The following is a 57,671-nucleotide window of genomic DNA, read 5'->3' as shown; positions in this document are numbered from 1 at the left end:
TCGGCAAATGAGTAATACTGGTACCCTTCTACCTGGGCGATTACCCCTTGATGCACCCGGGACTGCGAGATTTCGTCGAGCCGGGCGCCATCAACCCTGTCTATGCGGATACCCTTCTTATTTGCCAGGGTTTCAATATCTTTAATAGCGCTGGATGGTTTAACGTTCTTAGCAATAAGGACTCTGGTGACTTGGCGTGAGCTTCGTAAAAGCTCGTATACAGGGCGCCGTCCCTCAACAGTATCCATTATTTTAGTTTCCACCGCGATCCGAGTGGAGTGTCTTCAATTTCAATCCCCATTCTAGTAAAGCTGTTTCGGATTTTATCCGAAGTCGCCCAGTCTTTATCTTTGCGTGCCTGGTTTCGTTTGATAAGAATCTCATCGAGAAGTTCGCTCTTCGACTTATTGTCCATCGGTGTACCGAGAACATCGGCGGCAAGATCGTAAATCGCAGCGGGAAGCTTCTCGGCGATATCGGCTGCTTCCGGCAGCTTTAGATCGAGCCCGACGGCCATTGCCAGTTCAAGAAGCATTTCATCGGCTTTGGCGAGCGTGTCTTTGGCGTGCAAGGTCACCTGGCCACCGTAACTCTCTATAAACGTATTTATCTCTTTAACCAAATCGAATAACGCAGCGAGTGCGGCTGCGCTGTTAAAATCATCGTCCATCGATTCGATGAACTTATCTTTTGCGTCCGTCGTAGCGGTCTCAAGGCGGCTGACTGTGTCAACCTTTTCCGGAAATACCGTTACCGTATGCGCATTCATAAAATGAGTAACGCTCCGGCGCGCGTTGATGAAACGCTCGTAAGCGGCAGTGGCTTCTTTGAGCTTCTCGGGGCCGAAATCTATCGGGCTCCGGTAGTGCGTGCCCAATGCGAGCAGCCGCAACATATTTGGATTATGTTCTTTAAGAAGATCCCGAACGAGGATTATGTTGCCGAGCGACTTGGCCATTTTTTCATCACCGATATTGACCATGCCACCGTGCAGCCAGTAGCGCACGAAATTTTTACCGGTATAGCCTTCGGTTTGCGCGAGCTCGTTCTCGTGGTGTGGGAAGATCAAATCGCGCCCGCCCCCGTGAATATCAAAATCGGTACCTAAATATTTGACCGACATTGCGGTGCACTCAATATGCCAGCCTGGCCTTCCCCGGCCCCACGGGCTCGCCCATGACGGCTCGCCCGGTTTTGCCGCTTTCCAGAGCGCAAAATCCATCGGGTGATGTTTCCTGGGATCGATCTCAACGCGCTCACCGGCACGCATATCCTCAAGGTCGCGGTGCGAGAGCTTACCGTACTCGGGGAATTTGCCGATCTCAAAATAGACGTCGCCGTCGACTTCATAGGCGACCCCTTTGTCGATAAGCCCCTCGATGATCTCGATCATCTCTTTGATGTGTTCGGTTGCTTTCGGCACAATTGTCGGTACGGCGATTCCTAAATTCTCGGTATCTTCGCGAAACGCCTCGGAATATCGCTCGGCGACCTCAGCGGCCGTTACGCCCTCGGCGTTCGCCTTGTTGATGATCTTGTCGTCGACGTCGGTCAGATTGCGCACGTAGGCAACAGCATATCCGCGATACTTCAGGTAGCGGTAGATGACATCGAAAGACAGGTACGTGCGGCCGTTGCCGATGTGAATGTAGTTGTACACCGTCGGACCGCAGACATACATCCCGACTTTGCCCGCATCGCGCGGAATAAATTCTTCTTTTTCCCTGGTCATCGTATTGTAGACCTTAAGGGCCATAAATCGTACACCACCTATTATCTATATCTATCTACCCTATTAGCCGGTTGCTTGCAGCGCGCGCGAGCGCTCAAGCGCATGGGAAACGCGTTCCGCCGCTTCGGCTTTACTGAGGATATTTAGCACAAACGGCAACTCGGGACCTTTAACCGCTCCGGTCAAGCCGACGCGAATCGGCATAAACAGATCTTTGCCGGTAACACCCTGGGCTTTAAACTCCTGGCGCAACTGGCCGATAAGTTCTTTGCCGCTTTCGATGTCGAACTCGCCATCTTTTTCAAGCTGCTCAAGAAGCGCATTTAACAATTCAGGCGTCTGCGATTTGGCAAGCCACTCGTCGGCTTCCGGCTCAATTGCATATTCGCCTAAAAATATTCTAGCATACGCGGGTATTTCGGAGAGCACGGTGAGGTTGCCCCGCACCGCATCAACCACCTTAACCAGGTATTTAAATAGTTCTTGCGACACCTCACCCTGCGGAATAAGCGCGGCTTCCTGCAAGTACTGAATGCAAAGATTCGTAATCCGAATAATATCAGCGGCGCGGATATGCTGCCCGTTAAGCCAGTTGAGCTTTGCGATATCGAAGATCGCGGGGCTCTTTGAGATGCGCTCGATTTTAAACGCCTGCGCCAGCTCTTCGAGGCTGAACACCTCGCGCTCCCCCTCCGGCGACCAGCTTAGCAACGCCAGGTAGTTATTAATCGCTTCCGGCAGATAGCCGCGGTCGCGGTATTCGTTAATCGACGTTGCGCCGTGGCGCTTGCTGAGTTTGCCGCCGTCCGGCCCTAAAATCATGGCGTTATGCGCAAATTTGGGGATTTGATAGCCGAGCGCTTTAAACAGCGGCACATGCTTTGCGGTGTTGGTGATATGGTCTTCACCGCGAATAACGTGCGTAACCTTCATCTCACCGTCGTCCACAACCACCGCCAGGTGATACGACGGCGTCCCGTCCGAGCGCAAGATAATGAAATCTCCGATAACGTCGCTTGAGAACACGATATCGCCGCGCACTTCATCGTAGATGTGGATTTCGCCTTCCGGCACGCGATATCGTATGGCCGGAACCTTACCTTGGGCTTCGCATTCCTGCTGCTGCTCAACGGTTAAGTTTCGGCACGTTCCTTCGTATTTTGGCATAAGGCCGGTTGCGAGGCGCGCTTTTCTGCGATCCTCGAGCTCTTCCGGTGTGCAGTAGCAACGATAGGCTTGCCCGGTCTCGAGCAGCTTGTCGACTTTCTGCTGGTATATCTCATACCGCTCGCTCTGCCGGTACGGGCCAAAATCGCCGCCGGTATCGGGGCCCTCATCCCAATTAAGACCCATCCATGCGAGCGCCTCTAGAATCGCCCCTTCGAATTCGACCGTGGAACGGCTACGGTCTGTATCCTCGATCCGCACGATAAACGAACCCTGCTCTTTCCGGGCATAGAGCCAGTTTAAGAGCGCGGTACGCGCGGTGCCGATATGAAGGTGCCCGGTTGGGCTCGGTGCAAAACGTACGCGAACATTTCCCATTGTCTTGTTATCCTTTGCCTGTCTGAATAATTTTTAAATTTCCGATATCTCTTCAACCAACACGACGGCTTGTGCGGCTACACCCTCACCGCGGCCGGTATAGCCCAACCCTTCGGTCGTCGTCGCCTTAATGCTGATTCTACCCGCATCAAGCCCCATCGCCTCCGCCAGCGTTTGCCGCATCTGCTCCCGAAACGGCGCTAGCTTGGGGCGCTCTAGAATTGCTATCGCGTCGACGTTTGCAACCTGAAAGCCACGCTCACGTAAAATACGAACGGCCTCTTTGAGCAGCATCAGACTCGATATACCCTTGAATTTCATATCGGTATCGGGGAAAAAGTAACCGAGATCACCTGCGGCAACCGCCCCGAACATCGCATCGATGATTGCGTGCGTGAGCACGTCCGCGTCGGAGTGGCCTTCCAGCCCCAGCTCATACGGGACTTCAACGCCACCGAGAATGAGCGATCGGCCAGGGACAAACCTGTGAACATCAAATCCGGTCCCAACTCTCATTCGCCCATTTCCTCCTGAATCTCATCGCCGCTTTTTATGCCGTCACGTTTCGCAAGAAATACTTCGGCGATTACAATATCGGTCGGCGTGGTTATCTTAATATTTTCATCCGCGCCGGCGATCACCGTAACCGTGCCGCCCATACGCTCGATTAGCACGGCGTCATCGGTGCCGTAAAACCCGTCGGCCCGCGCGAATTCATGCGCTTTAATAAGCGTATTGAATACGAATGCCTGCGGGGTTTGTACCTGCCAGGCTTGCGACCTATCAACCGTATCCACAACAACGCCTTCCCGCACTAATTTTATCGTATCTTTTGCGGGGATACCGACCACGACGCCGTCAATGCCCCGGCCTCCCCCTGTAACTACCTCCGCAACGGTCCGGTCTATCATATCAACGGTAACCAGCGGCCTGGCGCCGTCATGCACGGTCACTACCCGCACATCGCCAACTTTACCGGCTGCTTTTAGACCGTTATATACGGAATCCTGCCGCTCCGCACCGCTCGCAACCACGCTTATTGCCTTAGATATTTCAAACTCAGCGATGAGTGCACGGCATGGGTCGATATTTTCTTCTGCGATTACCAGAATAATCGCGTTGACTGAAGCGGAGTCCTGGAATGCACGAAGCGTATGGGCAAGAACCGGTTTCCCGGCAAGCGGCATAAGCTGCTTGCCCCCGGGCCGTCCCATACGCGTGCCTGTCCCGCCCGCAACTATGAGAGCGAGGTTCATCCTATGTAATCACCTACACATCTTTCTGTCTTGAAACTTTGCGTATTATATATCTTTCATACGGCCGAAAATCATGCGCCCGGCCGGCGTCTGCAGGACACTCGTAACCATGATCTCGACTTCCTCGCCGATGTGCACCCGGCCGCCGTCAACGACTACCATCGTGCCATCATCAAGATAGCCGATTCCCTGGCCGGCTTCTTTGCCCTCACGGATGAGACCGATAAACATCTCCTCACCCGGCAATACGACCGGTTTGAGTGCATTTGCAAGCTCATTAAGGTTAAGAACCTGTACGCCTTGAAGCTCGGCGATTTTATTTAAGTTGTAATCATTCGTCAGTAAGGGCGACTTTGTTTCGCTTCCCAGACGAACGAGTTTAGCATCAACATCTGCCAAGTCAGGATAGTCCCGTTCCAAAATCTCAAGGTGGAGTCGAGGGTCATTTTGCAAGCTCTTTAAGATATCGAGGCCTCGCCTTCCCCGATTGCGCTTAAGTGAATCTTCGGAATCGGCAACCGTTTGCAGCTCGCGTAATACAAACCGCGGAACCGTTAGAACTCCCTCGATAAAGCCGGTCTTCGCCACATCGGCGATACGACCGTCGATGACGACGCTGGTATCCAGCAGCTTCGATTTACCGAAGTCAAAACGACGGGCCTCGGTACCGTGACTGCGAGGCGCCGGCACCGGAATCGACCGCAAGAAATTCTGCAGGTCGTCCCGCTTGCGCATTGATATCTTTACGCCAAGATAACCGAGCAAAACGAATGCGAACATCGCAACCGAGAACTGTAGAAATGGTATTTGAATATAACCAAATGGTATCGAGATAAGCCACGCTAAGATTAGCCCGGCCAGTAAACCTGCAAGAGCTAGGAGGAGATCCGCTGTCGGTAGTTTTTGTATCTTGTTCTCCAGCCAGTTCAGCGTTGTGAGTAACCGGCGCCCGATTACACCGCCAAGTACATAACCGATACCGATCCCCAGGATAATGAATAGTATGAGTGCGAAAAACTTATATCGGGATAACGGATCCGGTAACTGTACGGCGTTAGCGAGCTCAAACGCCCCTATGGCACCAGTTACAATGAATACGACTCGTATTAACTGTAACACTACTAACACCTCTATTTAACTCGTGGTTTCCTTACCTTCACATATTGCGGCGGCACCACCTCCCGCATTTAGTAACCCGGTTTTACATAGCAATTCTAGAATAACACACGTGTGACGATATAATCCATGCACTATACCAACGCTTCCGTATTCCCTTCAGGCCCGATAGTTAAATCAGTGAAACAGCTAGACAAGCCGAGTTTGGCGCTTCATAGCCCAGTTATTGGTTTTCGGATGAAGCTATTACCTCCCGTAACACTATACTATAACCGCAGTATAATGACGTTAGTTAATTTGACAACCGCAAGTAAAGTCAATAAAATTGGTGGTGCCGGATGCGTCGAAGGAGTAATTATGACAATGAGTCACTGCAACCAATTCCAGAGCACGGTATCGGAACACCTCGTGCGCTATCGGAGCGTTCTTGACGTAATGTCGAAACTTCAAGAATCGAGCGCCCACGTCAACCGGGCTATCGTAAACTCGGTTACGTCCTGCGGCTGTTTAAAAATCGACGCCTCTAAGCAACCAATTCCCGACAATATTACCCTGGTCGAGCTCGCCCATTACATGCGAACCCATATCGACGGGTCTTTGTGCCCGGGTTGCTTGGAAGCTTTAGAAGAAGAGCTCGGGCACACCCTTTTCTACCTGGCTGGAATTTGCTCGATCCTCGGCCTTGATTTGGACGGCATTATATCAAAAGAGAATGAAAAGCTTGATACGCTGGGAGTTTATAGTTTAACCTAGCTAGATGTATCTTTCAAGAATGTTGTATTCTTTGAGCCGTTGCAGCCCGTCTTTGATTGTCTTGGCACGAATCGGGCCCACACCTTCCACCGAATCGAGCTCTTCGATCGTGGCTTTCATCACCAATTGCAGGTTGTGGAATTTCACCACAATCCGCTCGATGAGGTTGAGTGAGAGCCTCGGGATTTTACTTAAAAGCCTGTAGCCTCTCGAATGCACCGGTTGCTCAAGCAGGTCAACGACCTCGGAATAGCCAAGAATCTTCGCGATCTCTGCAAGATCGAGCAACTCTTCCTGTGTAAGCTCTGCGAGCCGTTCAACGGCATCATCGACATGGCTCTGATCGAGCGCATAATCTTTAATAATCATGATCGATTGCTCATCGGCGTTGCCGACAAGCTCATCGAGCTGCATACGAATCAGGCGCCCCTCTGTTCCGAGTTCGCTGATGTAGCGCTCTACTTCCCTGGAAACACGCCCGACCATCTCATAGCGCTGCAATACCGTGACCACATCGAGAAGCGTCGCCAGGTCTTCAAACTCGAGTGCACTTAAGTTCGCGAGAACTTCATCAAGGCGCGCTTTATACTTCTCAAGCGTTTGCAGTGCTTGATTGGCTTTGGCAAGAAGCACCCTGATATCTTGCATGGCGTACTTGATACCGTCGAGATAGAGTGAAACTACGTCGCGTCGCTGAGAAATCGAAATAACAAGGGATTGCGTCTGGCGGGCGACACGCTCGGCAGTACGATGCCGCATGCCGGTTTCGCTTGTCGGTAGGGTCGGATCGGGAACCAGGTGAACGTTCGCACGTAGGATGTGGCTTATCTGGCCGTCCATGATAATCGCGCCGTCCATTTTCGCAAGCTCGAAGAGCCGTTGCGCCGAGAACTCTACCGAGAGCTGGAAGCCGCCGTTGCACAGCGCCTGGACTTCCTCGGTATCGCCAATAATTATGAGAGCACCGGTGCGCGCGCTCAGAATGTTTTCCAAGCCCTCCCTGAGCTCGGTGCCGGGAGCGACCTTTTCGAGCGCTTTTACGAGTTCTTTTTCCTCACGACGACTAAGCTGCACCATATCTAGCTACCTGAGATGTTGTAATGTATTAGCCCCGTACTATGCTGTGAGATAATACTTTCCGGTTCATATCCTTCTTGGTTATTTGAATATCATAACCAATTTCCGTTGTTAAATCCATCGGCTGCAAACGATCGCTGGTTTAGGGGTACTACCGGGATAATCTAAAGTTTTTTCGGTTGGTTTGTCGGACACGTCTCGGTCGCATAGTATTTCAACCGAGCGTTCAAATATGTGGGATATTTTCGACCAATCGGTCGAAAATATACGGCACTGGCAGCACCTGCGGAAGCGTGGCACAGGCAAAGAAATAATCTAGCTAATATAATCGAGCGCTTGGCCCAAATTCTTCGCGCGGAAGAGCTCAAGGCCGATTTTCGCGCCGCGTAACTCCTGGTCGGGAATGATAGCGCGCTTGAAGCCGAGTTTCTCGGCCTCTTTGAGGCGCTGCTCGAGCTGATTGACGAAGCGAACCTCGCCGGCAAGACCGATCTCGCCGATGGCCACACAATCGGCGGGCACCGTGTTGTCGCGGTGTGCCGATGCAATCGCCAGCGCGATGCCCAAATCCGCAGCCGGTTCGTTGACTTTGACGCCGCCGACCACGTTGACGTAAATATCCTCAGAGCCAAGACGCATCCCGAAGCGCCTATCTAAAACGGCAACGATTAAAGCGATCCGGTTGAAATCGAGACCCGTTGCCATACGCCTGGGCATCGACAAGTGCGATTCCGACACAAGCGATTGCAACTCGACAAGAAGCGGGCGCGTCCCCTCTACCGTGGCGATTACAACCGAGCCCGGTGAGTGTTCGGGGCGCTGGCTTAAGAAGAGCGCGGACGGGTTGGCGACTTCGATTAAGCCGGCATCAGTCATTTCGAAGATGCCGATCTCGTTGGTTGATCCATAGCGGTTCTTTACCGCGCGTACGATACGAAATGACTGGTAGTTATCCCCTTCAAAGTAGAGGACGGTGTCGACCATGTGCTCGAGCACGCGCGGCCCGGCAATCGAGCCGTCCTTGGTGACGTGCCCGACGATAAACGTTGGGATACCGCTGCCCTTCGCGAGGCGCATCAGATAATGTGTACTCTCGCGCACCTGGCTTACGCTTCCCGGGGCCGAAGCGACGTCGGGATGAAACATCGTTTGAATTGAATCGATGATGAGTAAACCCGGCTGAAGCGCTTTCACCTGTGAATCGATCAAGGTTACATCGACCTCGGAAAGCAGGAAGAGATCGGGTTTGAGCGTTCCTAAACGGTTTGCTCTGAGCGAAATCTGGCGCACCGACTCTTCGCCGGAGACGACGAGCACTTTGCCGATCCTACCGGAGAGTTCATGCGCCGCCTGCAAAAGCAGCGTCGATTTTCCTATCCCCGGCTCGCCGCCGATAAGTACCAGCGAGCCCGGTACCACCCCGCCACCCAGAACCCGGTCGAGTTCGTTGAGGCCTGTCGGGATTCTAGTCTCGTGCTCAACCACAACATCGGTTATCGGCTGCGCCTTTTCGCCGGGCGCGAAACTACCGCGGGTTGATGACGACGAAATGCCAGGATCAAGTGGTTCCTCGACCATGGTGTTCCATTCACCACAATCGGGACATCGCCCCATCCACTTAGGAGCGGTGCACCCACAGACCTGGCATCTCACTATATATTTTATTTTGCTCATACCTCACGCCCGCCGGCGCCTATACTTGCCGGCTCAAGCTTGCTGAAGTCAAGCTTTCCTTCTTTTTCAGTAACGACGATTGTGTCGCCGGACCGGAATTGCGCAGAGAGCAGCCCCTCCGAAATCGGGTCCTCGATAAACCGCTGGATTGCGCGCCTCAACGGCCGCGCACCCATGGCGGGTTCGTATCCTTCCTTCACGAGGTAGTCTTTCGCCTCTTCGGTGAGCTCGACGTAGATCGCCTGCTCTCTGAGCTGGTCGATGATCCGCTTAAACATGAGATCGACGATCTTCTTGATGTCGTCTCGCGTGAGCTCGTGGAAGACGATGACATCGTCGATACGGTTCAAGAACTCCGGCCGGAACGTTTTCTTAATCTCGCCCATAACCTTGTTCTTCATATCGTTGTAATCCATGCCTTCCTGGCTCTTACCGAACCCGAGCGGCGTACCTTTTTGGATATAGCGCGCGCCCAAGTTGGACGTCATGATGAGAATCGTATTCTTGAAATCGACCTGACGACCCTGGGAATCGGTCAAACGACCGTCCTCGAGAATTTGCAGGAGGATATTAAAGACATCCGGGTGCGCCTTCTCGATCTCATCGAGCAAGATGACTGAGTACGGACGCCTGCGCACCTTCTCGGTGAGCTGCCCGCCCTCGTCATAGCCTACGTATCCAGGCGGTGAACCGACCATACGGCTCACTGTGTGTTTCTCCATGTACTCGCTCATGTCGAGCTGAATCAGTGCCTGCTCATCGCCAAAGAGGAACTCGGCCAACGCTTTTGCCAGCTCGGTTTTACCAACGCCAGATGGTCCCAGGAAGACAAACGACCCGCTCGGGCGTTTCGGGTCTTTCAACCCGGCGCGCGTGCGCCTGATGGCCTTTGAGATAGCCTTAATGGCCTCTTCCTGGCTAATGACACGCTTGTGTAGCTCATCCTCCATGCGAAGCAGTTTCGCCGTCTCTTCTTCGGTGAGACGAAAGACCGGGATACCGGTCCATGTCGCAACGACTTCGGCGATCTGCTCTTCGGTAACGGTTGCTACCGGCATCTGCGCGAGCGCCTCCCAGGTAGAATCCTTGGCGGAGAGCTCGATTTCGATGCTGCGTTCTTTATCGCGAATAGCTGCTGCTTTCTCGTAATCCTGTAATGCAACGGCCGCTTCTTTCTCGCGGCGCAGGTTGCGTAAATCTTCTTCAACGGTGAGCGACTCGGCCGGAACCGACATGCGCTGCATGCGCACTTTGGAAGCAGCCTCGTCTACCAGGTCGATCGCCTTATCCGGCAAGAACCTGTCCGCGATGTAACGGTCGGCAAGCTGTGCTGCAGCCGTTAGTGCATCATCGGTAATCGTCACGTGGTGGTGCTCTTCGTAACGCTCGCGCAAGCCTTTTAAGATATCAACCGTTTCTTGAATCGACGGTTCGCCAACGGTTATCGGCTGGAACCTACGCTCAAGCGCAGCGTCTTTCTCGACATGCTTGCGGTACTCATCAAGCGTCGTGGCACCGATTGTTTGTAGTTCGCCTCGAGCCAGAGCCGGTTTCAAAATGCTCGCCGCATCGATCGCACCCTCGGCGGCGCCAGCGCCGACCAAGTTATGCATCTCATCGACGAATAGGATAATGTCACCCCGCTCGCGGATCTCCTTCATGACCTTTTTTAAGCGCTCCTCAAACTCGCCACGATACTTCGAACCGGCGACCAGAGCCCCAAGGTCGAGTGTATAAATCTCTTTGTTCTTGAGAATGTCGGGCACATCGTTGTCTGAGATCTTTTGCGCCAGCCCCTCGACAACCGCAGTTTTACCAACGCCAGGCTCGCCAATGAGCACCGGATTGTTTTTCGTGCGGCGAGAGAGAATCTGCATGACGCGCTCAATCTCGGTCTCGCGCCCGATCACCGGGTCGAGTTTGCCTTCGTGCGCAAGGCGTGTGAGATTGCGCCCGAATTCATCTAATAATGAACCGCCGTAGGTACGACCGTACGTGCTCGGCTCGCTGCTTGTCTTGCCATAGTAACCGCTCAATAGCTGGATAACCTGGTTTCTAACCCGATCAAGGTCCGCACCAAGGTTGTACAAGACTCTAGCAGCAACACCCTCACCTTCTCTGATGAGGCCTAAAAGGATATGCTCGGTACCGATATAGTTGTGCCCGAGCTGTAACGCCTCTCGCAATGAGAGTTCGAGGACTTTCTTAGCCCGCGGTGTAAACGGAATATGGCCAACAGGAGCGCTTGTGCCACGGCCGATAATTTCTTCGACCTGCGCGCGGACATCATACAAGCTGATGCCCAAGCTTTGAAGCGCCCGAGCTGCTACGCCTTCCTCTTCCCTGATTAAGCCTAGGAGAAGGTGCTCTGTTCCTATGTAATTCTGATTGAGCATGCGCGCCTCTTCTTGTGCGAAGACAACGACGCGACGCGCTCGCTCGGTAAACCGCTCAAACATGGCTTATCTCCCTTCCATAATTCCTAGTAGAGCCATATGCAAATGCACCTTCACTTGATTTATTTGCGCAGCTACTAACTGTAATATGCCCACAAATATTTTGCGACAAACAGTTAAGACCATTTTACCACGTCTACTGCGACACGGCGAAAGCAACCTTGTGATCGGCTATACAACGTGTTATCGGTATCCTTACCCAAAATCCTTAAAAAGACAACCGTAATATCGACAATTATTTGTATTAATTTCTCGGCCGGATTTTGCGCGCGCCGGTATGCCTTAAATAAACCGTACGCCGGTTGAAACTTCGAGGGAAAACTTTGCTGCTTACGCTTTTTCTGGGCGCATGTGTGGGAACCCGATGACTTCTCGGATTGAGTAGTTATCAGTCAAAAGCATAACAAGACGGTCGATGCCCAAACCCATACCACCGGTCGGCGGCATTCCGTATTCGAGCGCGCGCACGTAATCTTCATCGACCTGTTTTGGTGCCTCTTCATCATACACGCTCGTCTTAACCTGCGCTTCGAAGCGATTCAGTTGGTCTATCGGGTCGGTTAACTCGGAGAACGCCGTACCTACTTCGATACCGATAACGATTAACTCCCACCGTTCGGTCACGTTCGGATCGTCCGGCTTTTTCTTGGCGAGCGGGCTGATCTCGACCGGATAATCGGTGATAAATGTCGGCTGCCAGAGCTTGCCTTCGACAAGTTTTTCGAACAGCTCGTTTATAATCTTACCCTTGCCCCAGCGTTTGTCCGGTTCGATGCCGTGCTTTTTCGCAATAGCGCGAAGCTCGTCCGAATCTTGGTCGAATGACACGGCTTCGCCGCCGTACTTTTCGATCGATTCTATCATCGTAAGGCGCTGCCAGTTTCCTGAGAGGTCGACCGGCTGGCCTTGATATGTAAGCTTGAGCGTACCCGTCGCCTGATCCGCCGCGTATTTGATGAGTTCCTCGGTCAGGTTCATCATATCGTGGTAGTCCGCGTACGCCTGGTATACCTCAAGCATTGTAAACTCGGGATTGTGACGCACCGACAGGCCTTCGTTTCTAAAATTGCGGTTGAGTTCGTACACGCGCTCCATGTCGCCGACAATCAGGCGCTTTAGGTAGAGCTCGGGGGCGATTCGCATATAGAGATCGATGTCGAGCGCATTGTGATGCGTGATAAACGGCCGCGCGGTTGCACCGCCCGGTACAACCTGCAGCATCGGCGTTTCGACTTCGATAAAATCTCGCTCGTCGAGCCAGTGACGGATCGCTTTGATGATCTTCGTCCTGGTCAGTAAGGTATCGCGCGCTTGCTGGTTGATAATGAGGTCTACGTAGCGCTGGCGGTATCTCGCCTCGACGTCTTTGAGACCGTGCCATTTTTCCGGCAGCGGTCGCAATGATTTGGTCAGCAGCGTGTAATCCCTGACATCGACGGATAATTCACCGCGCCGCGTCTTAAAGACGATACCGGACACACCTACGATATCGCCGATGTCATATTCGAGAAAGGTTTTATAGCGATCTTCGCCGAGTGTGCCCAGTGACAAAAAGAGCTGCATGCTTGCACTGCGGTCTTTGAGCACGATAAAACTTGCTTTACCGTGACGGCGTATTGCCATTATACGCCCGGCAACCGTGACTTCGCCGTCCACGTGCTCTCCGGGCGCAATGTCTTGATGCTCGCTGATGATATCGGCAATGAGGTTTGTGCGGGTAAATTTCGATTTAAAAGGAACATCGCCAGAAGCTATGATTCGATCAAGCTTCTGGCGTCGTAATCTCATTACTTCGCTAATGTCTTCGGCCTGAGTTTCTTTTTCCAATTCGGGCCCACTTGTCTGCGATTCTTTTTCCATTATTTCTTATGGTTACCGTTGTTATTGCACTTAATCTTTAAAATCTTGTACTCCAGGAAACCATCGGGTACGCGGACTTGAACGACCTCTCCTGCCTTTTTACCCATAATGGCCTGACCGACCGGTGATTCGTTGGAAATCTTGTGATTCGTTGGATCGGCTTCAAATGAGCCTACGATGTGGTACTCTTCCTCGTCACCAGACTCGACATCGAGCAGTGTAACATGGCAGCCAATCGCAACTTTGCTCGACTTGACCCCGTTGTCCTCGATGATCTTAGCCATCGAGAGCATGTCGTTAATCTGTATAATCCTACCCTCGACGAATGCCTGCTCGTTCTTGGCATCATCATACTCGGAGTTTTCGCTTAAGTCTCCGAACTCGATGGATTCTTTGATGCGCGCCGCGACCTGCTTACGACGAGTTGTTTCAAGATAGCGTAATTCTTCTATTAATTTGTTGTAGCCATCTTTTGTAAGGATGATCTCTTTCTCCGGCAAAACTTCCCGCTCCTTTACTGTAAGAAGCACTTTTTAAAAAGTGCTAGCTTCACTGGAAGCTAGCTAAGTATTATAGAAAAATGCTTCAGACTTGTCAAAAGAAACTATAATTTCCGTCAAAATAATATATAGTTTCCGCAAATCGTCTTAAAAAACATGCCGCCACCGTCTTTGGTTGCGGTGGCGCGACACATATTATTTACATATTATCGGCAGAATACTCCGCTAATTTTAGCAGAAACACCACAGCATAGGCATGCCGCTAAATATTTGCAACTGCCTCGTGGTGTGCGTTTTGACGGATCTTTTCGATGGCCGCATCTGATAGCTTCTTCTCGAAACCCCGCAAACCGGCAAGTCTAAAACCGTGCTTGGCGGCAATCTGCGACATTTCCTCAAGTTTTTTGCGACTTATGTCTTTGCCAATTGTATAGTTTTCGTAGCGTTGGTCAAGTGCGAGCATAATAGTCTCGGCCATGCACCCGAGAGCCATCCCCTTCGGCAGCCCGACATAGTGGCCGAGATCGGGGTTGCCCGGGACCCGCGCAATACCGCCGTCAATGACAAGAACGTCGTTGCGGCGTCGTGCGAGTATCTCGGAAACGTCGCGCGGTCGAGCAACGTCACAGACGACAGCGCCCGCCTTCACATCATCCGGGCTGATTACCGCCTTTGCCGCACCGGTAACCGTCACGATAACATCGGCAGGACGAATGGCGGAAAGATCGGTTGAAATCATTACGGCAACATTTTCGTTGTCTTTAGCAATGCGCTCTTTGAGGGTCTCCAACCTGTTTTTATCGCGCCCGATAAGAATCACTTGCTCGAAATCCTTTGCAAGCACCTCGGCGCTGATGCTGCCGATTGAGCCTGTTGCGCCGACAACGGCAAGCGTTGAGGCTGCCGGTTCGATACCCATCTTGCGTGCGGCAGCTTTTGCTCCCTCGTTGGCAAGAACCGCCGTATAGGTATTGCCCGTGGTTACCGGTACCCTGCTTGCCTGGGCAACCAGTTTGCCGCCGCCGCCGGGAATCGCGGTAAACGCACCCAACCCGATAATTTTTGCGCCTTCTTTTCGTCCGACGTCACATGCTTTTACGATTTTCTCGATCACGTAATCTTCATCGAGATCGGTGAATTGGTGCGGTAAAAACGGCACGACAATGAACCAGCCGATCGCCTCGGCACCGGTTTTCGATTTAATTCCGGAGACTTCGGATATAACAAACGGCCGGCGGCGTTTCAAAATGCTCCCCACGACTTTGGGTGAGATTTTTTTTGCAATCTTATATTTTTTTACCACGTCTTCGATGTCCATAGGATGGACTAGAAAACCAAAAGTCTCCATCAAATCTCCTGTTTATTAGTTCAGCTTCTCAATTCGCGGCTTGTAATCGAGCTTCTTCAGAACGTCAAGGTAATCCTGAGGCGTTACTTCTTCCCAGCTCTTACCAAGGAGGGCGAGCAGCGCGGCCTCAAGAACGTTCGTGCCGAACGAGCGCCCGTTAAATACAGGTGTCGTAGTAATCAAATACTCGACGCCGCGCTCTTTTAAGTCGGCAACATCCGCCGCTGTGGTCGTGTTGGTTAGAATCCATTTGCCCTTCATATCCCGCGGCATATATTTGCGAACGAACAGGTAATCACCGGCAATAACGTCGGCGTCCCTGTAATAGCGAGTATAGCTCTCGGACGGCTCTTTTTCCTGCTTGCTGCCGGTTGGATACAGTATTTTAAACGGCAGCTTGGTTACAATGGGAAGGAGCGCCTTGGCGAGGACTCGGAACGACCTCATCGTGTGTATCGGGATCGGCAAATTTAGCGCAAAAATTAGGTCTCCGAAGAGGATGTCGCAACCGAGCTCATGCAGCGATTCGGCCATCCCAAACCGGTCGACTGCGCTTACCATCAACACTTTTTTATCAGATAGGGATAAGCCTGCGTCATGGGCCAGGTAGCGGACGACTTCGCGCTCAAGCGTATTCTTTAGACCGCTTCCATCGACCACCGGCGTCTTGAGAACAACATCGTAGAGTTTTTTTGCATCGCGAATCGCGTACCGTTTGCCGTCGGCATACAGGTAGAGATCGATGCCGCCGAGGCCGATCGCATCGACATTGCCATCGAGACTTCTGAGCATGGCCTTCGCTTTATCGAAATCGCCGTCGGTCCCAATGCGCTCGATTGTAAATTCTTCATCGAGCAAGTTAGTTATGACCTGATGATTTCTTTTTGAAGATCCTAAACTTGCGCTTACTACCCGTTTCAATATCTAACCCCTTATCTTCAGATACCTTGGACAGGATCTCACTGAGGACCTCGGCCTTAACCTTGCGGTCACGCTTGATAGGTGAATCACCAATGGGGACGCCGATAACTTCCCGATCGAGGATTTTTACAAGATTCTCGATGCGCTTGTCAGATGCTAGAAAAACAACAACATCGAAGTCCCTAAGACGTGCCAGGAGCTCGAGTATCTCATTAAAGAGCTCGGCCCCGCTATTTTTGTGTACGTACTCATTACGTTCTGTTTCGCTCAAAAGATATACGAAATCGACGGCGTGCTCGTGAGCGACGTGCTCGAGCTCTTCTTTGTTCGCGATGGGAAACCCTATAACCGCAATCCGGTTGCCCCTTCGCACTTCTCCGAGGCCTTCCAGGTGTGAAACAAACGCCCGCTCGAGGCCCATCGCGACCGCTACTTCCTGTTGTGTCGCGCCGATGGCGCGACGATGCAAAATCTCGCCGACAACATCAGTCAACCGGTCGCGGTCAATAATCTTTTCGCCGATGCGTAACAGTCTCATTTTCTGCATTTTCTGGCGCATGTATTGTTACCTCACATACCAAGCTCGAACAGCTTACACGCACGATGCTAGCCTTTAGTTTGTGCACAATTATGTGTACATTCTAAACCAACCGCGACGATAGTTCAATACAAAAGGCCCTGCTCCGCTTGCCGCTAAAGGGCATACTGACCAGGGACTTTTAATTTATTCATCGATTATTATTTATTTCTAATTCTGAATCGTAAAATTTTGCGGGCGTTCGCCAAGCTTAAACGTGATGTCTTTTTTCTCATTACCACGGTATATTTCCAGAGTAATCGAGTCGTCCACTTTGTGGCTTTCGACGAAGTTTAGGATCTTATCCATCGTAGTGACTTTTTCGTTGTTGATTTTCGTAACAACGTCGCCGCCGATAGGAATCTGCTGACCGGTTTGGTTGTTTACGAGACTCTGTGTCGCGCCCTTAATGCCTGCTTTGTCGGCCGGGCCGCCCGGCATAACCTGAACGATCATAACCCCGCCTGTAACCGGAAGCTTAAGTTGCTTCGCCATGGCGGCCGTGATGTCCATACCTGAGATTCCAAGCCACGGATGGCTTGCTTTACCGTTTTTCTCGATCTCTTTGATAATCGATTTCACAGTATTGCTCGGAATAGCAAACGCGATACCGGCGAATGTCCCTGAGTTCGATGCGATTTGTGAGTTAATACCGACAACCTCGCCTTGCGCGTTAAAGAGCGGCCCTCCGCTATTGCCCGGGTTGACCGCCGCGTCGGTTTGGATGGCGCCGCGAATTTTAAATTGGCCGTTCGGAGAATCGATCGTGCGATTGAGGGCGCTTATTATTCCCTGGGTCATCGTACCGTCAAGCTCGAACGGTGAGCCGATCGCATACACGGTATTGCCTACTTCGAGTTTCGAGCTATTTCCGAGGTCCAGAACTTTGAGGTTTTTACCGGCCGGATCGATCTTTAAAAGTGCAAGGTCGGTACTCGGATCAGTGCCAAGCAGTTTGGCGCTCACCTCTTCGTTGTTGCTCAATAAGACCGTGATCTTATTCGACGTGGTATTAGAATCCTGCACCACGTGTGCGTTTGTCACGATGAGACCGGACTTATCAACGATAAAACCTGACCCGTCGGCTTCATTCTGCTGCGGTGGTAGCTGGAAACCAAAGAAATCCGTGCGCTGCGTCGTAAAGATCGACTTGATATGAACAACGCCCGGCCCGAACTGCTTATATATCTCGTCTGGGGCAAAACCGCCGGTATCCTGCTTAAGGCCCGCCGTCTTCGTTAGCGATACCGGTTCTGTTGTTTGCTGCACTTTCTGTTGTGCCGGGTACATGCCGGTCATCGCAAAAAACACCAGCAAGCCTCCCAACACAGCGGAAACAAAGCTCATAGCTACTGTTTTCCACATAAACTTCCTTCCTTTCCTCAACAAGATAAAGAATGTATAAGGCTACAAGTAATTATGCGCACATTGTGTGAAGATGTTGTGAACGTCGTGTGAATATCTTGTAAGAGCTTGATAGCCTTACCGGAGAGCGTTATGCCTGTGCTAGCTGTTTCGCTCGTAAATACGCTGCAATCCTGTCAGGGTAAGTGCAACGTCAACATGGGTGATCCTTTTGCATTCCGGGGCAATAAGCTTGGCAAGCCCGCCCGTCGCGACGACGTCTTTGAGCTCGCCCATTTCTGCCTCGATGCGATCGACTATTCGATCTACAAGGCCTCCGGTACCGATTATAATACCTGCTTGAATGCTGCTTCTGGTTGTTTTACCAATCGCATGCTCGGGGAGCACGAGGTCGACTTTTGACAGACGCGCCGCCCTGCGAAAGAGCGCCTCGGATGAAACCTCGATGCCCGGGGCAATTGCGCCTCCCAGATATTCACCGCGGCTTGAGACCGCGTCGAACGTTGTAGCGGTTCCAAAGTCGACCACAACAAGCGGTCCGCCGTACATCTCATAGCCGGCGACAACATTAGCTATGCGATCTGCGCCGACTTCCTGCGGATTGTCGTAGAGAATCGGCACGCCGGTATCAGTGTCCGGCCCGACCACAAGACAATCAACCGTAAACGTCTTTGTCGCCATCTCTATGAGCGACGTTGTAACCGGCGGCACGACCGAAGCAATGACGACGCCGGTGATATCACCAAGAAAGAAACGGTTAAGTTGGAATAAGTTGGCCATGATCAAGGCAAGCTCATCAGCGGTAACTTCACGCCGCGTGGCGATCCGCCATTGTGCCTTGAGTTGCCTGTCCTCAAAACAACCGATAACGGTATGGGTGTTTCCCACATCTATGGCAAGCAGGGTGTTACCCGCCATATCTCTTCACTCCTGTACTAATCATCTAAAGCAACCGAATCTCAATTTCTCTGTACATGATACGACTTGACTCGGTTTAGCTCAAGCAAAAACTGTCATTCGTAATACGGCAATACCGCAGTCGTGTTAGCATTTAAATGGAAGGTGGAAACGATCCGGCTAGGTATCTAACCAGGTAATCACGGTGTCCTGGCGAGTTTTTGCGGGAGCCTGCGGGTCCGATTCTCTGTAGCCGAGCACCATAATACTGGCTATCTCGCTGTCTTTAAGCTCAAGCGCCTGGGCGATCTCAGATTCGACCCATATCCCCGTGGCTAAGCACACGCTGCCTAATCCCAACGACCAGGCAATGAGCTGCATGTTCTGGATAGCGGAAGCACAACCGATAAGATCGAGCCGCTTTGCATACTGGTTGGTTTTCTTAGGTATGGTTGCAAAGATAATAACCGGTGCCCCGCCAAGGTCATCTGCAAAGCTCGTGACCTTCTCATCATCGACGTCGAAACTCGATTCTCCCCGAACCAGAGCTACGATATCGGCGAGATATGCCGGGAATTTTCGAATAATCTTTACGAATTCATCACGTGTTGACCCGGTTGCGACTATGAAACGCCACGGTTGGCTATTCAGCGCCGATGGTGCGGCTATACCGGCTTGTAATACGCGCTCAACCACTTCTTTCGGCACCGGATCGGCTAGAAACGTGCGCACGCTGCGTCGTGAGAATATTGCCTCTTCAAGCGGCATATCCGTTTGGTTTGTTCGGTGTGTGGAGTCCGTTTTTCCTATAGCCATAGTCTCTCACCGCCCATCGCGGCCAGCTCTTAATACTATTATAATATACCGTCCTACCAGTGCTTACAATATTATCTGAAGTATTAAACGCTGATTACAAGGCACCAATCAGGTAGCTTGCGAACGTATAACCCTTTTTGCGACGAGTGCCGCTACGATGGCCTTTGCAAAATCAAGCACGATAAACGGCCCCGCGCCGGCGATAATCGCCTGCCCGATTGCCATCTTAGCAACAAACGAGAGCTGCATCACACCGCACGTATAAATTACGATAATTCCCGCTCCCATCGCCAGCAATATCTGCGCCATCGAGGCTTTACCGGCGGATACTATCCAACCGATAACACCGGTTGCGAGAATAAAACCGATAAGATAACCACCGGTGGGACCGACAAGAGTGCCGATGCCGGAGCCGCCGTTCGCAAATACGGGCAGCCCGGCAAGCCCCAATAAAACATAGACTACCATGCTGAGCGAACCGTACAGGGGGCCGAGGACCGCCCCGGCAAGCAACACGAAAAATACTTGTAACGTAATCGGAACAGCACTGAACGGTTGCGGGATGCTCAGCTGTGATGTAGCGGCAATAAGCGCAGCCAAAAGAGCCGCTTTTACCATGCCGGATGTTGCAAGAGGTCTGTTCACCGGAAGCTCCTCATAATTGTAAACCGCATATTACTATAGGTTTACATTGTCATACAAGAGCCCCTGCAAGTCAAGTATCCAGCATCCTCATAGGAGAGTAACGTCGCCGGCGGAAAAGGTTTTCAGCTGCCCACCCGGCAATCGTAGGACGAGCGCTCCGAATTCGTCGATACCGGTAAACTCGCCGTCGATATTTCCATGGAAGGTAGCGAGCCGAACGGTCCTTCCGATCATCCGACACCGCTTGGTCCACTCTGCCAGGACAGCATCCCAGCCGCCGCTAGTGAGCTGCCGGTAGCCATCTTCAAGTTGTGTAAGTAATGTAACCGCGATTGCCCGGCGATCGACAATCCGGCTCGTGCATGCCCGCAACGTCGTCGCACCGGCTCTGATTTCAGGCGGCAGCAGATCTTCATCGATATTCGCGTTAATTCCGAAGCCGATAACGAGATAGTTGACCTTCCCAAGCTGGCCGTTCAGCTCAAGAAGTATGCCGCTTACCTTTCTACCGTCGAGCAGGATATCGTTCGGCCATTTGATTTCCGGCATAAGGCCGAGTGCCTCGATTGTTTTAGCAGCGGCGACCGCGGCAAGGAGTGTAAACCTTGCGGCTTCCATAAGCGGTGTCTCCGGCCTGAGGATCACCGAGAGCCAGATGCCGCCGGGTGGCGATACCCACCCGCGGTCAAGCCGCCCTTTTCCGCTTGTTTGCTCCTCTGCGATAACTACCGTGCCTTCAGGTGCGCCTTTTTCAGCAAGCTCCTTGGCTAGATCGTTCGTTGAGTCTACCGTCTTGCGATATACAATGTTTGCACCGATAGGTGATCCCATGAGTAACGGAGTAATTTGTTCGGGGCTGAGCGAGTCAGGAGTCGCGACCAAACGGTATCCCTGGTGCCGAACGGCTTCGATGTCATAACCGCGGCTTTTAAGATTTTTGATATGCTTCCATATGGCGGCACGCGTAATCGCTGTACGCCGCGCCAGCTCTTCCCCGGAAACGTACTCACCCACTCCCGCCGCCTGCGCGTCTTTAAGCGCCTGCACTATCATCGCTTCGGTTGAGCGCTCTTTCACGTCGCCTCCTCACAACATAGAAAGCTATGAAGGCAACTACGATGGCAAGGATAGCGACGCCAAACCTACCAAGCAGCTCTTTAACTAATTGCCAGTTCTCGCCGAAGAAAAACCCGATAAGCCCGAGACCAATAGTCCATGTGATAACCGCCGCAGTTGTATATGCTATGAATTTCGCGAAATTCATGCGTGAAGCTCCGGCCAGGAGCGGCACAAATACGCGAACGCCGGCGGCAAACCTGCCGATAAAGACGGTCTTGGGCCCGTGTACGTCAAAATACTCTTCGGCTGCGGTTATGCGCTCGGGCGAAATGAACTGTCCGCCGAACTTTTCTATAAGCGGCCGTCCGCCGCGCTCGCCTATGAAATACCCAGCAATATTGCCAAGGATAGCCGCCATCATAGCGGTCAGCATAACATACACGATGTTGAGCGAGCCCTGACCTGCAAACCCCGCAGCAATTAAGAGTACGGTCTCTCCCGGTATCACTAAACCGGTTATGAAGAAGTTCTCCAAAAGCAACGCGGCAAACACGATATAGTAGCCGTATGCGCTTAAATATGTAATTAGCACGTCTATAATTCGCTGTTCCATGTCCTGATATTATACCGGATTTGGTTGGAAAGGTTTGAGATTTACCTGATAACCTCGAGCGAAATGTCGAGTGGTTTTGCGGCTTGCGTTATCGCACCGGATGAAATGCGATCGACACCGGTGGCCGCCACGGCTTTTATTGTTGCAAGCGTAATACCGCCGGACGCCTCGGTGATCGCTCTGCCGTTGATGATCCGCACCGCTTCGGCAAGCATCGCGGTATCCATATTATCGAGTAATATGATATCGGCATCCGCTTCGGCAGCGGCCGCAACTTGGGCAAGCGATTCTGTCTCTACCTCAACCTTAAGATTAGGATAAGCATCGCGCGCACGGCATACCGCCTTACCGATATCGCCCGCGATGTTGATATGGTTGTCTTTGATAAGTATCTGGTCAAATAGCCCAAAGCGATGGTTAACGGCTCCACCGACCATTGCCGCATACTTCTCGAGATACCGTAAGCCGGGGGTTGTTTTTCGGGTATCTAAAAGCTCGACCTCATATTGAGAGATTTCCGCTATGTACCGGGCTGTCTCCGTAGCAATGCCCGAGAGGTGTTGTAAAAAGTTAAGTGCGGTCCGTTCGGCTGCAAGGATTGCGACAGCGCTTCCGGTTGCTTCGGCAATACGCGTACCCGCATCAACGCGCTCGCCATCATATACAAGCGGCATGAATTCGACCTCCGCATCAAGGTATCCAAAAACACGCGCGGCAACCGGCAGTCCGGCTATTACTCCGGGGCTTTTTGCCAAAAGTTCGACGTGAACTGAGGTTCCCGGATCGATAACCGCTTTCGATGTAACGTCGCCCGCCTGGTTAAGGTCCTCTTCGAGCGCCTCGCGCACAACGCGCTCTATCTGTATATCAAGTCGTTCTGCAAATGATAGATTAGACTGCAACAATGTCCTCCGTAATCCGTTGTTCGATATGTTTTTGCCACTCTTTGCGCGCCTCTGGAAAATCCTCGCGGTAGTGAACCCCTCGCGTTTCTTCCCGGACAAGCGCCGGTCCGGCAATGAGCGGGGCGATAGAGAGCAGATTCTGTAGCTCAAAGCCCTTTCGCGTCGAGAATGCCGCGGCTACTACGTCGCCCTTGGTGCCGAGCTCGTTAAGCGCGTGCTGCAGGCTTGAAGCCGAGCGCACAATGCCGACCTGATCCATCATCAGCTTTTGTAACCAGGTTCGCTCGCCCTCTATATCAACAGCGATCTCTGACCGATCTATGTTATAGTGAACCGGCGTCAACGCGATCGCCTTGTCTTTCATCAAATCGAGCCACCGGTGAAGCTCATCGGCGATCCGTTTGCTAAATACCAGACCTTCAAGGAGCGAGTTGCTTGCCAGGCGGTTGGCCCCGTGTACACCGGTACAAGCTGCCTCCCCGGTTGCGTACAAGCCGGGTATGCTCGTACACCCGTTGAGGTCGGTCCTGATGCCGCCGATAGTATAGTGAGCGACCGGACACACTGGAATATATTCTTTAGTGATATCGATTCCGTATTCGGCGCAGGTTGTATAAATCGTGTGGAAATGCTCGCGCAGCGTTTCTTCAGGAATATGTGTGGCGTCAAGATCCACATGGTCGCGGCCGCAGCGCTGCATTACGCGAAATATCTCCCCGGTAACAATATAGCGTGGAGCGAGCTCTGCGAGCGGGTGTTTCCCAAGCATAAATCGTTCGCCATTACAGTCACGAAGGTATGCTCCTTCGCCGCGTAGCGCTTCGGTAATGAGGAAGCGCGGCATGATATCGTGAGCAAGCGCAGTCGGGTGAAACTGCATAAACTCCATATCAACCAGCGTCGCACCTGCCCGGTACGCCATGGCAATGCCATCACCCGTTAAAACATGCGGACTGGTTGTCACCGAATAGAGCTGACCGGCGCCGCCCGATGCAATGATAATGGCTTTGGCCTCGTGAACAACGAGCTCGCCGGTACGTTCATCCATGCACAAAACCCCTGTGCAGCGACCTTCTTCGACAAAAAGATCGAGAGCGAACCGGTGATCAAATATCTGTATGCTCTTCCATGCCTCTACCACGTGAATCAAGCTCGATTCGATTTCGCTGCCCGTCGCATCACCGGAGTGCAGAACCCGCGCCAGGCGATGTCCACCCTCACGCGAAAGCCTGATTCGGTTTCCCTTCCAATCGAACTTCGTTCCAAGCCTGATAAGCTCGCCGATGCGGTCCGCCGCTTCGGTCACAAGAATATCTACCGCTTCACGGTCGCACAGCCCGGCGCCTGCTTCGAGCGTATCTTTCAGGTGGAGTTTCGGTGAGTCGTCCGAGCTTATCGCGGTTGCGACCCCCCCCTGTGCGTACCACGTTGCACTTTCTTTGAGCTCGTCTTTTGCAATGAGCGCCACGTCGTACTCTTTAGAAAGCTCGAGCGCAGCAGAAAGCCCGGCGACGCCACTGCCGATTACGATGACGTCAGTGACAATATGACCGATTGAATCGGTATCAAAATTTACCAGGTACCGTGGAACCATTGTCCTCTTTCATTTTTGACCGATCGGTCGAAAATCATTGTCATAATCGACCGGTTGACCATGTCTGTATTACGTTATAGCAAGCATCCGGTCGATTGCATGACGGGCTTGCCGAGCGATCTCATCGGGCACGGTTACAACGTCATTCATGTCCTCCAGCGCCCAGAGTACTTTCTCCAGGGTGATCTTTTTCATATTGGGACATACCGCGCGCTCCGAGGCCGGGTAGAATTGCTTGCCCGGATTATCCCTGCGCAGCTTATATAAGACGCCGTTTTCCGTCCCGATAATGAACGCCGTTGCGCTGCTCTCGTGGCAATACTGCAGGATGCCGGTCGTGCTCGCCACATGATCGGCAAGCGCCACCACTTCATCGCGGCATTCCGGGTGAGCGACGACTTTTGCGTCCGCGTGTACGCTTTTCTGCTTAATAATATCATCTGCGGTAATCTTGCGATGGGTCGGGCAAAAGCCGCTCCAGAGAATCACGTTTTTTGAGGTATGATGTTCGACAAAACTTCCCAGGTGTTGATCCGGCGTAAAGATAATCGTTTCGGACGGCACGGCGCTAACAACCTCTATCGCGTTGGCGGACGTGCAGCAGTAATCGCTTTCGGCCTTAACTTCGGCACTCGAGTTGATATAAGTAACCACCGGTACGCCGGGGTGTTTGGCTTTTAGTTCGCGAAGCTTATCGACGGTAACCATATCCGCCATCGGGCAACCCGCGTGGATATCGGGAAGGAGCACGGTCTTCTGGGGCGAGAGCATAGCGGCGGTCTCCGCCATAAAGTGGACGCCGCAAAAGACGATCACGCCGGCATCGGTCTGCGCCGCTTGCCGGCTTAAGCCCAATGAGTCTCCGACGAAATCGGCGATATCCTGCACTTCATCTACCTGGTAGTTGTGTGCAAGAATCACGGCGTTTCGCTCCCGCTTGAGTTCTAAAATGTCTTGCGCCAATCTATCATCGTTTTTCAACGGAATTACACCTCATATCTAGCATACCGATTTTCTCAACAGCCTGGCTGCTAACGGCATTAATATAGGCCGCTATGGGCTTTCCGCCCACAACAAGCTCCGGTTCAGTCTCGGCCAGCGGCACCAGGACAAATGCCCGCTGTAGCATTTCCGGATGCGGGATTGTAAGGTCCGCGTCTGATATGTTTATATCGCCATACAGCAGGATATCAACATCGATCGTGCGTGGGCCCCAACAAGTCGTATGCACGCGCTCAAGCCTTTTCTCGACATCATGAGCGAGTGCTAAGAGTTCTCTCGGCGTGCATGCGGTTTTAATCCCCACCACAATGTTGTAGAAATTCCTCTGCTCGATTCCGCCAACAGGTGCCGTTTCGTATACGGATGAGATGCGCTCGATCTTTACGCCCTCACGAGCACTAATCAGTCCAAGCGCTTCTCTTAAATAATCAAGCCGATCCCCCAGATTGGAACCGAGGCCTAAGTATGCTATTTCAAGCGTCACGCGCGGTCTCCCGCTTTATCGCATCAACGACAGCACAGGCACGGGCCGCTTGCTTGACATCATGCACCCGCACGATGTTGGCCCCGCGATCAACCCCATAGACAACGGTTGCAAGCGTGCCCTCGGCACGCTCATCCGGTTGAGCGTCGAGAATCGTCCCTATAAAAGCCTTTCGCGATGTGCCGAGCACAATCGGGTGCCCGAGGCTTTTGAACTCTGATAATCGCCTCAATATCTCTAAGTTATGCTCGACGGTCTTACCGAACCCGAGGCCGGGGTCGACAAGCACGTTTTCCGGCGCTAAACCGGCCTCTATGGCCTTTTCCGCCCGGTTCCCGAGCCAATCAATGATCTCGGCTGCAACATCGCCGTAGGTTGGGTTCTGCTGCATATCACGCGGTGTTCCCTGCATATGCATGATTATCGCCGGCACGTTTCGCTCTGCTGCAAGCGCGAGCATTTTCTCATCGCGCAAACCGTTGATATCGTTGATAATCACCGCACCGGCGTTGAGCGCGGCCTCCGCCACTTCGGCTTTGTAGGTATCGATTGAAATCGGTATGTTAATTTCCTGCACCAGCTGTTGGATTAGCGGAATGGTACGCCTGATTTCCTCATCGAGGGCGACGGGGTCGGCACCGGGCCGTGTCGATTCCCCGCCGATGTCGATGATATCGGCGCCATCCTCTACCATCCGGCGGGCTTGCTCAAGCGCGTGCCCGAAATCAAAAAACTTGCCGCCATCCGAGAACGAATCGGGCGTTATATTAAGAATACCCATCACATGCGTTTTGGCGGATAAGTCGAGGGTAAAACGGCCTGCATGAAGCACCGGCGGCTTCATCTCGTAATTCACAAGAGTTAATCGTACCTGTTTAGCAAGAGCTTTTAAGCCGAATGGTTGGCGCTCTAGTTTGTTGCAGAGTTCATCGTACTGGCGAAGGGTTCCCATTAAGATGACATCTACCGTGCAGGCTTCCATCTTTAAAGCTTCCCACGGGGTGGCCGCTTCACCGCCTCGCGAGAGCATCTCTTGTTTGATGATGTTCGCGGCGCGTGGGTCGATGCCGGACGCGTATATAACCCGGTGCACCGCTTTTGGCGCCATAATATCGATGCCGGGCGCCGATGAGTGCAGGCGCGTGAGCGCCGCCCTCGCCTCTTCCCCTGTGCCGATACACAGAATCCGCGGTACCATTTACAGCCGCCCTTTGAGAAGCGAGAGCGCTTCGGCGCGGGCTGCCGGTCTACTGCGGAAGATGCCGCGTACGGCCGACGTAACGGTAATCGAGCCCGGTTTCTTCACACCGCGCATGCTCATGCAGAGGTGCTCCGCCTCGACTACGACCATGACTCCTTGCGGATTAAGAGCATCTACGAGAGCATCGGCAATCTGTGTGGTAAGCCGCTCTTGTACTTGCAGGCGTTTGGTAAAGACATCAACTACCCGGGCAAGCTTGCTGATGCCGGTGATTCTGCCATCCTCACTTGGAACATAGGCGACATGCGCTTTGCCGATGAACGGCATCATGTGATGTTCGCACATAGAATAGAGCGGGATATCTTTGACCATAACCATCTCGTCGTGATCCTCCCCGAAGGTCACGTTTAACACCTCGAGGGCATCTTGGGTCATACCGCATAAGATCTCCTCGTACATTGACGCTACCCGTCGCGGTGTATCTTGTAATCCTTCACGCTCCGGGTTCTCTCCGATACCTTCAAGTATCAGGCGAACTCCCTGTTCGATCTTCTCCCTATCCACCTTGCGTACCCCTTCCGGCCTACCCACGGTACCCAGGCACCTGAAGGGCAAGCCAACTGATACAATTTACAATATTATGGCACAAAACGCACTATTTGCGAATATGTGAAAAGATGAAACCCAGGGAAAGAATAAAAGGCCACTTGATGTAAGTGGCCTTTCAATACTTATCGATATTCGTACGATGAGTTGCGTGGGATGCGGCTAGCCTTCAGCCGGCCGCAATTTTCCGGGTATATCGATTCTCTCTTTTCCCTTTGCCGGGCGATCCTCTACGACCAGTTCACCGCCGGTGGTACCGGTCCCGTCAGGCTCGTTATCGGGCAGCTGCTTACCTTCGAGAATAAGCTGCAGCTGGTCTTTCTCGAGCGTTTCTTTTTCAATTAATGCTTTGGCGATATAATCGAGAATTTCCTGTTTCTCGGTCAGGATGCCCTGCGCTTTCTTAAACGCTTCATCAATAAGGCGTCTGACTTCTTTGTCGATCTCGAACGCAACCTCCTGGCTGTAATCCGGGTGCGATGCAAAGTCGCGACCCAGAAAGACCTGGTCTTCCTTTGCCCCCAAGGTCATCGGGCCGAGCTTCTCGCTCATACCGTACTCGCATACCATCTGCCTGGCAAGTTTCGTCGCACGGTCGAGATCATTATGCGAACCGGTCGTTACATCGCTAAAGATCATCTCTTCCGCGGCATGGCCGCCAAGAAAGACGGCGAGGTTCGCGATAAGCTCCGATTTTGAAACGAGGAATTTATCCTCAGTCGGGAGCTGCAGCGTGTAACCGAGCGCCCTTCCTCTCGGGATGATCGATATCTTATGCACCGGATCGGTGTGCTCGAGTGAGTGCGCAACCAATGCATGACCGCCTTCGTGATACGCGATGATCGCCTTCTCTTTCTCACTGATCAAGCGAGTCTTGCGCTCCGGGCCGGCCATGACGCGATCGATTGACTCCTCGAGCTCATACATGTCGATCTCTTTTTTACCGTGCCGTGCTGCAAGCAGGGCCGCCTCGTTTACCAGGTTGGCAAGGTCTGCTCCGGTAAACCCGGGCGTCCTGCGCGCCAAAACATCGAGATCGATATCTTTCGAGAGCGGTTTGCCTCTGGTGTGAACCTTCAAGATGCCGAGCCGACCGATAAGATCGGGTCTATCGACGACGATCTGACGGTCGAACCTGCCCGGGCGCAACAGCGCCGGGTCGAGAATATCCGGCCGGTTCGTGGCTGCAATCAAAATAACGTTATCTTTGATATCGAAGCCGTCCATCTCAACCAGAAGCTGGTTGAGCGTCTGCTCGCGCTCGTCGTGACCGCCGCCAAGGCCGGCACCCCTGTGCCGCCCGACAGCATCGATCTCATCCATAAAGATGATACACGGTGAGTTTGCTTTGGCCTGCTCGAACAAATCGCGTACGCGCGATGCCCCAACACCGACAAACATCTCTACAAAATCGGAACCGCTGATCGAGAAGAACGGTACGCCCGCCTCGCCCGCAACGGCTCGCGCCAAGAGCGTTTTACCCGAGCCTGGAGGCCCGTACAACAAAACGCCTTTTGGAATCTTTGCACCGAGCGCCTGGAACTTACTCGGATTCGCCAAAAACTCTTTGATTTCCTCTAATTCTTCGACAGCTTCATCAACGCCGGCGACATCCTTAAACGTCACCCGCGGCTGGTCTTTGCTAAGGCGCTTGGCCTTGCTCTTGCCGAACGACATAACCTTATTGCCGCCACCCTGCATCTGCTGCAGCATAAACATCCAGATCGCAAGGATTAGGACAAACGGCAAGAAGTTCAGCGCAACCGACAGCCAGACTGTTTCTTTTTGAGGATCGACGGTAACCGCAACGTTATGTTTCGTCAAGTTGTTGATCAACTGATCGTCTTGTGACGAATAGAAGAGCGTAAATTTTCCGCCCTTTTCGAAATTGGTTTTATATTGACCGTCGATCCGGTGATCTTTGTCAAAAAGTGTGACGCTTGCCACGTGACCTTGATTCACCTGCTTCATGAACTGGCTATACTCAAGCTGGTCCGGTTTTGCAGCAGGTTTAAGCGCCTGGGTTGCAAAAAGAACTACTAGTAGGAGAATCAGAAACCAGAAGCCGGCGCTCCTAAATAACCTTTTCAAACAAGCTCCTCCTCATAATTTTCATACATCAAATGCTATCACAATTGATGCAGCTGGACAATTATTACGGCGTGTCGTCGGTTTCGTAAGCTGAGCGCCGCAGTGTACCGATAAACGGCAGGTTACGGTATTTTTGAGCATAATCAAGACCGTAACCTACCACAAATGTATCCGGTACAACAAACCCGGGGTACTTGACGTCTATCGGCACCCTTTGCTTGCCCTCTTTCACAATAAATGAACATACTTCAAGGCTCGCCGGCCGACGAGAATTCAGATTCTTAAGAAGGTAATTGAGCGTCAAACCGGTATCCAGGATATCCTCAACGATAAGTATGTCTTTGCCCTCGATACCGTCATCGAGATCTTTGAGAATTCGAACAACGCCCGAGGTCGTCGATGCTGAACCGTAACTTGAAATCGCGATAAAGTCCGTTTCAACGTGAATGCTCATAGCGCGCATTAGATCTGCTAAGAACACAAAGGCTCCACGCAGAATACCGACCATAAGCAACTCTTTATCGCGGTAATCACCGCTGATTTGCCTGCCGAGTTCTTCAACCCTCTTCTGGATCTGGTCTTTCGATAACAAAACTCCTTCGATATCGCCCATGAGGGTCTGCTCGCTTACGTGAGTGTTCATTATTCCTCCATCGTAGACGCTACCACTATCCTATATCACCAATTAGGCCCAGGTAAAACCAATAAGCCTTAATCTTTTGGTCGAAGTTTTAACGTGAGCACGCGCCGCGTGTCCGCGGTCACCTTGAATCGCTCATCGATGCGGAACCCCGCGACCCATACAATCGTATCATCGGCTGCTACTATCGGCACATTATCTCGCTTTCTGCGAGGTACTTTCTCGTCGACGAAAAAGTCTTGCAGTTTTTTCTCGCCCGTCATGCCGAGCGGCCGAAACGTGTCGCCGGGTTTGCGTGTCCGTACTCTGAGTGTACCCGGCAGGGTATCTGCGTCAAGGTGTGCAATGCCGCCGTTTTGCCCGAACACTAGCTCAGCCGGTGTTTCATACCTGGCATCGATTACAATATCGAGCTCATCGATCTTGTTAGTGCCCGGCACCTCTAACAGTATCGGCACTACTCGCGGTGGTGCGTACATGTCTCGCGGCGCGCACACCAGCCATTCGTATTCCGAGAAAATGATAATGTTGCCCGGAAGTTCTACTTCGATGCGCGCCGGTGCGCTTTCGAGCCCATTTATAATCGCTTCGATATGCTTAAACTCGATACCGTATAAATCACCCTTTACCTGGCGAATACACCGGCGTATCAAACGACGCCGAATCGATACCGCTTGGGCCAGCACCCCCTGAACCGGAACGCGCACCGTATTGTCTTCGAACTCACCGAGCTCCCCAAAAATGCGCTCGGTGAGTTCATCGAGGTGCGTGTGGTCTGCGCGCACGACCTCGATCGTTGTAAGAATCGATCCCTTAAACCGCGGATTATAGCTCTCTAGAAGCGGTATTAACTCGTGGCGCAGTTTATTGCGCAGAATCGACGTGTCTTCGTTTGACGCATCGGTTCGATACGGGAGGTTGTTTTCTTCAAGAAACGCAAGAATTTCATCTTTGGTGAGTTCGATGAACGGCCGGATGTAACGACCGCGTACCGGCAACATTGCCCGCAAGCCATCAAGACCGGCACCGCGCACGAGACGCATGAGAAACGTCTCAACCTGATCGTCCGCATGGTGCCCGAGTGCGACCCTGTTACATTGTTGCTCGGCGGCAAGCTCGTCCATCAACCGGTAACGTGCTTCTCGGGCCGCCTCTTCGAGCGAGCGCTTTTCCTGTTGCGCGAGCGCGGGCACGTCAACCGCGCGTATTATCACCGGGACTTGGAGCTTGTACGCAAGTTCCTCGACAAACCGAGCGTCTTCTTGAGCTGCCGCACCGCGAATCTCGTGGTCAAGATGAAACGCAATTAAGGTAAGATCGTATACTTCCGCAATGTGGGCAAGAAAATACAGCAGTGCAACCGAGTCCGGGCCGCCTGAGACAGCCACAAGCACGTGATCGCCTTTGTCGAGCATCTGATATTTCTGGATGGTCGCGAGCGCGCGGTCATACAACCGGGTTTGAGCCAACCTAACTCCTCAACATGGAACATAGAAGCCAGTAGCCGATATTTATGAAATCGACTACTGGCGTTGATTCTATCCAACTAATATACCCACGGGGAGGCTGCTTAGCGCGAACAAAACATCAGCGCTTCTTGTCAGCCACATGGCATTCTGGCATGTGAGCTATTATAAGCCTTACGGCTCAACTCTCTTGTAGAACTCCTGACCGCCTTCCACCATTTTAGCGATAACGCCGCCTTTGATTGGATTCCGGTCCGTGTCGATGGTGAATGTGCCGGTTACGCCCTTGTAGTTCTTGATTTTTGCAAGCGCATCCCGCACCGCTATCGGATCGTCGGAGTTCGCGTTCTTAATCGCCTGAACAATCAGGTTTACGGCATCGTACGCAAGCGCAGCCGATGGGCCCGGCTTGCCGCCGTAATCGCCTTCATAGGCTTTCGAGAACTCCTGCACGAGCTTGTTAGGATCCTCAGGAGTAAAGTGATCCGACATGAAGGTGCCGACCGCGGCATTTCCGGCAATTTCCTCGAGTTTCTGACTGTCCCACGTATTAGTACCGAGGAATATACTCTTAATGCCCATCGCGCGGGCTTTTTTCATGATTACCCCGGCATTGTCCTCTAATTCCTGGATAAACAATACATCCGGTTTTTCCTTAGCGACTTGTTCAAGGTACGGATCAAACTTGGTGTCCTTATGATCGTGCGTCTGCATCGAAGAAACTTTGCCGCCGTACTTTGCAAACTCTTTCTTAAAGTTCTCGGATAAGGTTTTCCCGTCTAGGTCGGCCTTGTCGTATATAATCGCCGCTGTCTTGGCTTTGAGGTCTTGTGCGGCAAATCGTGCCAGAATCGTTCCCTGGTATGTGTCGACAAAACATGCCCTGAAGATGAAATTACCAAGTTGCGTAATATTTGGTTCCGATGCCCTGATGGTCATCATCGGTATCTTATTGATATTTGCGACGGGGCCCGCCATAATGGCCGACTCGTTCGTGTACGGACCAACGATTGCGGTAACTTTCTGCACGGCATAGTTAGCGGCTGCAGACTGCGCCACATTGCCGTTCGATGTATCGTCGCCGGGAAGCACCTCTATCCTGCGTCCCCCGAGGACACCGCCCTTCATATTAATCTGATCGGCCGCTAGATCGATAGCATTCTTACACAGCGGGCCGTATTGCCCGAACTCGCCCGCCATTGGCAGAATTACCCCGATTTTAACTGTTTTTAGCTCTACTGTATTTTGCCGAGGTAGCGGCGCAGAACAACCGGTTACAGCGATTACCAATGCGGCAATAACGATAATTACGGGAAGAAAACGTTTTGACACAATGCCTCCTAAACCTGCTCACAAGCTGTATGTTCCTGTTTGCACAATCTGGTTTACTACACACTTGATAGAATTACCAGACTCGCATTTATAATACGCTGAGTAAATTTATAAGTCAAAGATTGACCGGCAATTATGACGCTGTTAATTAGAATAGCGGCCGGTTAATGATAAAGGTAACCGCGATAACTATGAGGAAAAGGCCGCAGACGAATAGAATTCCGCGATAGATTTTGTCGTTTAGGAACCGCGCCCCCGTTCCGATAGCGTACGCGATGAGACCGTACCATATAAAATCACCGAGGATATGGCCGACATAGAATCCACCCAAACCCAGCGCTCCATACTTGAGCGATGCCAGTACATATGCTGCGCCGATGGTTGCCCACCAGAGAATCCAGTAGGGGTTTGATACGCTGGTGGTAATTCCCTGCAAAATTGGCCCGAGCGGGCCCAGTCGAAGCTGCGCACCCTCATCATGCAGGTTAAGAGATACCCGGCCACGATAGCTGTCGGTGACCAAACCATATCCCATCCATAACAGAAACCCGCCGCCAAAAACACCGATAGCCCTGATAATTGTGGGATTCTTGAGGATCGTGTAGAGACCCAGGGTAAAACCTATGACCAGAACTAGCTCGAGAATTGAGTGTCCGACCATCAAAAATAGCGCCGCGCGTTGCCCCTTCTTGACTGATTCACTGATGGTTACCGTAAGAAGCGGGCCCGGCATCATAGCGCCTGAAAAAGCAACGAATAACGCGGATGTAAATATGGTCAGAAGTTCCAATTACACCTCCCAAAGTATCTAATAAAAAGCTAGCAGAACAACAGGCGTTTCGCAAATATTGCGGCATGCTTACTTGTTGATGGCGGCCTTGCGTGTCGCACGCAATTATCTTAGCAACTGGAGCAGGTGCGTGATGACAAAAAAACAGCGGAAGCACTCTCACATAACGCAAAGCGCTTCCTCAATTCTACACATGTTTTCGTATAGCTTATGATGACCTTTCGTCGTGGCAGATTCACGGCCATCGTTTCTCTAGCGTTAATGCCGCAAAGGATTGGGATAAACCTGCGATGCGGTTTTTTGAGTGCTTGCGGCAAATAGCGTACATTCTGTACAGCGGCTCTTATCGTTTCTCCTGCAGCATGGCACGTTGTTTACTTCCCAGCAGTTCAAGCCGCATTTATATGCACTGCAGCTGTGATAGTGGCTTGCCGGGCACTTCTTGAGATCCGAGCATTTGCTTCTTCTTTTCTCGCTCAGATAATATACGTTCAACTCGCGCCTCCTACCGCAAGATATGTAAACGAAAAGTATCTCGCTATGTATACTTTACCATATTATGGGAGTTATTGCCAGCATTACTTACCATTATTATCCATATTATTGATATCTGGGCAGTGACACAAAGTGCGCCGAATCTATAGGTCGAACAGCCGTTATATAAGCAAGCGCGCACATAATGCTAAGGGAAGTGTACACTGTTGAGGTCTAGTGTTTATTGCAGTTGTTGTTCGCATTTAATGAGGCAGCTACAAATTAGTATGGGGTGGCTATTAAACGGCTAGAGGCTAAGATTTACGCTATGTTCTACTAAGACCGCAGCGACCGACACGAGAACGATTAACACTATGATACTCAATATAATCATCAAGTTTTTTATCCTACTACTCATGCTATCCCTTATCAACCTAAAAACCTGAGTAGCGACTGCACACTACCATAGTTTGAAATTATTGTTACTAATTACCTTAATCCTAATTTTAATTAATGTCATGCCCTTAGTCAATGAAGAAATTATCCTTAAGAGAGTGCGAGAGACTAAAAAGGGGGGAGGAAGAGCTCGGCAGCAGAACAAACCGGAAACCCTGAAGGAGAGCTTAGAGATGAGAGATGGAGCCCTTCCTCACTTTCAATATCGGCATCTGCATTGAAAGCTGAAGAGCGCACTTTATGTGGACGAAGCCCTCAGGCCCCTATAAATTCTCGAGTCGTTCCCGTGGACTCAGAATTTCTGTAATTCTAATACCGAAGTTGTCGTCGATAACGACAACCTCGCCGCGTGCGATGACCTTCCCATTTACCAAAAATTCAACCGGCTCGGATGCAAGCTTGTCGAGCTCTATAACCGATCCCTTGCCAAGCCGCAAAATCTCTTCAATTGTCATCGTGGTCTTGCCAAGTTCGATAGATGCGTCGAGCATGACATCGAGCAGCAACGAGATATTGTTGTTTGTGCCGCCGATTGTTCTGGTCCCTGGTGATTCCAGTATGGCGCCAAATGTTGCCATCTGCATATCCGGGGCTGGGGCTGAGATTGGAGGCACATACATATCCTGAGGTATATCAAGAGGTGCAGCCGGTTCATTGTCTGCCATGGCTAACGACATAGCCTCTTCAAGCGGCATGCTCTCAGCAACTTCACTTACGGCCGGTGTCTGTTCGTTAAGGAGAAGCTCTATGATCTGGCTGCTGAGGCTAACCGGCAACAGGTAACCTGTGTTTACTGTGCTTTCCGGCAGCGTGAGAGTCGTCGCAACGCTAAGCAAATTACCCTCAGGATACAAAAACCCTACGCTGGAGAACCCGGATTCATCTTGTAACACGATTGTATCGACCGTGGAACAGTCAATTTGATGCCCCATGCTCTCAGCAAACGCTGTCATTGCCTGGGCAACCGCGCCATTAATCATATTCCGAAGGTTTTCGAGAATTACCTCATCATCCGCACCGACTGCTTTGGCTTCTTCCGGCACAGCAAGGTCGAATATCACGGGCAACCCATTACCGCTAATAAAAAGAAAGAATTGACCCTGTAGCGCCGATGCACAGTTAAGTTGTACTAGTAGAGCCGGTGTTTCAATTTTGGTTGGAAGCGATCCGAGGCCGACCACTTCCACCTCTGAAACACCCATACTAACAGGAGCGTCCAGTTTTTCGCTAAACATTTGCAAGACCGACGACGTGATAAGATCACAGATCTCACCGATAGCGCTCTTTTCTATATCCGTGAGTTCTAACCCTGCTTGCGGTACATCTTCAACAGCTGGTTCTGCTTTTTTTCGTGGCATAGTACGACTCCTTAACTGACTACCCTTGTGGCCCTAACTGCCAATCTTTTTCCGATAACCCCCGGTTGTGCGTAGAACTTAAGCTTTCCGTTTACTAACACCTGTACATCGTGATTTGCCGACGTATCGATTTGCACGGAATCCCCCGGTTTAAGGCCGAGCAAATCGTTAATACTGATTTTTGTCTGGCCGAGCTGAACCGATACGGGTAAGTTTACACAGCTGATATTCTCTCTAATATTGCGATTTCCCTTGCCGTCGGATTCTCTTTGTTCAAATTTCGCTGAAAACCAGACCTGCCTTGAGAGTTTCGGCATGATGCTTTCAAGCGTAAGATATGGCAGGCAGACGCTCATAGCACCGGTCGACTCACCGATCCTAACCTCAAGCGTTGCGATCGCCACAATTTCATTTGGCGGCACAACCTGCAACAACTGTGGGTTTGTCTCCAAAGACTCAATTTCCGGTTCAATATCGAAAATCTCAGACCACGCCTGACGAAATGCAAACAGTATCCTGTCGGCAACCTTACGAATAATTACCGTTTCGATTTCGGTAAGATCGCGAACTTTTGTGGGCTGATCGCCCATGCCACCAAGCAATCTATCGAGTATGAGAAACGTAAGTTCGGGGCTTATCTCGAGCACGGCACTACCGGGCAGGCTCTTCATTTTGAAGGTAATAAGCGCGCTTGGAGTCGGCAGTGATTCCACGTATTCACCAAATGATTGCTGCTCGACCGAAGCTAAACTAAAGTTAATGCTCTGGCGAACATAGACAAACAGGGCGGTTTTAAGGTGACGTGAAAAGCCTTCGTAGATGAGCTCCATGGTGCTCAAGTGACTTTTCGAGAATTTATCGGGGTGCCTAAAATTGTAGATACGAACGTGCCTAGGCCCCCCGGCTACAATCATGGAGGGCTGCTCATCCTCAAGGGTCTCTAAACTTACCCCAGATGAGGCTGACGTCAAGAGGGCGTTAATCTCGTCTTGCGTTAGCGTCCCGGCCATGGTTATCTCCTACTGTAGCTATAGTATATCTGTTACTGCATAATGAACGTTGTAAAGTAGACACGTTCAATTTTACCATAGCTAAGTAGAGAATCTACCGCCTTTTTAATCTCAACCTTAAGCTTTTCTCGTCCTTGCTGCCCGGATATGTCCTCAATCGACTTAGAACCGATGATTGTTATGATCGTATCGTTGATTTGAGGTTTCCTATCCGTGATTTCGGTCTCGAGTTCTTTCTTTCCGGCTTCGATCTCAAAAGCGATCGCAATCTGCAGGTAGTTGGCTCCGCCTGTAAGATTAACGGTAAAGGAGTCAAGCGTAATAAACGTCCCGGCTTTCTTTTCTGCCGCTTTGGTTTCCTCTTGTTTTGTTGCGGCACTGCTCTGCGTAACCTTGGTGATTACGAGGGCCGTGCTTATCGCAAGTATAACAACGAGCACAATAAGCAGCGGTATCTTGAATTTGAAGAAACCGAGTTTCTGTTTCTCTACGCCCTCTTGCGGCTGTTGAGGAGCTTGTTCTTCGTTTACCTTAGTATTTTCTGATTCTGCCATTCACATCACCTAAACACTCGATAGACTTGCTAGCATACGGTTGTTTGCATAATGCGATTGGTGATAAAACGTAAGCTGCGTTGAAGTACGGGATATTTAGTGCGGATAATTTAATTGCTATGCGCTTTCCTCATTATGGTAGCAATGATCCTCGTAGACCACGAGCCGCAATCCCCCGGAAGTCCGGTAGAATTCGCTAATCAACTCGGCAATCTCTTCGGGCGTTTCTTTAACCATATAGCGCTTGTTGTTTATGAGGGTTACCACTGTATCGGGCTTTGCCTCAACAACTTCGATTAAACTTGCGTTAATTGTGAATTCGCTACCATCTAGCCGAGTAAGCTTTACCACAATGTGCTCCTAAAACTATAGATATATCTACAAAATTGCTACCTGTGACTTATGCCACGTTATTTTTATCGGCAGGAACCCCCTCTGACCTTAGTAATAAATGGTAAAAGCAGCTACGGGGCACTTGCATGCCCCGTAGCTCATCTTCTCGTATAAGCTGATTATGCTTTACTTACGCGACTTATCGCTTAAGGTTTACAAGCTCCTGCAGCATTTCGTCGGATGTTGTGATGATTCGTGAATTCGCCTGGAAGCCGCGCTGTGTAATGATCATACTGGTAAATTCGCGCGAAAGATCGACGTTTGCCATCTCGAGCGCGCCGGATACAAGCGATCCGGTGGCAGCCGTTGTAGGCGCGCTGTAATGAATCTCACCGGAGTTGTTCGATTGCCTGAACATCGTGCCACCGGTATGCATCAAACCGGCCGGGTTGGCGAAGACGGCGAGGGCGATACGGCCGAGTTGCTTGTTCATACCGTTGGTAAACGTGCCGGTAACAGTGCCGTCGACACTGATCGAGAAGTTCTCGAGCGCGCCCATCGGGAAACCGTCCTGGTACTGGGCTTTGATGTCGGATTTTGCCCCCGACGTACTCCCCGATGCGAATTGGATTGCTTTAGTGAAATCCATACCACCCGGGTTTGCCTGCGTGTATATAGGCGCCGGTACAACAATGTTGCTCGCGCCGCTTCCCGGGTTGATGGTGAGCGCCGGTACGGTTGATAATGCGGTTGTGTCAAACGAGCCGTCGACGTTAAAGTGAAGTGTGCCGGCACCGCCGGATACGACTGCTGCCGGCGCGACCGGGGTTATTGCGTACGTCCATGTATTCGCCGCTGTTTTCGTGAACAAAAACGAAAGCGGGCATGCTTTACCTTGCGAGTCGAAAATCTGCGCGGTTGCGCTTGCGGTTGTGCCAACCGCCGAGCTTGCGTCGAGGTTGCCGGTAAAGGCAACGTTCGTCGTCGATTTTGCGAGCATTAACTGACCCATCGGGATACTAATGTGCGTCGGGGTCATGCTGGCATCGATGGTATCCGGCTTCGCCGGATTGTTATTGTTCAACCAACCCATGACATAGTAGCCGGTTGCCGGGTCCACCAGGTCTTTCTGCAGGTTGACATCAAACGCGCCGACACGAGTATATACCTTGCCTTGCCCGGTGTCCAGGGCGAAAAAGCCCTCTCCCTGAATGGCGACGTCGCTCGATTTACCGGTAGTCTCGAGTGACCCCTGGGTCATAAGCGTGTCAACCGAGCGGACCATCATACCGAGACCGGCTTCTTGCGGGTTTGAACCGCCAAGACCGTTTGACGGGGCGCTGGCGGAGCGCATTAACTCGTAGACCTGATCTTGAAACGTGACGCGGCTTCCTTTAAAGCCGACGGTGTTTACGTTGGCAATATTATTGCCGATTACGTCCATCCGGGTCTGGTGATTTCGAAGACCCGAGACGGCACTAAACATTGAGCGCATCATAGCGCATCGACCTCCCTAAATGTTTACATGGTTTTTTGGCGTGTGGTGAACTGGTCGCCCAAGTTGCTTCAGTCGATCGGCAACTCATGAACTTCCTCAGAGAGGTCCAGTTCAAAAGCGTCTTACATTACTACTGCGCTATCGATGTTGGTAAAAACATTCTCTTTGATGCTTTTATCATCGACAGCCGTAATGACGGTTTTATTCTTTACGCTCACCACAAGAGCCACATTGTCGACGAGAACGAGCGATTCTTTGGCACCCTTCTTCGCCGCTTTCTCTACGCCGGAGTTAATCCGGTCGAGCTGCGATTCGGTTAGCTTGATATTTCGTGCATCCAGACGCGCCTTTGCATGGGCTGAGAACGTGACGCCCTCGATTTGCCCCACCAGGACATCCTTAAATAATGGGCCGTCCGGCTTTTTAGTTGTAGGTTGCGCAGTTTTTCCGGGTCTTACTTTCTCAACCGGCTGCACAGGCGTCGGCGGCACGAATATCTTATCTACCATTGTTTCCCTCCTTTCGTACTAGTTATCGGCCATTATTATACGCTATTTAACTAGTTGTGTTATCGGTTGCTGTGCTTGTGTCCGGCTTATTGCTATTTGCCGCTGCGGTTGCCGCATAAACACGGGTAATATCAGAGAGACTAATCTCCTTGCCATCAACTATAAGCTTTGGCTCGCCATCGACGAATTTAACCTCAGTGGCCAGGCCGTTTACCGTAGCGGTATCGATTGTACCATCATTATTGGTATCTTCCCCTGTGGGGATATTAGCCTCAACATGCCAACCGATCAAGTTGCTAGCCTCGCTCATCTGCATGCGCTTAAACACCGTCTCCATTGTGGTGTTCAGGTTTTGCATCTGCTCGAGCGTGTTGAACTGCGCAAGCTGGGCGATGTACTCGGTATCTTTTGCCGGCGACAGCGGATCTTGATAGCGCATCTGGGTAACGAGCAGCTCTAAAAAGCTGTCTTTGCCCGTATTGTCGCCGAGCTTTACCTGGCCTTCGTTCGTCGTCGTCCTGGTCTTTTGTGTTGAGCTCGTATTCGTTGTTCCTGTTACAGCGTCTGTTGCCATACTTTTGTCACCTCCTTACGCGAGATAATTAACCGCCCTCAAACCATCGAGATTATAGGCAGCCTGTACGCTTTGGGCTTCTCGTACGGTAGATACTTGCTCGACCATGCCGTTACCGCTACGACGGTTAAACTGGCCGAACGGTTGGTTGTTACCACTGCGCTCCTGCCCGACAGATACATCGAAGTCCTGTACCTGCAACCCCTGGTTCTCAAGCGTTTGCTTCAGACTGGAAAGGTTGGCCTCGAGAATCTGCTTTATCTGGTGCGATGGTGCTTCAAGATACGCCTTCATCGCGCCACCTTCCATGATCAGGTGGATCTTAAGCTCACCCAAGTATTTCGGCTTAAGCTCGATCCTTGCTTCGCTCCTGCCATCAGCCACCAGTACATCGAATTTTTCAATGATTTGTTTGAGTATTTGGTCGGGATTGACCATTTGTACGAATGCCGGCTTTTGGGTGTTTGATACGGCGCTTGTGCTCGAATCCGCTAATCCCGCTGCGCTCGATACATCGGTGGTCGTTACGCTATACAGGGGCTGTTTTACCGTCGTCTCGGCAACCTTATCGGTGTCGCCTGCGGCCGAACCCTGAGGCGCGTCGGCATGCGCTTTGTCCCGTGCAGCTTGCGCCTGCATTCCGAAATCGCTGAGCGTACGCTTGGCACCGGCATGCTGTGCCGCAGGAGCGGTTTGCTCGCTGCTAGGTTTGGCATCGGATGTACCTGCTTGCGCGTCATTCATACCGGCATCGGTGGCCACCGGTTGCTGGAGAACGATACCCCCTGGCTCTCCGCCCGTAATGACATCCGAAGTGACCGCTTGCGAGGCTTTTGGCTGTGCGGTATTAGCCATATCACCGCCAGTTGTAGGCGTTATCACGCCCTGTAGCGCCCCTAGTTTCGCCATAATGAGCCCGGTGAGTGTTTCCTGATTGGTGCCTAACGCGGTCGTAGGGCCGCTATCGGCGTTTACGCTTTGCGATTGGGCCACGGCAAGAAGGTCTGCAATAAGCTTACTGTAGAGTAGGTTGAGGTCGTCTTTTGAGAGCGCGTTGGTGTCGCTTGACTGCAGGCTTATCTTGAGCTTGAGCTCTTCAGGCAGATTTTCGGCTAGGCCTTTAAGGCCATCCTGCAAACCGCCATCTTTAAGTAGTTCTTTAACCTCTACGAACAGCTTGGCCAGCATTGTATCGGCTTGCGAGCTTTGCGGTGTACTCAAACTCGAAATAATGGTATCGAGAAGCGGCGCCATATCGGATATCGTAGCGGCCGTTGTGCCGGTCTGCTGATTGCCTGCAAGAAGTTGCGACATCATACCTGCAAGTTTCTGGCCGAGCATCGCCAGAAGCCCCGACATACTATTGAGGCCATTAAGCTCTGTCGAAGTAAGCCCTGCAAGTTGACCGGCCCCCGCCGATAACAGCTGCGTTTGCTGAGTAAGATTGCCCTGGTTGGACAAGCCGGCCAAGATACTCATGAGGGACGCATTCTGACCGCTGCCCGGTAAGCCGCCTTGCAGCTGGGCTACGATGTCCCCAAAGAGAGCGCTAAACACATCGCCTTCACCGGTCTGCGTTGACCCTGTACCGCCTGAGCCCTGAGTTTGCGCTATGAGGGTTTGCGTCATCTGAATATCTAGAATGTTCATCGTGTCACCTCCTTTCGTTTGTTCTCTATCGTTACTGGTCATGTAACCCCAGCATTTTACTTAAGTTAGCCGCTCGTTTGGCGTCCATAGCGGCGAGCACTTGCGCCGCGGAGTCTGTCTTCATTAAGCTCAAGATGGCAACAGCTTCATTGTCATTTAGCTTTGCGAGGATAGCCGCCGCTTGCTCGGCGTCCATGCTTTCATATATTCTCACGAGCTTCTTGAGCCTCCCTTGGGAGCTTAGCGATGTCGTGGTAGTCGCCGGCAAGGTTGTTGTTACTATTGGCGCCGTTGTCGTTGTAGTCGTTGGCGCCAAAGTCGTCGTCGTTGTCGGCGTACCTTTCTTATTATCGGCAACTTGTGTCTTTTTTTCCGTTGTCGAAGAAGTATTCGTGTCTTTTTCCGCATCTTGTTTATTATTCTCTTGCGTCTTTGTCGCTGTTTGTTTGGCCGTGGTCTTAGTCTTTGTCCCTCCGATGACGCCTGTATAGCGGAGCGTTCCCGCCAGGACAATCGCATATATAACGACCATAATCGCTGCCAAGACTATTCCGTTTTTTTGCTTCTTATCCGTATTTGCTGCCAAATCGGTAACCCCTTATAGTTCAATTACCCTTTAAAGCTCCGAGGCGCGATGCATGATTTTCGCTACATATGCTTGGGTTTCTCTAAACGGCGGTACCCCGCCGTAACGCTTCACGTTACCCGGCCCGGCATTGTATGCTGCGAGCGCAAGCTCTGTTGATCCAAACCTATTGAGCATCATCTTTAGATATTTACAACCACCGTCGATATTCTGCGCCGCGTCATACGCATTGCTAACGCCCATCGACCGGGCTGTTGCCGGCATGAGCTGCATGAGACCGGCGGCGCCTACCTGCGACCGAGCGCGTGAGTTAAAACCCGATTCCGCCTCAATAACAGCCGTAATAAGGCTCGGATCGAGACCGTACTTGGCCGCAGCGTTTTGAATGAGTCCCGCATATGCTGAAGCCTTCCCCGGCATATTTAGTTCTGCCGCAGCACTCGCGCTCTTCTGCGAAGCCTGGGCAGCGGTAGGTGCGTTGTTCGATATGCCGGCTGCTTGACTTGTAGCAACTTGACCGAGAATCGAAGCAAAATCCGTCGATTCACCCGACGTAGCATCGGTCGGTGTTAATAGCGGATCAGTCGTGATTCCGGTTGCCGATGCCGGAGTGGTCTGCTGCATTGAAGAAGCGCCGAAACGACTTTGTATCTCCTGTATACGGTTCATTACGTTCGTAATGTCACTTAACATAGCAGCACCCTTAAAACGTTATGTCGCGCCTATAGCGTACGGTCGCGAGCTCATCTATCGAATTTTGCTCTACCTTTTCCGACTCGTGCCGGTATTCCTCGTATTGCTTATCGTGGAGCTTCTCGAGTACTTTCTTATCTTTCGTTGTATCGAGTAGGCGCTCTTGGGCTCCCCTTACTTCTTGTGCGAGCTGCTCCAGCTTAAGTATTTGCTCCCCGATGATTTTTTTGAGCCGTTCGATGTAGTTGGTATATACTGTTGCTTCGGCGGCATCGACGGCTACCTGCTGTTTTTGTCTGATCTCTTCCTGCAGATCAGCGAGCCGTCCTTGTAGTTTTTCAAGCAGCCGGTTTTCCGCTTCAAACAGCTGCTTGATATCTGCAAGCTCCTTCTTTGCGATATCTTCCTTCTTCTGGCGATGATGAAGGACCGGCTGTAATTTGAACTTAAACTTTTCCACCTATGCCTCGTTTATTGCTGCGTCATAATAGTGCGTGTCTTATTCCATTTATCTGCTGTTTTTTTTGTTCGCTAGCCGGCCGCCGTTAATGCGCGGTCGCCGAGAATATATTTAATAGATCATTTACCGTTGCCGTAAAATCTTGTCGTTCATCTACCGCCTGCCGTAAAAAGAAATTAACCTCGTCTATCAGTTCGATCGCGTAATCGATTCGCGGGTTGCTCCCGTTTACATACGCCCCGATGTTAATCAGGTCTTCGGCTTCACGGTAAGTTGCCAGTACGTCGCGCAGCTGCCCGGCTGCCGTTATATGCCCGCGGCTGACGACGTCAGGCATAACCCTGCTCACGCTTTGCAAGACATCAATGGCCGGATAGTGGTTCTGCGATGCGAGTCTTCTTGACAGGACAATATGGCCGTCCAAGATACCGCGGACCGCATCGGCTATCGGTTCATTCATGTCATCAGCCTCTACCAGGACGGTATAGAGGCCGGTAATGCTGCCCTGCTGCCCGGTCCCGGAACGTTCAAGCAATTTCGGCAGCAAAGCAAATACCGATGGCGTGTATCCCCTGGTTGCAGGCGGCTCACCGATGGCGAGGCCCACTTCGCGCTGGGCCATCGCAAAACGAGTCACCGAATCCATCATGAACATGACGTCTTTGCCCTGGTCGCGAAAGTACTCGGCGATAGCCGTTGCCGTAAAAGCCCCTTTCAGGCGAATCAGCGCCGGCTGATCGGATGTGGCGACAATAACCACTGAGCGGGCAAGGCCCGCTTCCCCCAAGTCTTTCTCAATAAAGTCGCGAACCTCGCGACCGCGCTCACCAATCAGACCAATTACGTTTACGTCAGCTGTTGTGTTGCGGGCAATCATGCCCAACAGCGTACTTTTACCGACACCGCTACCGGAAAATATACCAATCCTCTGGCCTTTACCACAGGTCAGGGTGCCGTCCATCGCTTTTACGCCGACCGCTAAGTGATCGCGAATGCGCGCTCTTCTAAGCGGGTCCGGTGGTTTGCTGTAAAGCGGGTAGTCCTTCATAGTAAGCACCGGACCACCGTCATCCATCGGGTGCCCGAGACCATCGAGCACTCGTCCAAGAAGCGTCTCGCCAACCCCGATTGAAAGCGACTTGCCGCTCGCAATAATCTCGCTTCCGGGTTTTATCCCGCTCATCTCACCGAGCGGCATCAGCAATACCCGGTTTTCCTTAAAGCCCACGACTTCAGCTGCAACCGGCGGTACGTTACGTGCAATCTGGATATGGCACAGCTCGCCGACTTGCGCAGCCGGCCCTTGTGATTCTATAACCAAGCCAACGACCTGGGTTACCTTGCCGTTTTGCTTAATCGGTGTGGTCATCCGTACGACGTTACTGAACTTTGCAAAATCAGGCTCTTTAACCTCAAGCTTACTCATCGTTCGTGACTTCTTTCAGCGCTTGCTCCAGCTGCCCGAACTGCGATTGAATGCGTGCGTCGACGTTCCCCGAGGCCGTTTCAAGAATACAGCCACCGCTTCGTATCCGGCGATCCATAACGACCTCGATCTTTTGCATGCCATCGATAGCGGCCATAAGGTCTTCTTTGTGCGCTTTCATTATCTCCACATCGCCCGGGTTGACGCGAATGCGCACATGCTCGCGCTCTGCGGTCAGAGTACATGCTCGCTTGGCAATGCCGACGACAGCCTCTGGTTTAAGTTCTATATGCTCGTCGACGACTTTCTCAGCGATTTGTACCGCCAACTCGACGACATTTTCTTCGTAACTGCGGATGATCCGCCATTTCTCTTCAAGCGCCTGTTCGGCTATAGAGCCGATCAGACTTGCTGCCTGCGCCATCTCGGCGTGTACCATATCAACGCCTACCTGGAGCCCCTTCTGATACGCCTCTTGCTCGATTTGTTGGGCTCTGATCATGGCGTCGTTTATTATCTGCTCTGCCTTTTGTTTCGCGTCGTCGATAAGCGCAGCATAGCCAGGATGACTCTCGGGCAGCATCCCCTGTCCTAAAACAGGACCAGCCTCAAGCTCCCCAAAATGGGCCGCTTTGATGTGACTGTCGCTGCGAATAACTTTAGACAACAATCTCTTCCTCTCCGCCGCGAGCGACGATAATCTCGCCGTCTTCCTCGAGGCGTCGTACGGTGTTGACGATTTCTTGCTGTGCTTGCTCGACGTCTCTCAGGCGTACCGGGCCGAGGAACTCCATATCCTCACGCAGCATCTCGCCTGCGCGCTGCGACATATTTGCAAATACTTTCTCTCGGAGGTCTTCGTTCGCAGTTTTGAGTGCAAGCGCGAGCTGTTTGGAGTCGACTTCGCGGAGCACGCGCTGTACCGCTCGATCCTCGAGGGTGATAACATCCTCGAAAGTGAAGAGCTTGCGGCGAATCTCATCGGCAAGCGTCGGGTTTTCGTCCTCCATGACCTCTAAGATAGCTCGCTCGGTACCACGATCGACCGAGTTAAGAATTTTTACCGTTGCATCGATACCGCCAACTGTCGAGTATTCTTGCCCTCGTGCCAGAGACGATATTTTCGATTCAAGGACACTCTCAACCTCGGAGATAATATCAGGGGTCGTGCGGTCCATAAGCGCAATGCGTCGAATAACCTCAGCCCGTAAGTTCGTGCTGAGTTGCTTTACGATTACGGAAGCCTGCTCCGGCTTCAGGTGCGATAAAACGAGCGCTATTGTCTGTGGGTGCTCGTCTTCCAAAAAACTATAGATTTCGTTAGGGTCGGCGTTGCGTAAGAAGTGAAACGGTGCGATCTCCATCGTTGCCGTCAAGCGCTCGATAATCTCGCGGGCTTTCGATTTACCGACGGCTCGCTCGAGCATATCGGTTGCATACTGCAAGCCACCTGACGTAATGAAGCCCTGGGCTTGGTAAATGTCGCCGAACTCCTTCATCACCGTATCGGTGACATCCTGCGGCATCTTCTCGACGTGCGCAATCTCGGCGACCAGAATTTCGACCTCGAATTCGCTGAGTCGCTTAATAATCTGAGCCGAAATATCCGGTCCAAGCGCAAGAAGTAGCACTGCTGCCTTTTGTCTATCGGGTATGCTGGTTCGCGTGTTTCTCGCCCGCAGTTTATTCCCTGCCATAATTATCTACCTCTATGCTACGTATTAAGCCACAATTTTAGCAGCTGAGCGACGTCTTGCGGCCGCTCTTTGGCAAGGTTTTGCAGCTCTTCCCTTGCAAGCTGGCGTTTCCGTTGCTGGATTGCCATTTCTTTCTTCTTCTCAGGCGTTAGGTCGCTATCAATGGTTATATCGTCAAACTCTGCTGCCGTGAGACCCGACACGCTAAGCTGCGAGATAGGTTGCCCGATAAAATTTTCCTGGCGGTGCCCGCTCGACTGCATGCCGGATAGCACCTTCCTGACAACAAAGAGTGCAACTATCAATAAAACGGCCACCAGCGCGTACTTTGCGATATTGGCGTACAAGTCCTGCTTCTGCGCATCGGCCATCGCTTTTTCTTCTTTCTTAACCCACGCGGTGTCGAACGGCACGCTGCTTACCGTAAGCACGTCACCTCGTGTCTTATCGAGACCTGCCGCTGCTGAGACCAGGCCTTCTATCGTCTTGTTCTGGATCGGTTTCGTGCCGTCGTTGTTGACGACAACTGCCACCGAAAGCTTCTTAACCTCACCCGGAGGTTTAACTTCATGTTCTTCGACCTCGGTCGGTTTATAGTTTGTGGTTGTTTCCTTGCGAGAATAATTATTCGATTGCGTGCTCTGCGTCGTCGCAGGATATGTGGTACTTGCCTGGGTATTTGTGGATGTTGAGCCTGAGGTTTGCCCGGTAACACCGGCTACGCCACCGGGCGGCGACCCCGGTCCGGTAAATTTTTCGGTTGATGATTGCTGGCTCATAATAACAGGGTTATCCCCTTGCTCGACCCGTTTGGTACTGGTTTCTTTCGATGTGAAATCGAGGCTCGCCGATACGCGCACAACGGCATTGCTCTCGCTCCCCAGCACTTTGCCAAGCATGGAGCCGATCGATTTTTCGAGGCTGCTTTCGTAGAGCTGCTTTGCCTGCAGCTGCGTCTTAGTATAGCCGCTCGCGATAGCCTCGGCCGAATCACCTTGGCCGTCGCTGAGCACATTACCGTCGGTATCCACCAGTGTCACGTTCTCGGGTTTTAGCCCCTCAACGCTTCGCGCAACAAGGTTCACAATACCCTGGACCTGGCCGCCCTGGAGTTTTATGCCTGCCTTCGGTTTAATGATAACCGAAGCGGTTGCCGGGTTTTGTTGATCGGTATAGAGAGACGATTCCGGTATTACAATATGCACCCGTGTACCTTCTACCTCATTAATTTGAGAGATCGTGCGGGCGAGTTCGCCTTCGAGCGCCCGGCGGTAGTTTACCTTCTGTTGGAAATCCGACATGCCGAAACTTGCATTGTCGAATATCTCAAAGCCGACCGTTCCCCCCTGTGGAAGCCCTTGCCCTGCTAGGGATATCCTGGTTTCGTATACTTTGTCCTGCGGCACCTCGATAATTGAAGACCCGTTCAGGCGATATGCTATCTTCTGCTCTTGAAGCTTAGTTACGATGGAGCTCGCATCTTCCGGGCTCAGATTAGAGAACAAGACGCCGTACGATGGGCGGGATACCCAATAAACCAGTGAAACCAGAGCAACCACAAACAGGACTACCGTGATTACGATAATCATTTTCTGGTTTATCTCAAGCTTACTCCACCCTACCTGGGCTTTTTCTAGTGTTGCAGCGGGTGTTGCCATCGGCTACCTCGATCGCTAGATCTGCATTCTCATTACTTCTTGATACGCTTCAACGACTTTATTTCTGAGTTGTATTGTGAGTTGCAGCGCGGTGCTGGCTTTTTCCGTCTCTATCATGACGTCGCTGATATCGATCTCACCTGCGACAAATTTCTGTACCGCATTGTCAGCGTTCTTCTGCATCTCATCTGTTTGCTTGATGGTATCGTTAAACATATCTGCGAACGATCCAATAGCCTTGGCGGATTGGCTTTCCGGCTGCTCTTTTGTGCCGATACTGATCGGCTTAATCAAAGACGGTGTGATTTGCATAATGCCCAGCCCTTCTCAACTATATCTCTAGTGATTTAACGGCCATGCTCTTAGCCGTACTCATGACTGTCACGTTTGCTTCGTATGCGCGTTGAGCTGAAACCATGTTTACCATTTCGGTTACGATATTGATGTTCGGCATTGCTACGTAACCGTTTGCATCCGCGTCGGGATGATTCGGGTTGTAGACCATCCTCGGTGTGCTCGAATCTTTTGCTATTCCAACTACTTCAACCCCTTGTTTAGCGGATGAAGTGGCATTCCCGAAGGCCTGTGCAAAGCTCTGGCCTTGCGGCGCCATAATCACATCCAGGCGGCGATACGGGCCGCCCTCAGCGGTGTGCGTCGTATTAGCGTTGGCAATATTGCTTGATATCGTATCGAGCCACAGACGATTTGCCGTAAGACCCGATGAACTAATACGCAGCGTAGAAAAAAGGCTCATCCTTATCTACCTCCGTTGATGACAGTTCGAAGCGTGCTGAAATGAGAGCCCATAAGCTGGGCCATTGCGTTATAGCGAAGCCCGTTTTCAGCAAGGTTCGACATCTCTTCGTCGATATCGACATTATTGCCATCTTCACGCATTGACGATGAATTGATCGTCGTAACTTTTGCCTGGACAGAGCTTACGTCTCGCCCGCCCGGCATGTGCTCTGGGTCGGTCGTTGTGAGTGTTGGCGTCATTTTGTTACGAACAGCGAGCTTAAACTCGTCCTCGAAGCTCACAGCCTGCTTCTTGTACCCGGGCGTGTTTATATTCGCTATGTTGCCGGCGATTACCTGCTGTCTGAGGGAAGATGCGCTTATACCTGTGCGCAACGCAGTGAAGGCGTCGTTTGAGAATAGGTCCCCTATCAATGTCTGTCACTCCCATGTGCTTCAACGTGCTCCGATGTCTCATGCGGCAAGCTACACAGCGGTATGCTGTGACCCTGCCCGACACGCACGACTTTCGTGATGCATGCCGTTGCGGTTTCGATTTATTCGAAACCGCCACCTGAAGCGATTAGTTTATCTACTAGTTCTTTTGGAAAACGCCATTCTTTGCCGATTTTCGTACCGGGGAGCTTCCTTTCCCTGGCCAGTCTGCATATCGTGATCTGGCTCATCTGCAGGTACTCGGCCAATTGTTTTGCAGTCATAATTTCGATTGTGCTGCTATTCATTACTCTCCCCCGGTTCGCACCGCTGCGTTTGCGGTTTCTTGCTTAGAAGAATAAGCAACGGCTTTGTTTATTGTAGAATAATTTTCGTTTCTATAGCAACTGATTAATTACATATTGGGCTATTTTATCGTTTATTATCGAATACTATTCTATGTGCGCTGTTAGATTCCTTACTATCGTTTAATATCAGATAGCAAACTTCTAGATAGTATTAATAGCACACGATACTGAGCCGTACTTAGGGAGATTTAGTAGTTTCTGTTAGTTGCGTGCAGCATGGAATACGATGCTTGAGCGCTGCTCAGAAGGGTCTTCTGGGAGGTTGACTGTAATGTAGTTTGAGCGAAAAACCTCAGTCGGTCGGTTTTCCTTGGCCTCTGTTTCCAGTCCAGCCACTTGAATCAACTTTACCCTTGAATCTTCTGAACGTAATTCCTTTGCTGCCTCTGACATTGCTAACACTCCTAAGTAACAATCCTGAATCCTGGTTCGACATTTGGCGTTTGTTTAAAGAACTTATATTTGATATATCGGTCCAGGCAAGTAGCAACTTAAGAGCCAACTTCAAAATCTCTTACGAAAAACTACGAAACATTCGCCGGTCCTGCTGCCGGTTTCACAGCCCGCCCGACAATCACGCTATATTAGCTCCGCGATGCTCTGCTTGATCTCTTTTATTAACTGTGCATCGGGATACTTCTCGGCGCCCACGTCTATCACATCGAGCGCCTCCCTTATCTGCCCGAGCTTAGTAAGAGCCCGGGCAAGCGAAATGTAGAGCGCGTATTCTTCGATCCCCCTTTCCAACGCCTCATAGAAGAATATTTTTGCTTCCTCATAGCATTCGCTGCTAAGAGCAGTGCGGCCGAGGATGAAAAAAGCCTCTCCGTCGGCAGCGTCACACTCATACGCGCCTATCAGCCGCTCGACGGCAAGGTCATTATGGCCGGCATCGTAATAGATTTTTCCAAGCAAAAGATCGGTTTCGCCGTCGGCGCACCCGAGATGCGAGAGTACTGCCGTTGCACGCTCAAACGCGCCGAGCTCCTTTAAATCCAACAACTTTCGCAGCACATTAGTTGCGCTATCGAGCGCTTCATAAAGCTCGTCCCTGGATAGCTCATGTGTAATCGGCTCGCAGCTAAGCGCGCACAAAAGCGCGCGATACAGTTCATATTGGACGCGGTACTCTTGATGGTCTTTAAATGTATCGATGGTTTGGCGCGCATTCTCGTAGTCACCGACGAGGGCATAGCAAAGCGCCGTGTCGGTGAGCGCATCGATGTTGGGCTGCTCTACCCAATTCACCGAACCCAACATTCCGAGCGCCTCGCCGTAGCGCCGCACGTTGACCAGGCACTGCCCTTTAAGCACGGTAACCTCGGGTATAGACGTGATGCTCTGCAGGCGATCGAGGTAGTCAAGAGCGTAGGCATAGTGGCCCAACCCCACCAAAACACGGGCGACCGCCAGGAGCGCCGTGTCGGAAGTCGCATCGATGAGCTGCTCGAGTGTCTCTTTGAGTTCTTCTGGTTTCATGGTGCGCCCGAGGCTCTCACCAAGGGCAACGAGCGCGGGCTCAAAACGGGGGTTTAGCGACAGCGCGTGCCGGTATGCGTTAACGGCATCTTCGTTTCTACCAATGGCCGCTAGCGAATCGCCGAGCATGCAGGCGGATAAATACCCGCCAACGCCCGCTTGGCCGATGTATGGCTGGGAAGCCGGGCCCATGTTCACGCAGGTGGCAAAGCACTCAGCCGCATCGGCAAATTCTCCCGCATCGAAGAGCACCGCCCCATCCAGGTGGTAGAGGTCGGAAAAGTCAGAGTAAGCCTCTATGGCATCGGCGATTACACTACGAGCCTCATCGGTTCTGCCAAGCTCCCGTAAGCACAGTGTGATATTGCGGACGAGCGACGGCGCGTGCCGGTGCATCGAAGCCGGCAGACTGGCAAATGCCTGCTTGTATGCATCTAAGGCGCCCTCGAGGTCGCCCCATCCGATGCGCTCAGCTCCCAAATTATAGAGGGCGGCTATTTCACCTAGGTCCTCTTCGGCTAGCAAAGCGGACGCATTAAGATTAAGACCGGCGCACCCGGTAACGATATTGTCACCTACCGAGGGGCATAAAATTTTAAGGTCGGCGATTCCGGCCTTGCAGCCGCCTCCCTGCGTGTTTTTGTCACCAGCCAGCACGCCATCCGTCTGGTTCCGCCACAAACGAAACGACAGGTTGTAAAGAGCCATACCGGCCCCGGCGCCGCTGGCTGAAAATTCGCTCAAGAAAAGGCCGTCAAACTCGGTGGTTTCAAGGAGGTTTCGAACCTGCGACCGGTCGATAAAGCCGAGCTCTTCACCGGCATTTATAACCAAAATCCAGCCGCCGGTCGCGTATTGTGAAATAACGGAGCGTACCGAAGCGGCGTCGACACATTCAACCGGTACGATTGTCGCGTCGATATGCCCCGCAACCACATCCGCGGTATCATCCATCGTAATAACGACGAGTTCATCGGCAACACTTCGCACGTTCTCAAGAGTGCTCGACAACCCCCAGGCACCGTCATGAGCGATCACCACAACGCTGAGCATGGGATTCGAGACATACATATCGGGAGCCCGCCATGGGCTATCAAGGTATTGCTCCGCATAGAGCACCACCGGATCGGTGCCAAGCGAGATATTATCATCGGTATCTACGTGTGAATTGACTATGAACGGCTGAAACCCTTGCTCCATTTACCCACCTGCTGCTCAATAATGCCGGTATTCACCGTCTGCTCACCTATTCCCTAACGCAAGCCCCGGCCTATCGTCTCTATTTACTAGCGCTACTATTACTATTATTATGTATCATTACCGATCGCCTTACAGCCCGGTTACGTTATGTGGCCTTTACCAACGATAAACTTACGCCTTGTTTTGCATCGGTTAACGCTTTTCTCGCCACCACAAGGTACTGGGCATACCGGCACTCTACTTCGAGGCTTTCCGGTACGATATTGAGCGTCTTTAACTTCTTCATAAACGCGTGCGCCTCGTCTTCGTCGATCCGCTCGCCCTCGATACCTTCCACCGCTAAGATTTCGTAGCCCGCCCACTTAAACATGTGGGCTACCTCGCGCAGCGTAAAGAAACGAACGGAGCCCGCCCTCTCCGACGCCCGCGTCGCCCGGTAGCGCGCACGACCGCCAAGCAGTTCTTTGATAACCGGGAAATACAGGTTGTTGGATACAGAGGCTATGAGCTGTCCGTCAGCCGTGAGAAACCTGCGCTGCCGCGAGATCAGCCGGCGCGGGTCTTTTAAGCACTCGAGCACGTTATCGTAGATGATGCAGTCGAAATAGCCGTTCTTGAACGGAAGCTCGACCTCCTCGATATCGCCGACGATGACCCGGTCAAGCCGGTCACGCGCCTGTGTGGCAAGGTTATCGTTAACCTCGACGCCGACAACTTCGCGCATATTGACCGATTTAAGCATTTCCCCGAGCATGCCCTCGCCGCACCCGATATCGAGCACGCGTTTCGCCTCGGGCGAAACAGCCTGCACAAGCAGCTGGCTCATCTTCTGCTTTAAAGCGCCGTCACGCACCCCGATGTACGGGTGCTCGCGCTCGGGCGTTGAGATCACATGCGTCAGAATAGTGTTTTGGTTTCTTTTTACCGTCTTATCCAGGATAAACTCGAGCCGGTGGTTAAACGTGTGCTCCCGCAAGACGCGCTCTTTTGCGTTTCGCGCCATCTCAGCACGGCGCTGCTCGTTTCCAAGGTAGAGATCGATCTTTTTAATGAGCTCGTCGGTGGAGGCAAACGTGTCGACCTCACTGCCGATATCAAAATGCCGGTACAGTTCGGGACGCGAGTTATCGATGAGCTGGAACCCACCGCTTGCGGCAACTTCAAATATCGCACCGTGCGGCGAAAGCGCCTCGAGGTCGTACTGGCTTCCGTTGACCATAGCCGATACATCGGGCGCCCGGTGAACATTCACAACGATAGCAGCATTGGCATAATAGCGCGCCGCATCCGCCGGATGAGCAGCCACTGTATCGAAGTGCAGAAAGTTGCCGTTGTCGGCAACAGGCAGCTTGTCGTCATGAGCAACGCCTGGACTCAATATCTTAAGTAAAAGCCCGCATTCGGCCGCATACTCGACGACATCATTTATAAGTAGCGCGTTATCGGAAAGCGAAGGCGCCACGATACAGATATCCGATTTAAACTGCGGCTCTACCAGGCGTTTAAATATCTTGGGATGTGCCGCCAGCGGCAGCTGGTGGACAACATCGCAGCCGCATTCCCGGTACAAGTTAACCGCAGCGGTTTCAACGGTGAAGATGTAATCGTACACACCGGCACAGTTAATAGTGCGCTCTATATTATATGGATCGTTGACAGCCCAGAGTACGACGCTTGCCCCCATCTTCTGTATCGATACGACCAGGGGTTTTGGAAGGCTGCAACTGTTAATAGTCAATACAAGGTCGGGCTCAAATTCGCTTACCACCTGCAGCAACGGTGCGGCAGAGTAGAAATGGAGCGCGTCCGGGGAGTAATTAATGCCCGCGTGTTCCTTCGATAAACCAAATGCATGGTTGAAAAATGCGATGTGGGCCGAAAGATCAAAGAGGCGATAATCGATATCCATGCTCTGAAGCGAGAGATCGATATACCTATCGACCGGCTCATACGCTGGATATGGGCCTGAGTTTACGAATAAGACCTTCACCGCATCCCCTTTTACCGCTGCAACTAAAAGTATTTCTGTGGCTTATATTATGTCTTAAGAGCCGCCTTCTCGACGGGCATAGCTAATTAAAAGTCTATCTGACGCCCGCTCTGTTGTAAAGCAAGCGTAAAGTGGCAAAAACCGCTAGAAAGCAAAGAACTCAAGAATATATTTGCCGGTCGCGGCCTTGGTATTCTTGAGTTCTATATAAGCTTTTCCATATGAAGTGAACCTTTCGACTAGTTCACGTTTGTATTATTATCTGATCTGCTTCCACGCTGTTAGGAGATCTCTTAATAGTGCTTCCACATGTTTAACCTTCGCAACATCGTTGTTTGCGTTGGCTAAAGTAAGTTCTTTAAGCATGTAGACATAGAGCTCTTGAAGGTTCTGCGCAACCTCGCCACCCTCTTCGGTATTTAGGGAGGCAAGGAGCTCCTCGATAATCGCTATTGCACGGACTAAATAATGAACCTTTTTACCTAAATCGCCTTTGTTCATGTAAAATGCGGTTTTATTTAGCCGACTTATGGCACCATCATAAAGCTGGATTATGAGGTCGAGCGGATTGGTCGTGGTAGTGACCATTGTATTTGTATACGCATTATGTGCGTAAGCTGTGGTTGCCATTGTCTTAACCCTTCCTATTTGCTACTATTGTAATTGGCCGCAGCCTGCTGAGTCAGATAGGTGCTCTGCCCTTGAAGCTGTTGCATCACTTTATCGAGATTATTATATTTCTTCTTTAGATCTGCTTCCATTTTATCAAGCCTGAGCGTTAGCGACTCTTCTTTCTTGGCGAGAAGTTTTGCCGTAGCATCATAGGCTTTCTGCTTGTCAGGTACGACTTGCTTTTCATAAGTACTCAGCGTGCTCTCAAGCGCTGTCGCCGCTGCGTTTATCGTAGCCACAACATTTTGCTCGTTACCAACCAGTGCTTTATCAAAGGTCGCCGAATCAAAAGATAAGACGCCGGTTTTATCGTGTGTGACGCCGAGCACTGCCAGTGAGCTATTACTATAGTTATTAGTCACCATATCTCGAAGCGTGTTCTTTAAGGACCTTAGGGTGCTATCGGTTCCAATAGAGCCCTTCGCATCTTTTGTGCCTTCTAGGCTTTTTAAGGTGCTCATCGCAGCATTATACGCTGTGACGAAAGCATTTATCTTGGATTTTATCGCATCGGTATCTTTTACTATATCAAGGTTAACTGTGCCTCCAGCGGAATCATCTTTTAGGGCAATTGTGACACCTTCAATAACGTCGGTAAACGAATTTGATGATTTCGTAATCGTAAGACCATCAACTATAAGCAAGGCATCCTTAGCGGCCAGAGATTGTGTCATATTGGTGATACCGCCGATTACGGCACCGTTCACATCATACGTCGCGTTAAACGCAAGTCTCGAGAGCCCCGTCGCATCGGTCTCAGTTGGCGCCTCTTCATATATCCCATTGTTATTCTCGTCAACTTTTATCGTGATTTTGTTTGAAGCACCGGTTGTATTTGATGTAATGAAAAGTCTATTGCCTGTCCCATCATTTACTATAGATGCGCCAACTCCGGCTTTGGCGCCATTGATCGCATCCCGCAAGCCTTTCAGTGAGTTGTTGGTCGCATCAACGGTAATAGTAAAGACGGCCCCGCTGCCCACCTGTATCTGCATTTTTTGTGTGTTGTTCAGTGAGAGATCGGCAACCTGATCGGTTGTATTGGTGAATGCAGCTGAATAGATGCTTTGCACGGTTGCCGTGTTAGTAACTTTAATGGTGTGGTGAGCAGCAGAAGCGCCGGTCGTTGCGACTCCAGCCAAGATGTTGGTATTGCTCGATACCGCTTTCATGCCCACGATATTGCTATCCTTCAGCGCTGTCATCGACCCTTTCAAGGTCGAAATTGACGAAAGAAGTGAACCAAGCCCGGTTATCTTTGCCTGGTAATCGGCCTCTTTTTTCTGAAGGTTCACAAGCGGCTGGCGCTCAACCTGCATCAACTTGCTGACAATGTCATCGGTGTTTATGTTGGAAAATATACCGGACGTCGTTACACTGCTCATGATATCTACGCCTCGTTCTCAAATCCGCTTTTTTGCATTTCTTTCATGCGTTCGTACGCCGCAACGACTTCTTTGGGTGGTATCTGCTTGATAACTTCGCCGTTCTTATCCAAGAACTGGATAACGACTTGCTTGTTATCTTGCAAC

56 protein-coding genes (1 of these 56 running past the window's edge) are annotated in these 57,671 nt (G+C 51.6%); 1 reads left to right on the top strand and 55 read right to left on the bottom strand.

The window, feature by feature from the left end; translation table 11 throughout:
* The 6 genes in view from rlmB to VGK02_11390 are tightly spaced (at most 45 nt apart) and all read right to left on the bottom strand, a layout consistent with a single transcriptional unit that may run on beyond the window.
* Positions 1–248: the 5' portion of a 23S rRNA (guanosine(2251)-2'-O)-methyltransferase RlmB gene (gene rlmB, locus VGK02_11415; protein ID HEY3375649.1), read on the bottom strand. 484 nt of this gene lie to the left of the window's left edge; 248 of the gene's 732 nt are visible here — the first part of the coding sequence; the start codon lies at positions 246–248; its stop codon lies beyond the left edge, outside the window.
* On the bottom strand, positions 248–1,756 hold the full coding sequence (gene cysS, locus VGK02_11410; GenBank protein HEY3375648.1) for a cysteine--tRNA ligase: 1,509 nt from the start codon (positions 1,754–1,756) through the stop codon (positions 248–250). Before cysS ends, rlmB begins: the two co-directional genes overlap by 1 nt.
* Positions 1,757–1,795: 39 nt before the next feature.
* A complete protein-coding gene (gltX, locus tag VGK02_11405) occupies positions 1,796–3,277 on the bottom strand; it encodes a glutamate--tRNA ligase (GenBank protein HEY3375647.1) in 1,482 nt (493 codons plus the stop codon).
* A 33-nt stretch (positions 3,278–3,310) separates the two neighbouring features.
* On the bottom strand, positions 3,311–3,793 hold the full coding sequence (gene ispF / locus VGK02_11400) for a 2-C-methyl-D-erythritol 2,4-cyclodiphosphate synthase (GenBank protein ID HEY3375646.1): 483 nt from the start codon (positions 3,791–3,793) through the stop codon (positions 3,311–3,313).
* Positions 3,790–4,533: a 2-C-methyl-D-erythritol 4-phosphate cytidylyltransferase gene (gene ispD / locus VGK02_11395; protein ID HEY3375645.1), complete on the bottom strand. Its 744-nt coding sequence runs from the start codon at positions 4,531–4,533 to the stop codon at positions 3,790–3,792. Before ispD ends, ispF begins: the two co-directional genes overlap by 4 nt.
* A gap of 45 nt (positions 4,534–4,578) precedes the next feature.
* Positions 4,579–5,652, bottom strand: a complete 1,074-nt coding sequence (locus VGK02_11390; protein ID HEY3375644.1) for a TRAM domain-containing protein — start codon at positions 5,650–5,652, stop codon at positions 4,579–4,581.
* 354 nt (positions 5,653–6,006) lie between these two features.
* Here VGK02_11390 and VGK02_11385 point away from each other — a divergent pair, with 354 nt between their 5' ends.
* The gene (locus tag VGK02_11385) at positions 6,007–6,402 is read left to right on the top strand and encodes a hypothetical protein (GenBank protein HEY3375643.1); all 396 of its coding nucleotides are present in this window, start codon (positions 6,007–6,009) and stop codon (positions 6,400–6,402) included.
* On the opposite strand, the gene disA is transcribed toward VGK02_11385, so the two are convergent.
* The 49 genes from disA to fliD all read right to left on the bottom strand — a co-directional run bounded on the left by disA (position 6,403) and on the right by fliD (position 57,524).
* Complete coding sequence (gene disA, locus VGK02_11380; protein HEY3375642.1) at positions 6,403–7,479, bottom strand: DNA integrity scanning diadenylate cyclase DisA; 1,077 nt, start codon at positions 7,477–7,479, stop codon at positions 6,403–6,405. It lies immediately after the preceding gene.
* Between the two features lie 315 nt (positions 7,480–7,794).
* Positions 7,795–9,153, bottom strand: coding sequence for a DNA repair protein RadA (radA, locus tag VGK02_11375; protein HEY3375641.1), 1,359 nt, complete (start codon positions 9,151–9,153; stop codon positions 7,795–7,797).
* On the bottom strand, positions 9,150–11,612 hold the full coding sequence (locus VGK02_11370; GenBank protein HEY3375640.1) for an ATP-dependent Clp protease ATP-binding subunit: 2,463 nt from the start codon (positions 11,610–11,612) through the stop codon (positions 9,150–9,152). Before VGK02_11370 ends, radA begins: the two co-directional genes overlap by 4 nt.
* A 327-nt stretch (positions 11,613–11,939) precedes the next feature.
* Complete coding sequence (gene lysS / locus VGK02_11365) at positions 11,940–13,397, bottom strand: lysine--tRNA ligase (protein HEY3375639.1); 1,458 nt, start codon at positions 13,395–13,397, stop codon at positions 11,940–11,942.
* 71 nt (positions 13,398–13,468) lie between these two features.
* Positions 13,469–13,969, bottom strand: a complete 501-nt coding sequence (greA, locus tag VGK02_11360; protein ID HEY3375638.1) for a transcription elongation factor GreA — start codon at positions 13,967–13,969, stop codon at positions 13,469–13,471.
* A gap of 262 nt (positions 13,970–14,231) precedes the next feature.
* Positions 14,232–15,317 (bottom strand): hypothetical protein, encoded by a 1,086-nt coding sequence (locus tag VGK02_11355; protein HEY3375637.1) that lies wholly within the window; start codon positions 15,315–15,317, stop codon positions 14,232–14,234.
* 15 nt (positions 15,318–15,332) lie between these two features.
* Positions 15,333–16,238, bottom strand: a complete 906-nt coding sequence (locus tag VGK02_11350; protein ID HEY3375636.1) for a hypothetical protein — start codon at positions 16,236–16,238, stop codon at positions 15,333–15,335.
* Positions 16,177–16,797: a hypothetical protein gene (locus VGK02_11345; GenBank protein HEY3375635.1), complete on the bottom strand. Its 621-nt coding sequence runs from the start codon at positions 16,795–16,797 to the stop codon at positions 16,177–16,179. Before VGK02_11345 ends, VGK02_11350 begins: the two co-directional genes overlap by 62 nt.
* Positions 16,798–16,986: 189 nt before the next feature.
* Positions 16,987–18,180, bottom strand: a complete 1,194-nt coding sequence (locus VGK02_11340) for a trypsin-like peptidase domain-containing protein (protein HEY3375634.1) — start codon at positions 18,178–18,180, stop codon at positions 16,987–16,989.
* A 141-nt stretch (positions 18,181–18,321) separates the two neighbouring features.
* On the bottom strand, positions 18,322–19,098 hold the full coding sequence (locus VGK02_11335) for a type III pantothenate kinase (GenBank protein ID HEY3375633.1): 777 nt from the start codon (positions 19,096–19,098) through the stop codon (positions 18,322–18,324).
* A 159-nt stretch (positions 19,099–19,257) separates the two neighbouring features.
* On the bottom strand, positions 19,258–19,893 hold the full coding sequence (locus VGK02_11330) for a nitroreductase family protein (protein HEY3375632.1): 636 nt from the start codon (positions 19,891–19,893) through the stop codon (positions 19,258–19,260).
* 108 nt (positions 19,894–20,001) lie between these two features.
* Positions 20,002–20,538 carry a biotin transporter BioY gene (locus VGK02_11325; GenBank protein HEY3375631.1) on the bottom strand — a complete coding sequence of 179 codons (537 nt, stop codon included), beginning with the start codon at positions 20,536–20,538 and terminating at the stop codon, positions 20,002–20,004.
* 87 nt (positions 20,539–20,625) lie between these two features.
* Entirely contained in the window at positions 20,626–21,615 is a 990-nt protein-coding gene (locus tag VGK02_11320; protein HEY3375630.1) for a biotin--[acetyl-CoA-carboxylase] ligase, read from the bottom strand.
* The gene (locus tag VGK02_11315) at positions 21,572–22,210 is read right to left on the bottom strand and encodes a DedA family protein (protein ID HEY3375629.1); all 639 of its coding nucleotides are present in this window, start codon (positions 22,208–22,210) and stop codon (positions 21,572–21,574) included. Before VGK02_11315 ends, VGK02_11320 begins: the two co-directional genes overlap by 44 nt.
* Before the next feature lie 41 nt (positions 22,211–22,251).
* Positions 22,252–23,112: a carboxylating nicotinate-nucleotide diphosphorylase gene (gene nadC, locus VGK02_11310; protein HEY3375628.1), complete on the bottom strand. Its 861-nt coding sequence runs from the start codon at positions 23,110–23,112 to the stop codon at positions 22,252–22,254.
* Positions 23,102–24,709: an L-aspartate oxidase gene (gene nadB / locus VGK02_11305; GenBank protein ID HEY3375627.1), complete on the bottom strand. Its 1,608-nt coding sequence runs from the start codon at positions 24,707–24,709 to the stop codon at positions 23,102–23,104. The genes nadC and nadB overlap by 11 nt, the downstream gene beginning before the upstream one ends.
* Before the next feature lie 69 nt (positions 24,710–24,778).
* Positions 24,779–25,690, bottom strand: a complete 912-nt coding sequence (gene nadA / locus VGK02_11300) for a quinolinate synthase NadA (protein ID HEY3375626.1) — start codon at positions 25,688–25,690, stop codon at positions 24,779–24,781.
* Positions 25,677–26,195: a 2-amino-4-hydroxy-6-hydroxymethyldihydropteridine diphosphokinase gene (folK, locus tag VGK02_11295; GenBank protein ID HEY3375625.1), complete on the bottom strand. Its 519-nt coding sequence runs from the start codon at positions 26,193–26,195 to the stop codon at positions 25,677–25,679. The genes nadA and folK overlap by 14 nt, the downstream gene beginning before the upstream one ends.
* A complete protein-coding gene (gene folP, locus VGK02_11290; GenBank protein ID HEY3375624.1) occupies positions 26,185–27,393 on the bottom strand; it encodes a dihydropteroate synthase in 1,209 nt (402 codons plus the stop codon). The genes folK and folP overlap by 11 nt, the downstream gene beginning before the upstream one ends.
* Positions 27,394–27,960: a GTP cyclohydrolase I FolE gene (gene folE / locus VGK02_11285; GenBank protein ID HEY3375623.1), complete on the bottom strand. Its 567-nt coding sequence runs from the start codon at positions 27,958–27,960 to the stop codon at positions 27,394–27,396. It lies immediately after the preceding gene.
* Positions 27,961–28,164: 204 nt separating this feature from the next.
* Positions 28,165–30,093, bottom strand: coding sequence for an ATP-dependent zinc metalloprotease FtsH (gene ftsH, locus VGK02_11280; protein HEY3375622.1), 1,929 nt, complete (start codon positions 30,091–30,093; stop codon positions 28,165–28,167).
* Between the two features lie 64 nt (positions 30,094–30,157).
* Complete coding sequence (gene hpt / locus VGK02_11275) at positions 30,158–30,736, bottom strand: hypoxanthine phosphoribosyltransferase (protein HEY3375621.1); 579 nt, start codon at positions 30,734–30,736, stop codon at positions 30,158–30,160.
* A gap of 68 nt (positions 30,737–30,804) precedes the next feature.
* Positions 30,805–32,202, bottom strand: a complete 1,398-nt coding sequence (gene tilS / locus VGK02_11270; protein ID HEY3375620.1) for a tRNA lysidine(34) synthetase TilS — start codon at positions 32,200–32,202, stop codon at positions 30,805–30,807.
* 171 nt (positions 32,203–32,373) lie between these two features.
* Positions 32,374–33,531 (bottom strand): ABC transporter substrate-binding protein, encoded by a 1,158-nt coding sequence (locus VGK02_11265; protein HEY3375619.1) that lies wholly within the window; start codon positions 33,529–33,531, stop codon positions 32,374–32,376.
* A 148-nt stretch (positions 33,532–33,679) separates the two neighbouring features.
* On the bottom strand, positions 33,680–34,321 hold the full coding sequence (locus tag VGK02_11260; GenBank protein ID HEY3375618.1) for a LysE family translocator: 642 nt from the start codon (positions 34,319–34,321) through the stop codon (positions 33,680–33,682).
* A 1,193-nt stretch (positions 34,322–35,514) separates the two neighbouring features.
* The gene (gene fliN, locus VGK02_11255; protein ID HEY3375617.1) at positions 35,515–36,609 is read right to left on the bottom strand and encodes a flagellar motor switch protein FliN; all 1,095 of its coding nucleotides are present in this window, start codon (positions 36,607–36,609) and stop codon (positions 35,515–35,517) included.
* An 11-nt stretch (positions 36,610–36,620) separates the two neighbouring features.
* Positions 36,621–37,619, bottom strand: coding sequence for a flagellar motor switch protein FliM (gene fliM / locus VGK02_11250; protein ID HEY3375616.1), 999 nt, complete (start codon positions 37,617–37,619; stop codon positions 36,621–36,623).
* A gap of 32 nt (positions 37,620–37,651) precedes the next feature.
* Positions 37,652–38,173: a flagellar basal body-associated FliL family protein gene (locus tag VGK02_11245; protein HEY3375615.1), complete on the bottom strand. Its 522-nt coding sequence runs from the start codon at positions 38,171–38,173 to the stop codon at positions 37,652–37,654.
* A 117-nt stretch (positions 38,174–38,290) separates the two neighbouring features.
* The gene (locus tag VGK02_11240) at positions 38,291–38,524 is read right to left on the bottom strand and encodes a flagellar FlbD family protein (protein ID HEY3375614.1); all 234 of its coding nucleotides are present in this window, start codon (positions 38,522–38,524) and stop codon (positions 38,291–38,293) included.
* Between the two features lie 181 nt (positions 38,525–38,705).
* Positions 38,706–40,004, bottom strand: a complete 1,299-nt coding sequence (locus tag VGK02_11235) for a flagellar hook protein FlgE (protein ID HEY3375613.1) — start codon at positions 40,002–40,004, stop codon at positions 38,706–38,708.
* A 122-nt stretch (positions 40,005–40,126) separates the two neighbouring features.
* A complete protein-coding gene (locus tag VGK02_11230) occupies positions 40,127–40,513 on the bottom strand; it encodes a TIGR02530 family flagellar biosynthesis protein (protein HEY3375612.1) in 387 nt (128 codons plus the stop codon).
* Between the two features lie 46 nt (positions 40,514–40,559).
* A complete protein-coding gene (locus tag VGK02_11225) occupies positions 40,560–41,087 on the bottom strand; it encodes a flagellar hook capping FlgD N-terminal domain-containing protein (protein HEY3375611.1) in 528 nt (175 codons plus the stop codon).
* Between the two features lie 15 nt (positions 41,088–41,102).
* Positions 41,103–42,737 carry a flagellar hook-length control protein FliK gene (locus VGK02_11220; protein HEY3375610.1) on the bottom strand — a complete coding sequence of 545 codons (1,635 nt, stop codon included), beginning with the start codon at positions 42,735–42,737 and terminating at the stop codon, positions 41,103–41,105.
* Between the two features lie 31 nt (positions 42,738–42,768).
* Positions 42,769–43,323, bottom strand: a complete 555-nt coding sequence (locus VGK02_11215) for a hypothetical protein (protein ID HEY3375609.1) — start codon at positions 43,321–43,323, stop codon at positions 42,769–42,771.
* Between the two features lie 30 nt (positions 43,324–43,353).
* Positions 43,354–44,016, bottom strand: coding sequence for a lytic transglycosylase domain-containing protein (locus tag VGK02_11210; protein HEY3375608.1), 663 nt, complete (start codon positions 44,014–44,016; stop codon positions 43,354–43,356).
* 10 nt (positions 44,017–44,026) lie between these two features.
* Positions 44,027–44,476 carry a flagellar export protein FliJ gene (gene fliJ, locus VGK02_11205; GenBank protein HEY3375607.1) on the bottom strand — a complete coding sequence of 150 codons (450 nt, stop codon included), beginning with the start codon at positions 44,474–44,476 and terminating at the stop codon, positions 44,027–44,029.
* An 85-nt stretch (positions 44,477–44,561) separates the two neighbouring features.
* Complete coding sequence (gene fliI / locus VGK02_11200; protein HEY3375606.1) at positions 44,562–45,902, bottom strand: flagellar protein export ATPase FliI; 1,341 nt, start codon at positions 45,900–45,902, stop codon at positions 44,562–44,564.
* Positions 45,895–46,569 carry a FliH/SctL family protein gene (locus tag VGK02_11195; protein ID HEY3375605.1) on the bottom strand — a complete coding sequence of 225 codons (675 nt, stop codon included), beginning with the start codon at positions 46,567–46,569 and terminating at the stop codon, positions 45,895–45,897. Before VGK02_11195 ends, fliI begins: the two co-directional genes overlap by 8 nt.
* Positions 46,562–47,599 (bottom strand): flagellar motor switch protein FliG, encoded by a 1,038-nt coding sequence (gene fliG, locus VGK02_11190; GenBank protein HEY3375604.1) that lies wholly within the window; start codon positions 47,597–47,599, stop codon positions 46,562–46,564. Before fliG ends, VGK02_11195 begins: the two co-directional genes overlap by 8 nt.
* A 17-nt stretch (positions 47,600–47,616) precedes the next feature.
* On the bottom strand, positions 47,617–49,257 hold the full coding sequence (gene fliF / locus VGK02_11185) for a flagellar basal-body MS-ring/collar protein FliF (protein ID HEY3375603.1): 1,641 nt from the start codon (positions 49,255–49,257) through the stop codon (positions 47,617–47,619).
* A 15-nt stretch (positions 49,258–49,272) separates the two neighbouring features.
* Positions 49,273–49,569: a flagellar hook-basal body complex protein FliE gene (gene fliE, locus VGK02_11180; protein HEY3375602.1), complete on the bottom strand. Its 297-nt coding sequence runs from the start codon at positions 49,567–49,569 to the stop codon at positions 49,273–49,275.
* Positions 49,570–49,588: 19 nt separating this feature from the next.
* Complete coding sequence (gene flgC, locus VGK02_11175) at positions 49,589–50,014, bottom strand: flagellar basal body rod protein FlgC (GenBank protein ID HEY3375601.1); 426 nt, start codon at positions 50,012–50,014, stop codon at positions 49,589–49,591.
* A gap of 2 nt (positions 50,015–50,016) precedes the next feature.
* Positions 50,017–50,430 carry a flagellar basal body rod protein FlgB gene (gene flgB, locus VGK02_11170; protein HEY3375600.1) on the bottom strand — a complete coding sequence of 138 codons (414 nt, stop codon included), beginning with the start codon at positions 50,428–50,430 and terminating at the stop codon, positions 50,017–50,019.
* 122 nt (positions 50,431–50,552) lie between these two features.
* A complete protein-coding gene (locus VGK02_11165; protein HEY3375599.1) occupies positions 50,553–50,738 on the bottom strand; it encodes a helix-turn-helix domain-containing protein in 186 nt (61 codons plus the stop codon).
* 261 nt (positions 50,739–50,999) lie between these two features.
* Entirely contained in the window at positions 51,000–51,191 is a 192-nt protein-coding gene (locus VGK02_11160) for a hypothetical protein (GenBank protein ID HEY3375598.1), read from the bottom strand.
* Between the two features lie 186 nt (positions 51,192–51,377).
* On the bottom strand, positions 51,378–53,477 hold the full coding sequence (locus tag VGK02_11155; protein ID HEY3375597.1) for a hypothetical protein: 2,100 nt from the start codon (positions 53,475–53,477) through the stop codon (positions 51,378–51,380).
* Positions 53,478–53,622: 145 nt separating this feature from the next.
* Entirely contained in the window at positions 53,623–55,467 is a 1,845-nt protein-coding gene (locus VGK02_11150; protein ID HEY3375596.1) for a glycosyltransferase, read from the bottom strand.
* Between the two features lie 258 nt (positions 55,468–55,725).
* Positions 55,726–56,097 carry a flagellar export chaperone FliS gene (gene fliS, locus VGK02_11145; protein HEY3375595.1) on the bottom strand — a complete coding sequence of 124 codons (372 nt, stop codon included), beginning with the start codon at positions 56,095–56,097 and terminating at the stop codon, positions 55,726–55,728.
* 14 nt (positions 56,098–56,111) lie between these two features.
* A complete protein-coding gene (fliD, locus tag VGK02_11140; protein ID HEY3375594.1) occupies positions 56,112–57,524 on the bottom strand; it encodes a flagellar filament capping protein FliD in 1,413 nt (470 codons plus the stop codon).
* Between the last annotated feature and the right edge of the window lie 147 nt (positions 57,525–57,671).

This window comes from Candidatus Aquicultor sp. (assembly GCA_036504445.1).
In the GTDB taxonomy this organism is placed as follows: domain Bacteria; phylum Actinomycetota; class Aquicultoria; order Aquicultorales; family Aquicultoraceae; genus DASXVE01.
This window is presented reverse-complemented; position numbering and strand designations above follow the sequence as displayed.

What these genes read in the sequence shown, in the direction of transcription:
- fliG (HEY3375604.1), bottom strand. Translation starts at nt 47,599, where the DNA reads ATGGCAGGGAATAAACTGCGGGCGAGAAACACGCGAACCAGCATACCC.
- gltX (HEY3375647.1), bottom strand. Translation starts at nt 3,277, where the DNA reads ATGGGAAATGTTCGCGTACGTTTTGCACCGAGCCCAACCGGGCACCTT.
- VGK02_11335 (HEY3375633.1), bottom strand. Translation starts at nt 19,098, where the DNA reads ATGGCGGGTAACACCCTGCTTGCCATAGATGTGGGAAACACCCATACC.
- VGK02_11355 (HEY3375637.1), bottom strand. Translation starts at nt 15,317, where the DNA reads ATGGAGACTTTTGGTTTTCTAGTCCATCCTATGGACATCGAAGACGTG.
- VGK02_11340 (HEY3375634.1), bottom strand. Translation starts at nt 18,180, where the DNA reads ATGTGGAAAACAGTAGCTATGAGCTTTGTTTCCGCTGTGTTGGGAGGC.
- VGK02_11225 (HEY3375611.1), bottom strand. Translation starts at nt 41,087, where the DNA reads ATGGCAACAGACGCTGTAACAGGAACAACGAATACGAGCTCAACACAA.
- folP (HEY3375624.1), bottom strand. Translation starts at nt 27,393, where the DNA reads ATGGTACCGCGGATTCTGTGTATCGGCACAGGGGAAGAGGCGAGGGCG.
- ispF (HEY3375646.1), bottom strand. Translation starts at nt 3,793, where the DNA reads ATGAGAGTTGGGACCGGATTTGATGTTCACAGGTTTGTCCCTGGCCGA.
- fliD (HEY3375594.1), bottom strand. Translation starts at nt 57,524, where the DNA reads ATGAGCAGTGTAACGACGTCCGGTATATTTTCCAACATAAACACCGAT.
- fliN (HEY3375617.1), bottom strand. Translation starts at nt 36,609, where the DNA reads ATGCCACGAAAAAAAGCAGAACCAGCTGTTGAAGATGTACCGCAAGCA.
- fliF (HEY3375603.1), bottom strand. Translation starts at nt 49,257, where the DNA reads ATGGCAACACCCGCTGCAACACTAGAAAAAGCCCAGGTAGGGTGGAGT.
- fliM (HEY3375616.1), bottom strand. Translation starts at nt 37,619, where the DNA reads ATGGCCGGGACGCTAACGCAAGACGAGATTAACGCCCTCTTGACGTCA.
- VGK02_11160 (HEY3375598.1), bottom strand. Translation starts at nt 51,191, where the DNA reads ATGTCAGAGGCAGCAAAGGAATTACGTTCAGAAGATTCAAGGGTAAAG.
- VGK02_11370 (HEY3375640.1), bottom strand. Translation starts at nt 11,612, where the DNA reads ATGTTTGAGCGGTTTACCGAGCGAGCGCGTCGCGTCGTTGTCTTCGCA.
- VGK02_11210 (HEY3375608.1), bottom strand. Translation starts at nt 44,016, where the DNA reads ATGTTAAGTGACATTACGAACGTAATGAACCGTATACAGGAGATACAA.
- fliE (HEY3375602.1), bottom strand. Translation starts at nt 49,569, where the DNA reads ATGCAAATCACACCGTCTTTGATTAAGCCGATCAGTATCGGCACAAAA.
- VGK02_11165 (HEY3375599.1), bottom strand. Translation starts at nt 50,738, where the DNA reads ATGAATAGCAGCACAATCGAAATTATGACTGCAAAACAATTGGCCGAG.
- VGK02_11230 (HEY3375612.1), bottom strand. Translation starts at nt 40,513, where the DNA reads ATGGTAGATAAGATATTCGTGCCGCCGACGCCTGTGCAGCCGGTTGAG.
- VGK02_11330 (HEY3375632.1), bottom strand. Translation starts at nt 19,893, where the DNA reads ATGGCTATAGGAAAAACGGACTCCACACACCGAACAAACCAAACGGAT.
- VGK02_11220 (HEY3375610.1), bottom strand. Translation starts at nt 42,737, where the DNA reads ATGAACATTCTAGATATTCAGATGACGCAAACCCTCATAGCGCAAACT.
- fliI (HEY3375606.1), bottom strand. Translation starts at nt 45,902, where the DNA reads ATGAGTAAGCTTGAGGTTAAAGAGCCTGATTTTGCAAAGTTCAGTAAC.
- disA (HEY3375642.1), bottom strand. Translation starts at nt 7,479, where the DNA reads ATGGTGCAGCTTAGTCGTCGTGAGGAAAAAGAACTCGTAAAAGCGCTC.
- VGK02_11315 (HEY3375629.1), bottom strand. Translation starts at nt 22,210, where the DNA reads ATGGAACAGCGAATTATAGACGTGCTAATTACATATTTAAGCGCATAC.
- nadB (HEY3375627.1), bottom strand. Translation starts at nt 24,709, where the DNA reads ATGGTTCCACGGTACCTGGTAAATTTTGATACCGATTCAATCGGTCAT.
- hpt (HEY3375621.1), bottom strand. Translation starts at nt 30,736, where the DNA reads ATGAACACTCACGTAAGCGAGCAGACCCTCATGGGCGATATCGAAGGA.
- VGK02_11155 (HEY3375597.1), bottom strand. Translation starts at nt 53,477, where the DNA reads ATGGAGCAAGGGTTTCAGCCGTTCATAGTCAATTCACACGTAGATACC.
- VGK02_11385 (HEY3375643.1), top strand. Translation starts at nt 6,007, where the DNA reads ATGACAATGAGTCACTGCAACCAATTCCAGAGCACGGTATCGGAACAC.
- flgC (HEY3375601.1), bottom strand. Translation starts at nt 50,014, where the DNA reads ATGAGCCTTTTTTCTACGCTGCGTATTAGTTCATCGGGTCTTACGGCA.
- ispD (HEY3375645.1), bottom strand. Translation starts at nt 4,533, where the DNA reads ATGAACCTCGCTCTCATAGTTGCGGGCGGGACAGGCACGCGTATGGGA.
- VGK02_11345 (HEY3375635.1), bottom strand. Translation starts at nt 16,797, where the DNA reads ATGCGCCAGAAAATGCAGAAAATGAGACTGTTACGCATCGGCGAAAAG.
- cysS (HEY3375648.1), bottom strand. Translation starts at nt 1,756, where the DNA reads ATGGCCCTTAAGGTCTACAATACGATGACCAGGGAAAAAGAAGAATTT.
- VGK02_11245 (HEY3375615.1), bottom strand. Translation starts at nt 38,173, where the DNA reads ATGGCAGAATCAGAAAATACTAAGGTAAACGAAGAACAAGCTCCTCAA.
- lysS (HEY3375639.1), bottom strand. Translation starts at nt 13,397, where the DNA reads ATGAGATTACGACGCCAGAAGCTTGATCGAATCATAGCTTCTGGCGAT.
- radA (HEY3375641.1), bottom strand. Translation starts at nt 9,153, where the DNA reads ATGAGCAAAATAAAATATATAGTGAGATGCCAGGTCTGTGGGTGCACC.
- VGK02_11235 (HEY3375613.1), bottom strand. Translation starts at nt 40,004, where the DNA reads ATGATGCGCTCAATGTTTAGTGCCGTCTCGGGTCTTCGAAATCACCAG.
- fliS (HEY3375595.1), bottom strand. Translation starts at nt 56,097, where the DNA reads ATGGCAACCACAGCTTACGCACATAATGCGTATACAAATACAATGGTC.